The 54,851-nt window shown below is 55.4% G+C and carries 60 protein-coding genes, 6 tRNA genes and 3 rRNA genes (2 of these 69 running past the window's edge); 61 read left to right on the forward strand and 8 right to left on the reverse strand.

Translation table 11 applies throughout. The features are described 5' to 3' along the window. The 55 genes from ACTWLJ_RS10025 to bfr form a co-directional block, all read left to right on the forward strand. Positions 1–51, forward strand: a 16S ribosomal RNA gene (locus ACTWLJ_RS10025) (it extends 1,486 nt beyond the left edge of the window). Positions 52–132: 81 nt separating this feature from the next. Continuing rightward, positions 133–209, forward strand: a tRNA-Ile gene (locus ACTWLJ_RS10030). Between the two features lie 27 nt (positions 210–236). Next, positions 237–312, forward strand: a tRNA-Ala gene (locus ACTWLJ_RS10035). A 247-nt stretch (positions 313–559) separates the two neighbouring features. After that, positions 560–3,453: ribosomal RNA gene (locus tag ACTWLJ_RS10040) — 23S ribosomal RNA — on the forward strand. Between the two features lie 150 nt (positions 3,454–3,603). Further along, positions 3,604–3,719: ribosomal RNA gene (rrf, locus tag ACTWLJ_RS10045) — 5S ribosomal RNA — on the forward strand. Together the 16S, 23S and 5S rRNA genes with 2 tRNA genes alongside form the textbook arrangement of a ribosomal RNA operon. A gap of 132 nt (positions 3,720–3,851) precedes the next feature. Then, a complete protein-coding gene (birA, locus tag ACTWLJ_RS10050; protein ID WP_445180726.1) occupies positions 3,852–4,805 on the forward strand; it encodes a bifunctional biotin--[acetyl-CoA-carboxylase] ligase/biotin operon repressor BirA in 954 nt (317 codons plus the stop codon). Continuing rightward, the gene (locus tag ACTWLJ_RS10055) at positions 4,795–5,544 is read left to right on the forward strand and encodes a pantothenate kinase (RefSeq protein ID WP_445180727.1); all 750 of its coding nucleotides are present in this window, start codon (positions 4,795–4,797) and stop codon (positions 5,542–5,544) included. Before birA ends, ACTWLJ_RS10055 begins: the two co-directional genes overlap by 11 nt. Before the next feature lie 7 nt (positions 5,545–5,551). Continuing rightward, positions 5,552–5,989: a hypothetical protein gene (locus tag ACTWLJ_RS10060; RefSeq protein WP_445180728.1), complete on the forward strand. Its 438-nt coding sequence runs from the start codon at positions 5,552–5,554 to the stop codon at positions 5,987–5,989. Between the two features lie 142 nt (positions 5,990–6,131). Beyond that, positions 6,132–6,216 (forward strand) — tRNA-Tyr (locus ACTWLJ_RS10065). A 25-nt stretch (positions 6,217–6,241) separates the two neighbouring features. After that, a tRNA-Gly gene (locus ACTWLJ_RS10070) sits at positions 6,242–6,315 on the forward strand. 26 nt (positions 6,316–6,341) lie between these two features. After that, positions 6,342–6,417, forward strand: a tRNA-Thr gene (locus ACTWLJ_RS10075). 86 nt (positions 6,418–6,503) lie between these two features. After that, the gene (gene tuf / locus ACTWLJ_RS10080; protein ID WP_017848801.1) at positions 6,504–7,697 is read left to right on the forward strand and encodes an elongation factor Tu; all 1,194 of its coding nucleotides are present in this window, start codon (positions 6,504–6,506) and stop codon (positions 7,695–7,697) included. Between the two features lie 53 nt (positions 7,698–7,750). Further along, positions 7,751–7,826: transfer RNA gene (locus tag ACTWLJ_RS10085), tRNA-Trp, on the forward strand. Positions 7,827–7,871: 45 nt separating this feature from the next. Beyond that, positions 7,872–8,240 carry a preprotein translocase subunit SecE gene (gene secE / locus ACTWLJ_RS10090; protein WP_007916493.1) on the forward strand — a complete coding sequence of 123 codons (369 nt, stop codon included), beginning with the start codon at positions 7,872–7,874 and terminating at the stop codon, positions 8,238–8,240. Positions 8,241–8,249: 9 nt separating this feature from the next. Then, entirely contained in the window at positions 8,250–8,783 is a 534-nt protein-coding gene (gene nusG, locus ACTWLJ_RS10095; RefSeq protein ID WP_007916492.1) for a transcription termination/antitermination protein NusG, read from the forward strand. Positions 8,784–8,899: 116 nt separating this feature from the next. Continuing rightward, on the forward strand, positions 8,900–9,331 hold the full coding sequence (gene rplK / locus ACTWLJ_RS10100; RefSeq protein WP_003176435.1) for a 50S ribosomal protein L11: 432 nt from the start codon (positions 8,900–8,902) through the stop codon (positions 9,329–9,331). Then, positions 9,331–10,026, forward strand: a complete 696-nt coding sequence (gene rplA, locus ACTWLJ_RS10105) for a 50S ribosomal protein L1 (RefSeq protein ID WP_042561348.1) — start codon at positions 9,331–9,333, stop codon at positions 10,024–10,026. The genes rplK and rplA overlap by 1 nt, the downstream gene beginning before the upstream one ends. Before the next feature lie 197 nt (positions 10,027–10,223). Beyond that, positions 10,224–10,724 carry a 50S ribosomal protein L10 gene (gene rplJ / locus ACTWLJ_RS10110; protein WP_401221645.1) on the forward strand — a complete coding sequence of 167 codons (501 nt, stop codon included), beginning with the start codon at positions 10,224–10,226 and terminating at the stop codon, positions 10,722–10,724. 74 nt (positions 10,725–10,798) lie between these two features. Beyond that, entirely contained in the window at positions 10,799–11,164 is a 366-nt protein-coding gene (gene rplL, locus ACTWLJ_RS10115) for a 50S ribosomal protein L7/L12 (protein ID WP_401221642.1), read from the forward strand. A 220-nt stretch (positions 11,165–11,384) separates the two neighbouring features. Beyond that, on the forward strand, positions 11,385–15,458 hold the full coding sequence (rpoB, locus tag ACTWLJ_RS10120; protein ID WP_445180729.1) for a DNA-directed RNA polymerase subunit beta: 4,074 nt from the start codon (positions 11,385–11,387) through the stop codon (positions 15,456–15,458). 64 nt (positions 15,459–15,522) lie between these two features. Next, the gene (gene rpoC / locus ACTWLJ_RS10125; RefSeq protein WP_445180730.1) at positions 15,523–19,722 is read left to right on the forward strand and encodes a DNA-directed RNA polymerase subunit beta'; all 4,200 of its coding nucleotides are present in this window, start codon (positions 15,523–15,525) and stop codon (positions 19,720–19,722) included. 216 nt (positions 19,723–19,938) lie between these two features. After that, positions 19,939–20,310, forward strand: coding sequence for a 30S ribosomal protein S12 (rpsL, locus tag ACTWLJ_RS10130; RefSeq protein WP_003186084.1), 372 nt, complete (start codon positions 19,939–19,941; stop codon positions 20,308–20,310). A gap of 108 nt (positions 20,311–20,418) precedes the next feature. Next, positions 20,419–20,892 (forward strand): 30S ribosomal protein S7, encoded by a 474-nt coding sequence (rpsG, locus tag ACTWLJ_RS10135; protein ID WP_007970418.1) that lies wholly within the window; start codon positions 20,419–20,421, stop codon positions 20,890–20,892. A 30-nt stretch (positions 20,893–20,922) separates the two neighbouring features. After that, complete coding sequence (gene fusA / locus ACTWLJ_RS10140; protein ID WP_445180731.1) at positions 20,923–23,028, forward strand: elongation factor G; 2,106 nt, start codon at positions 20,923–20,925, stop codon at positions 23,026–23,028. 31 nt (positions 23,029–23,059) lie between these two features. Further along, positions 23,060–24,253, forward strand: a complete 1,194-nt coding sequence (gene tuf, locus ACTWLJ_RS10145; RefSeq protein ID WP_017848801.1) for an elongation factor Tu — start codon at positions 23,060–23,062, stop codon at positions 24,251–24,253. Between the two features lie 159 nt (positions 24,254–24,412). Further along, complete coding sequence (gene rpsJ / locus ACTWLJ_RS10150; protein ID WP_003186070.1) at positions 24,413–24,724, forward strand: 30S ribosomal protein S10; 312 nt, start codon at positions 24,413–24,415, stop codon at positions 24,722–24,724. Between the two features lie 80 nt (positions 24,725–24,804). Continuing rightward, positions 24,805–25,440, forward strand: coding sequence for a 50S ribosomal protein L3 (rplC, locus tag ACTWLJ_RS10155; protein ID WP_003194649.1), 636 nt, complete (start codon positions 24,805–24,807; stop codon positions 25,438–25,440). Between the two features lie 12 nt (positions 25,441–25,452). Then, positions 25,453–26,055 (forward strand): 50S ribosomal protein L4, encoded by a 603-nt coding sequence (gene rplD, locus ACTWLJ_RS10160; RefSeq protein ID WP_445180732.1) that lies wholly within the window; start codon positions 25,453–25,455, stop codon positions 26,053–26,055. Next, positions 26,052–26,351, forward strand: coding sequence for a 50S ribosomal protein L23 (gene rplW, locus ACTWLJ_RS10165; RefSeq protein ID WP_002555488.1), 300 nt, complete (start codon positions 26,052–26,054; stop codon positions 26,349–26,351). The genes rplD and rplW overlap by 4 nt, the downstream gene beginning before the upstream one ends. A 14-nt stretch (positions 26,352–26,365) precedes the next feature. Further along, positions 26,366–27,190 carry a 50S ribosomal protein L2 gene (gene rplB, locus ACTWLJ_RS10170; RefSeq protein WP_003176423.1) on the forward strand — a complete coding sequence of 275 codons (825 nt, stop codon included), beginning with the start codon at positions 26,366–26,368 and terminating at the stop codon, positions 27,188–27,190. A gap of 16 nt (positions 27,191–27,206) precedes the next feature. Further along, entirely contained in the window at positions 27,207–27,482 is a 276-nt protein-coding gene (gene rpsS, locus ACTWLJ_RS10175) for a 30S ribosomal protein S19 (RefSeq protein WP_003228731.1), read from the forward strand. An 11-nt stretch (positions 27,483–27,493) separates the two neighbouring features. Beyond that, positions 27,494–27,826, forward strand: a complete 333-nt coding sequence (gene rplV, locus ACTWLJ_RS10180) for a 50S ribosomal protein L22 (protein WP_003103908.1) — start codon at positions 27,494–27,496, stop codon at positions 27,824–27,826. Positions 27,827–27,839: 13 nt separating this feature from the next. Next, positions 27,840–28,526, forward strand: coding sequence for a 30S ribosomal protein S3 (gene rpsC / locus ACTWLJ_RS10185; protein ID WP_003176422.1), 687 nt, complete (start codon positions 27,840–27,842; stop codon positions 28,524–28,526). Between the two features lie 12 nt (positions 28,527–28,538). Continuing rightward, entirely contained in the window at positions 28,539–28,952 is a 414-nt protein-coding gene (gene rplP / locus ACTWLJ_RS10190; RefSeq protein ID WP_003176421.1) for a 50S ribosomal protein L16, read from the forward strand. After that, entirely contained in the window at positions 28,952–29,143 is a 192-nt protein-coding gene (gene rpmC, locus ACTWLJ_RS10195) for a 50S ribosomal protein L29 (RefSeq protein ID WP_002555481.1), read from the forward strand. The genes rplP and rpmC overlap by 1 nt, the downstream gene beginning before the upstream one ends. A 2-nt stretch (positions 29,144–29,145) precedes the next feature. Further along, the gene (gene rpsQ, locus ACTWLJ_RS10200; RefSeq protein WP_003194644.1) at positions 29,146–29,412 is read left to right on the forward strand and encodes a 30S ribosomal protein S17; all 267 of its coding nucleotides are present in this window, start codon (positions 29,146–29,148) and stop codon (positions 29,410–29,412) included. A 23-nt stretch (positions 29,413–29,435) separates the two neighbouring features. After that, positions 29,436–29,804, forward strand: a complete 369-nt coding sequence (gene rplN, locus ACTWLJ_RS10205) for a 50S ribosomal protein L14 (protein WP_002555479.1) — start codon at positions 29,436–29,438, stop codon at positions 29,802–29,804. Between the two features lie 11 nt (positions 29,805–29,815). Then, the gene (gene rplX / locus ACTWLJ_RS10210) at positions 29,816–30,130 is read left to right on the forward strand and encodes a 50S ribosomal protein L24 (RefSeq protein ID WP_003186046.1); all 315 of its coding nucleotides are present in this window, start codon (positions 29,816–29,818) and stop codon (positions 30,128–30,130) included. Positions 30,131–30,150: 20 nt separating this feature from the next. After that, positions 30,151–30,690, forward strand: a complete 540-nt coding sequence (gene rplE, locus ACTWLJ_RS10215) for a 50S ribosomal protein L5 (RefSeq protein WP_003210069.1) — start codon at positions 30,151–30,153, stop codon at positions 30,688–30,690. 13 nt (positions 30,691–30,703) lie between these two features. Continuing rightward, the gene (gene rpsN / locus ACTWLJ_RS10220) at positions 30,704–31,009 is read left to right on the forward strand and encodes a 30S ribosomal protein S14 (protein WP_007918460.1); all 306 of its coding nucleotides are present in this window, start codon (positions 30,704–30,706) and stop codon (positions 31,007–31,009) included. Positions 31,010–31,218: 209 nt separating this feature from the next. Continuing rightward, on the forward strand, positions 31,219–31,611 hold the full coding sequence (rpsH, locus tag ACTWLJ_RS10225) for a 30S ribosomal protein S8 (protein WP_007955638.1): 393 nt from the start codon (positions 31,219–31,221) through the stop codon (positions 31,609–31,611). Between the two features lie 12 nt (positions 31,612–31,623). Continuing rightward, positions 31,624–32,157, forward strand: coding sequence for a 50S ribosomal protein L6 (rplF, locus tag ACTWLJ_RS10230; RefSeq protein ID WP_003176412.1), 534 nt, complete (start codon positions 31,624–31,626; stop codon positions 32,155–32,157). Between the two features lie 10 nt (positions 32,158–32,167). Continuing rightward, positions 32,168–32,518 carry a 50S ribosomal protein L18 gene (gene rplR, locus ACTWLJ_RS10235; RefSeq protein ID WP_003186037.1) on the forward strand — a complete coding sequence of 117 codons (351 nt, stop codon included), beginning with the start codon at positions 32,168–32,170 and terminating at the stop codon, positions 32,516–32,518. 3 nt (positions 32,519–32,521) lie between these two features. Next, positions 32,522–33,022, forward strand: coding sequence for a 30S ribosomal protein S5 (rpsE, locus tag ACTWLJ_RS10240; protein WP_003186035.1), 501 nt, complete (start codon positions 32,522–32,524; stop codon positions 33,020–33,022). Positions 33,023–33,024: 2 nt separating this feature from the next. Beyond that, complete coding sequence (rpmD, locus tag ACTWLJ_RS10245) at positions 33,025–33,201, forward strand: 50S ribosomal protein L30 (RefSeq protein ID WP_003186033.1); 177 nt, start codon at positions 33,025–33,027, stop codon at positions 33,199–33,201. A gap of 3 nt (positions 33,202–33,204) precedes the next feature. Then, positions 33,205–33,642: a 50S ribosomal protein L15 gene (gene rplO, locus ACTWLJ_RS10250; protein WP_003228720.1), complete on the forward strand. Its 438-nt coding sequence runs from the start codon at positions 33,205–33,207 to the stop codon at positions 33,640–33,642. Then, complete coding sequence (gene secY, locus ACTWLJ_RS10255; protein ID WP_003228718.1) at positions 33,643–34,971, forward strand: preprotein translocase subunit SecY; 1,329 nt, start codon at positions 33,643–33,645, stop codon at positions 34,969–34,971. 27 nt (positions 34,972–34,998) lie between these two features. Beyond that, positions 34,999–35,115, forward strand: a complete 117-nt coding sequence (rpmJ, locus tag ACTWLJ_RS10260) for a 50S ribosomal protein L36 (RefSeq protein WP_002555468.1) — start codon at positions 34,999–35,001, stop codon at positions 35,113–35,115. Positions 35,116–35,245: 130 nt separating this feature from the next. Beyond that, a complete protein-coding gene (gene rpsM / locus ACTWLJ_RS10265; protein ID WP_009045849.1) occupies positions 35,246–35,602 on the forward strand; it encodes a 30S ribosomal protein S13 in 357 nt (118 codons plus the stop codon). A 30-nt stretch (positions 35,603–35,632) separates the two neighbouring features. Continuing rightward, positions 35,633–36,022 carry a 30S ribosomal protein S11 gene (gene rpsK / locus ACTWLJ_RS10270; protein WP_002555466.1) on the forward strand — a complete coding sequence of 130 codons (390 nt, stop codon included), beginning with the start codon at positions 35,633–35,635 and terminating at the stop codon, positions 36,020–36,022. Between the two features lie 18 nt (positions 36,023–36,040). Continuing rightward, the gene (rpsD, locus tag ACTWLJ_RS10275; RefSeq protein WP_003176404.1) at positions 36,041–36,661 is read left to right on the forward strand and encodes a 30S ribosomal protein S4; all 621 of its coding nucleotides are present in this window, start codon (positions 36,041–36,043) and stop codon (positions 36,659–36,661) included. A gap of 22 nt (positions 36,662–36,683) precedes the next feature. Then, positions 36,684–37,685 (forward strand): DNA-directed RNA polymerase subunit alpha, encoded by a 1,002-nt coding sequence (locus tag ACTWLJ_RS10280; RefSeq protein WP_003186012.1) that lies wholly within the window; start codon positions 36,684–36,686, stop codon positions 37,683–37,685. Between the two features lie 42 nt (positions 37,686–37,727). Next, positions 37,728–38,114: a 50S ribosomal protein L17 gene (gene rplQ, locus ACTWLJ_RS10285; protein ID WP_007918448.1), complete on the forward strand. Its 387-nt coding sequence runs from the start codon at positions 37,728–37,730 to the stop codon at positions 38,112–38,114. A gap of 238 nt (positions 38,115–38,352) precedes the next feature. Continuing rightward, complete coding sequence (locus ACTWLJ_RS10290; RefSeq protein WP_445180733.1) at positions 38,353–39,807, forward strand: catalase; 1,455 nt, start codon at positions 38,353–38,355, stop codon at positions 39,805–39,807. Positions 39,808–39,956: 149 nt separating this feature from the next. Further along, positions 39,957–40,424, forward strand: a complete 468-nt coding sequence (gene bfr / locus ACTWLJ_RS10295; RefSeq protein WP_401220638.1) for a bacterioferritin — start codon at positions 39,957–39,959, stop codon at positions 40,422–40,424. Positions 40,425–40,489: 65 nt separating this feature from the next. Here the strand turns inward: bfr and uvrA are convergent, their stop codons facing one another. Continuing rightward, complete coding sequence (uvrA, locus tag ACTWLJ_RS10300; protein ID WP_445180734.1) at positions 40,490–43,324, reverse strand: excinuclease ABC subunit UvrA; 2,835 nt, start codon at positions 43,322–43,324, stop codon at positions 40,490–40,492. Between the two features lie 191 nt (positions 43,325–43,515). On the opposite strand from uvrA, the gene ACTWLJ_RS10305 reads away from it, so the two are divergent. The 3 genes from ACTWLJ_RS10305 (at position 43,516) to ACTWLJ_RS10315 (ending at position 46,853) form a co-directional block, all read left to right on the forward strand. Next, the gene (locus ACTWLJ_RS10305; protein ID WP_445180735.1) at positions 43,516–44,913 is read left to right on the forward strand and encodes an MFS transporter; all 1,398 of its coding nucleotides are present in this window, start codon (positions 43,516–43,518) and stop codon (positions 44,911–44,913) included. A 9-nt stretch (positions 44,914–44,922) separates the two neighbouring features. Further along, entirely contained in the window at positions 44,923–45,447 is a 525-nt protein-coding gene (locus ACTWLJ_RS10310) for a single-stranded DNA-binding protein (protein ID WP_042561333.1), read from the forward strand. A 200-nt stretch (positions 45,448–45,647) separates the two neighbouring features. Further along, on the forward strand, positions 45,648–46,853 hold the full coding sequence (locus tag ACTWLJ_RS10315) for an acyltransferase family protein (protein WP_445180736.1): 1,206 nt from the start codon (positions 45,648–45,650) through the stop codon (positions 46,851–46,853). 77 nt (positions 46,854–46,930) lie between these two features. Here ACTWLJ_RS10315 and ACTWLJ_RS10320 read toward each other — a convergent pair whose 3' ends face one another. The 7 genes from ACTWLJ_RS10320 to ACTWLJ_RS10350 form a co-directional block, all read right to left on the reverse strand. Next, a complete protein-coding gene (locus ACTWLJ_RS10320) occupies positions 46,931–48,088 on the reverse strand; it encodes a glutathionylspermidine synthase family protein (RefSeq protein ID WP_445180737.1) in 1,158 nt (385 codons plus the stop codon). A gap of 2 nt (positions 48,089–48,090) precedes the next feature. Beyond that, positions 48,091–48,768 (reverse strand): DUF1190 domain-containing protein, encoded by a 678-nt coding sequence (locus ACTWLJ_RS10325; protein WP_445180738.1) that lies wholly within the window; start codon positions 48,766–48,768, stop codon positions 48,091–48,093. 17 nt (positions 48,769–48,785) lie between these two features. Beyond that, a complete protein-coding gene (locus tag ACTWLJ_RS10330; RefSeq protein WP_445180739.1) occupies positions 48,786–49,211 on the reverse strand; it encodes a DUF350 domain-containing protein in 426 nt (141 codons plus the stop codon). Positions 49,212–49,227: 16 nt separating this feature from the next. After that, the gene (locus ACTWLJ_RS10335; RefSeq protein ID WP_445180740.1) at positions 49,228–49,875 is read right to left on the reverse strand and encodes a DUF2491 family protein; all 648 of its coding nucleotides are present in this window, start codon (positions 49,873–49,875) and stop codon (positions 49,228–49,230) included. 206 nt (positions 49,876–50,081) lie between these two features. After that, the gene (locus ACTWLJ_RS10340; RefSeq protein ID WP_401215370.1) at positions 50,082–50,780 is read right to left on the reverse strand and encodes a PspA/IM30 family protein; all 699 of its coding nucleotides are present in this window, start codon (positions 50,778–50,780) and stop codon (positions 50,082–50,084) included. A gap of 17 nt (positions 50,781–50,797) precedes the next feature. Next, on the reverse strand, positions 50,798–51,379 hold the full coding sequence (locus ACTWLJ_RS10345; protein WP_445181343.1) for a YjfI family protein: 582 nt from the start codon (positions 51,377–51,379) through the stop codon (positions 50,798–50,800). 212 nt (positions 51,380–51,591) lie between these two features. Beyond that, a complete protein-coding gene (locus ACTWLJ_RS10350) occupies positions 51,592–52,140 on the reverse strand; it encodes a cysteine hydrolase family protein (RefSeq protein ID WP_445180741.1) in 549 nt (182 codons plus the stop codon). Between the two features lie 101 nt (positions 52,141–52,241). Here ACTWLJ_RS10350 and ACTWLJ_RS10355 point away from each other — a divergent pair, with 101 nt between their 5' ends. From ACTWLJ_RS10355 to ACTWLJ_RS10365, 3 genes are all read left to right on the forward strand, one after another. After that, positions 52,242–53,231, forward strand: coding sequence for a GlxA family transcriptional regulator (locus tag ACTWLJ_RS10355; RefSeq protein WP_445180742.1), 990 nt, complete (start codon positions 52,242–52,244; stop codon positions 53,229–53,231). Positions 53,232–53,534: 303 nt separating this feature from the next. Further along, positions 53,535–54,644, forward strand: coding sequence for a DUF3182 family protein (locus tag ACTWLJ_RS10360; protein WP_445180743.1), 1,110 nt, complete (start codon positions 53,535–53,537; stop codon positions 54,642–54,644). Next, positions 54,634–54,851 carry the start of an alpha/beta hydrolase family protein gene (locus ACTWLJ_RS10365; RefSeq protein WP_445180744.1) on the forward strand. It continues 541 nt past the right edge of the window, so 218 of the gene's 759 nt are visible here — the first part of the coding sequence; its start codon is at positions 54,634–54,636; its stop codon lies off the right edge, out of view. The genes ACTWLJ_RS10360 and ACTWLJ_RS10365 overlap by 11 nt, the downstream gene beginning before the upstream one ends.

Raw genomic sequence — 54,851 nt, forward strand, 5'->3', positions numbered from 1 at the left:
AAGTCGTAACAAGGTAGCCGTAGGGGAACCTGCGGCTGGATCACCTCCTTAATCGACGACATCAGCTGCTCCATAAGTTCCCACACGAATTGCTTGATTCATTGAAGAAGACGAAAGAAGCAGCCCGAAATTGGGTCTGTAGCTCAGTTGGTTAGAGCGCACCCCTGATAAGGGTGAGGTCGGCAGTTCGAATCTGCCCAGACCCACCAATTTTGTGTGGGAACCTGTAGAAATACGGGGCCATAGCTCAGCTGGGAGAGCGCCTGCCTTGCACGCAGGAGGTCAACGGTTCGATCCCGTTTGGCTCCACCACTACTGCTTCTGAAGTTTGAAAGCTTAGAAATGAGCATTCCATCGGTTTGATGGTGAATGTTGATTTCTAGTCTTTGACTAGTTCGTTCTTTAAAAATTTGGGTATGTGATAGAAAGATAGACTGAACGTTACTTTCACTGGTAACGGATCAGGCTAAGGTAAAATTTGTGAGTTCTCTTAATTGAGAAATTCGAATTTTCGGCGAATGTCGTCTTCACAGTATAACCAGATTGCTTGGGGTTATATGGTCAAGTGAAGAAGCGCATACGGTGGATGCCTTGGCAGTCAGAGGCGATGAAAGACGTGGTAGCCTGCGAAAAGCTTCGGGGAGTCGGCAAACAGACTTTGATCCGGAGATGTCTGAATGGGGGAACCCAGCCATCATAAGATGGTTATCTTGTACTGAATACATAGGTGCAAGAGGCGAACCAGGGGAACTGAAACATCTAAGTACCCTGAGGAAAAGAAATCAACCGAGATTCCCTTAGTAGTGGCGAGCGAACGGGGACTAGCCCTTAAGTGGCTTTGAGATTAGCGGAACGCTCTGGAAAGTGCGGCCATAGTGGGTGATAGCCCTGTACGCGAAAATCTCTTAGTCATGAAATCGAGTAGGACGGAGCACGAGAAACTTTGTCTGAATATGGGGGGACCATCCTCCAAGGCTAAATACTACTGACTGACCGATAGTGAACTAGTACCGTGAGGGAAAGGCGAAAAGAACCCCGGAGAGGGGAGTGAAATAGATCCTGAAACCGTATGCGTACAAGCAGTGGGAGCCCACTTTGTTGGGTGACTGCGTACCTTTTGTATAATGGGTCAGCGACTTATTTTCAGTGGCGAGCTTAACCGAATAGGGGAGGCGTAGCGAAAGCGAGTCTTAATAGGGCGTCTAGTCGCTGGGAATAGACCCGAAACCGGGCGATCTATCCATGGGCAGGTTGAAGGTTGGGTAACACTAACTGGAGGACCGAACCGACTACCGTTGAAAAGTTAGCGGATGACCTGTGGATCGGAGTGAAAGGCTAATCAAGCTCGGAGATAGCTGGTTCTCCTCGAAAGCTATTTAGGTAGCGCCTCATGTATCACTGTAGGGGGTAGAGCACTGTTTCGGCTAGGGGGTCATCCCGACTTACCAAACCGATGCAAACTCCGAATACCTACAAGTGCCGAGCATGGGAGACACACGGCGGGTGCTAACGTCCGTCGTGAAAAGGGAAACAACCCAGACCGTCAGCTAAGGTCCCAAAGTTATGGTTAAGTGGGAAACGATGTGGGAAGGCTTAGACAGCTAGGAGGTTGGCTTAGAAGCAGCCACCCTTTAAAGAAAGCGTAATAGCTCACTAGTCGAGTCGGCCTGCGCGGAAGATGTAACGGGGCTCAAACCATACACCGAAGCTACGGGTATCATCTTAGGATGATGCGGTAGAGGAGCGTTCTGTAAGCCTGTGAAGGTGAGTTGAGAAGCTTGCTGGAGGTATCAGAAGTGCGAATGCTGACATGAGTAACGACAATGGGTGTGAAAAACACCCACGCCGAAAGACCAAGGTTTCCTGCGCAACGTTAATCGACGCAGGGTTAGTCGGTCCCTAAGGCGAGGCTGAAAAGCGTAGTCGATGGAAAACAGGTTAATATTCCTGTACTTCTGGTTATTGCGATGGAGGGACGGAGAAGGCTAGGCCAGCTTGGCGTTGGTTGTCCAAGTTTAAGGTGGTAGGCTGGAATCTTAGGTAAATCCGGGATTCTAAGGCCGAGAGCTGATGACGAGTCATCTTTTAGATGACGAAGTGGTTGATGCCATGCTTCCAAGAAAAGCTTCTAAGCTTCAGGTAACCAGGAACCGTACCCCAAACCGACACAGGTGGTTGGGTAGAGAATACCAAGGCGCTTGAGAGAACTCGGGTGAAGGAACTAGGCAAAATGGCACCGTAACTTCGGGAGAAGGTGCGCCGGTGAGGGTGAAGGACTTGCTCCGTAAGCTCATGCCGGTCGAAGATACCAGGCCGCTGCGACTGTTTATTAAAAACACAGCACTCTGCAAACACGAAAGTGGACGTATAGGGTGTGACGCCTGCCCGGTGCCGGAAGGTTAATTGATGGGGTTAGCTAACGCGAAGCTCTTGATCGAAGCCCCGGTAAACGGCGGCCGTAACTATAACGGTCCTAAGGTAGCGAAATTCCTTGTCGGGTAAGTTCCGACCTGCACGAATGGCGTAACGATGGCGGCGCTGTCTCCACCCGAGACTCAGTGAAATTGAAATCGCTGTGAAGATGCAGTGTATCCGCGGCTAGACGGAAAGACCCCGTGAACCTTTACTATAGCTTTGCACTGGACTTTGAATTTGCTTGTGTAGGATAGGTGGGAGGCTTTGAAGCGTGGACGCCAGTCTGCGTGGAGCCAACCTTGAAATACCACCCTGGCAACTTTGAGGTTCTAACTCAGGTCCGTTATCCGGATCGAGGACAGTGTATGGTGGGTAGTTTGACTGGGGCGGTCTCCTCCTAAAGAGTAACGGAGGAGTACGAAGGTGCGCTCAGACCGGTCGGAAATCGGTCGTAGAGTATAAAGGCAAAAGCGCGCTTGACTGCGAGACAGACACGTCGAGCAGGTACGAAAGTAGGTCTTAGTGATCCGGTGGTTCTGTATGGAAGGGCCATCGCTCAACGGATAAAAGGTACTCCGGGGATAACAGGCTGATACCGCCCAAGAGTTCATATCGACGGCGGTGTTTGGCACCTCGATGTCGGCTCATCACATCCTGGGGCTGAAGCCGGTCCCAAGGGTATGGCTGTTCGCCATTTAAAGTGGTACGCGAGCTGGGTTTAGAACGTCGTGAGACAGTTCGGTCCCTATCTGCCGTGGACGTTTGAGATTTGAGAGGGGCTGCTCCTAGTACGAGAGGACCGGAGTGGACGAACCTCTGGTGTTCCGGTTGTCACGCCAGTGGCATTGCCGGGTAGCTATGTTCGGGAAAGATAACCGCTGAAAGCATCTAAGCGGGAAACTTGCCTCAAGATGAGATCTCACTGGAACCTTGAGTTCCCTGAAGGGCCGTCGAAGACTACGACGTTGATAGGTTGGGTGTGTAAGCGCTGTGAGGCGTTGAGCTAACCAATACTAATTGCCCGTGAGGCTTGACCATATAACACCCAAGCAATTTGCGTCGAAAGGCCAGATTGCGGTGTGTGAAGACGAAATGAACCGAAAGTTCGATCTTGCAAAACACCGAAAGCTATCACATACCCAATTTGCTGAAACGAGGCCATCTGGTCACGAGTCAGTACCCGAATTTCTTGACGACCATAGAGCGTTGGAACCACCTGATCCCATCCCGAACTCAGCAGTGAAACGATGCATCGCCGATGGTAGTGTGGGGTTTCCCCATGTGAGAGTAGGTCATCGTCAAGATTAAATTCCGAAACCCCAATTGCGAAAGCAGTTGGGGTTTTGTTTTGCCTGCCAGAAAGTGGTCTGCTTGATTTCTATGCAACGGCTCAGTGCATGGCTATTATTCGGGCCTTATCGTGAGGCGAGATCTGCATGCTGACGTTGTTGAATCTTTTGAAGGATGGGCGATTCCATTCTGGTCCGGATCTCGGGGGCGCCCTGGGTATCAGTCGAAGTGCGGTATGGAAGCAGCTTCAGCATCTGGAAGCTGAGCTTGGGCTGTCCATTAATAAGGTGCGAGGTCGCGGCTATCAGCTTGCGGCGCCTTTGACGTTGCTCGATCCTCTCAGGATTGAAGCTTTAGCTCCGATTTGGCCGGTTGCCGTCTTTGATTCCATCGACTCTACCAACGCAGAAGCATTGCGAGCCATCAATCAAGGTCGACCTGCGCCATTCCTTGTTCTCGCGGAGAGGCAAGTCGCCGGGCGTGGGCGTCGGGGGCGGAAGTGGGTGAGCCCTTTTGCTGAAAATCTATACTACAGCCTTGTCCTGCGTATCGATGGTGGGATGCGTCAGCTCGAAGGCTTGAGCCTTGTTGTTGGCTTGGCGGTTATGCAGACCTTGCGAAAGCTTGGAGTGCCTGCGGCGGGATTGAAATGGCCGAATGATGTTCTGGTCGGACGCAAGAAAGTCGCTGGCATTCTTTTGGAGCTTGTTGGAGATCCTGCGGACGTATGTCACGTCGTGCTCGGTATAGGCATTAACGTAAATATGCAGAATGCTAATGAGGTCGACCAGCAATGGACATCGATACGTCTGGAGTCAGGTAAAAACTGTGACCGAAATGTATTGGTTGCTGAGCTCAGTGAGCAGTTGCGAGCCCATATTCAGCGTCATCAGGCAGGTGGGTTCTCAGTTCTGCAGTCGGAGTGGGAGCGAGATCATTTGTGGCAAGGGCGGCCGGTTTCATTGATTGCTGGTGTTAGTCAGATAGATGGCGTGGTGCTTGGTGTCGATAATCAAGGTGCACTGCGCTTGAAGGTGGATGGTGTGGAAAAGGTGTTTAGTGGTGGTGAGCTCAGTTTGAGGTTGCGTGATGATTCTTGAGCTCGACTGTGGAAACAGCTTTATCAAGTGGCGCGTGCTCGCTACCGCGTCGTGCGCTGTGGTCGCGGAGGGTGTGGTCGACTCGGATAAGGCGCTGGTTGATAGTCTGAGTGCTGTCCAGGGCTTGTCGCTGTGCAAATGTCGTCTGGTCAGTGTGCGGACTACTGAAGAGACTGGAGTCCTGATCGAGCTGCTCGAGCGGGAGTTCAGTGTTTCTGTCGTCTGTGCCAAGCCTGCGCGAGAAATGTCCGGCGTCAGGAATGGATATGACGATTACGAGCGCTTGGGCCTTGATCGTTGGTTGGCGATGCTTGGCGGTTTTCATCTTGCTTGCGGTGCATGCCTGGTTCTTGATTTTGGCACGGCTGTGACGGCCGACTTCATCGCGGCTGATGGCGAGCATCTCGGTGGTTTCATTTGCCCAGGCATGCCACTGATGCGTAATCAATTGCGTACGCATACTCGGAAAATTCGTTACGGAGACCACGCGGCAGAGCTTGCATTGACCAGTCAGGCCCCAGGGCGAACGACTGTCGAGGCGGTGGAGCGTGGATGCTCACTAATGCTGAGAGGGTTTGTGCTGACTCAGATCGAGATGGCCCGTTCCTACTGGGGGGGGAGTTTTACCGTCTTTATTACGGGTGGTGATGCTGGTTTGGTTGCAGATGTCGCACCTGAGGCCAGGGTTGTTTCCGACTTAGTGTTTGTAGGCTTGGCCATGGCGTGTCCTTTGTCCTGAGGTTTGTATGCGTTGGTTGTTCCTTCTGCTCCTTGTTCTCAATGTATTTTATTACGTCTGGCATCAGCAGGAAGCGCCTATGCGTGCCAAGGATGTCACGCCGCTCAGCTTGTATCGGGGGGCTCAGCAGGATATTCGCTTGCTGAGCGAGACGGCTGGGTCGGTGCAGGAGAAGCAAAGTTCTCCGCGAGTGGGGCGAGAGTGTCTGTTTTTGGGCGGTTTTTCCCGGCAGGAGACGTTGTCGGCGCTAGAGCAGCGGCTGGTTTCCATGGAAGTGAAGACTCAATCTTCGCAAGGCGATCTCCCGGGGCCGGGTTATTGGTTGCGTATAGCGCCAGAAAGCCAGCGTTTGTTGGGGGATGTGCAGCTGCAGAACCTTTCCAAGGAATTCAATGAGTTAAAACATAAAATAATGCAGTGTGAGGGGGTTGCACCTGCTGAATAGTTTGCATAGAATGGCGCCCGCTCCACAGCGAAGACCTGAATGGGTTGTCAAAGTGAAGTGTGTCAACGCAGCTAACCTCAGGTTTTTAAATGAGAAAATGCTTGACAGAGGTTTGGCGTGATGTAGAATGCCGGCCTGATTAGGAGGGGTTCCCGAGCGGCCAAAGGGATCAGACTGTAAATCTGACGTCTACGACTTCGAAGGTTCGAATCCTTCTCCCTCCACCAGATTTTAGCGTGAGCTGTACGCTGCGCGGGTATAGTTTAGTGGTAGAACCTCAGCCTTCCAAGCTGATGATGCGGGTTCGATTCCCGCTACCCGCTCCAAGTTTGCAGGTTGTGCAAAGTGTTACGCTCTTGTAGCTCAGTTGGTAGAGCACACCCTTGGTAAGGGTGAGGTCAGCGGTTCAAATCCGCTCAAGAGCTCCATATAACAAGGCAGATATGAAAATATCTGCCTTTGTTTTAATGGTCTATGTAGTTTTGCTTAATTATTTCTTCTAGGGGTGATATCGATGGCTAAGGAAAAATTTGATCGTTCCCTGCCGCACGTCAACGTTGGGACCATTGGTCACGTTGACCACGGTAAAACCACTCTGACTGCAGCTCTGACTCGCGTTTGCTCCGAGGTTTTCGGTTCGGCAATCGTTGACTTCGACAAGATCGACAGTGCCCCGGAAGAAAAAGCGCGTGGTATCACGATCAACACCGCGCACGTTGAGTACAACTCGAAGATCCGTCACTACGCTCACGTTGACTGTCCAGGTCACGCTGACTATGTGAAGAACATGATCACCGGTGCTGCCCAGATGGACGGCGCAATCCTGGTTTGCTCGGCCGCTGATGGTCCGATGCCGCAAACCCGTGAGCACATCCTGCTGTCCCGTCAGGTTGGCGTTCCGTACATCGTGGTTTTCCTGAACAAGGCTGACCTGGTAGACGACGCTGAGCTGCTGGAACTGGTTGAGATGGAAGTTCGCGACCTGCTGTCGACTTACGACTTCCCAGGTGATGACACTCCAATCATCATCGGTTCGGCTCGTATGGCGCTGGAAGGCAAAGACGACAACGAAATGGGCACCACTGCCGTTCGTAAACTGGTTGAAACTCTGGACAGCTACATCCCAGAGCCAGTTCGTCTGACCGACAAGCCATTCCTGATGCCAATCGAAGACGTATTCTCGATCTCCGGTCGCGGTACTGTTGTGACTGGTCGTATCGAGCGCGGTATCGTTCGCGTTCAGGATCCGCTGGAAATCGTTGGTCTGCGTGACACTACTGTTACCACCTGCACCGGCGTTGAAATGTTCCGCAAACTGCTCGACGAAGGTCGTGCTGGCGAGAACTGCGGCGTTCTGCTGCGTGGCACCAAGCGTGACGACGTTGAGCGTGGCCAGGTTCTGGTTAAGCCAGGTACCGTTAAGCCGCACACCAAGTTCACTGCAGAAGTTTACGTTCTGAGCAAGGAAGAAGGCGGTCGTCACACTCCGTTCTTCAAAGGCTACCGTCCACAGTTCTACTTCCGTACTACTGACGTGACTGGTAACTGCGAGCTGCCAGAAGGCGTTGAAATGGTAATGCCAGGTGACAACATTCAGATGACTGTTACCCTGATCAAAACCATCGCAATGGAAGACGGTCTGCGTTTCGCTATCCGTGAAGGCGGTCGTACCGTCGGCGCTGGTGTCGTAGCTAAGATCATCGAGTAAATAGTTGTAATGTCTTTTTCGGGCCGGCATAATGGTCGGCCTGATTTTGTTTTAGGTCAGTAGCTCAATTGGCAGAGCGACGGTCTCCAAAACCGTAGGTTGGGGGTTCGATTCCCTCCTGACCTGCCAGATTCACTTGGTGTGTCTGGCTTTCTTTTCACAGGATCTTCATAGATGACTCCTAAAGCTGAAGCTCAAGGCTCTCGCTTCGATCTGCTCAAGTGGCTTGTAGTAGTCGCCTTGGTGGTTGTTGGCGTTGTTGGCAATCAGTATTATTCTGCTTCGCCGATCCTGTACCGTGTACTAGCTTTGCTGGTCATCGCTGCTGTAGCTGCCTTTGTAGGCCTGCAGACTGCGAAGGGCAAGTCTTTCTTTGTACTGGTTAAGGAAGCTCGCACCGAGATCCGTAAAGTCGTGTGGCCAACTCGCCAAGAAACCACGCAGACCACATTGATTGTTGTGGCTGTTGTTCTGGTTATGGCGTTGCTGTTGTGGGGGCTTGATTCCCTGCTCGGTTGGCTTGTTTCCTTGATTGTTGGCTAAGGGTGTCCCGTGGCTAAGCGTTGGTACGTTGTTCATGCTTACTCGGGTTACGAGAAGCATGTTATGCGCTCGCTGGTCGAGCGTGTGAAGCTGGCTGGCATGGAAGATGGCTTCGGCGAAATTCTGGTTCCCACTGAAGAAGTGGTTGAAATGCGTAATGGCCAGAAGCGCAAAAGTGAACGTAAATTCTTCCCAGGTTACGTGCTGGTTCAGATGGATATGAATGAGGGTACTTGGCACTTGGTCAAGGATACTCCTCGAGTGATGGGTTTCATTGGCGGTACCGCCGATAAGCCTGCACCTATTACGGATAAAGAGGCAGAAGCGATTCTGCGTCGCGTTGCTGATGGTAGCGATAAGCCGAAGCCGAAGACGTTGTTCGAGCCAGGTGAGACGGTACGTGTCAATGACGGTCCATTCGCCGATTTCAACGGCGTTGTTGAAGAAGTTAACTACGAAAAGAGCCGGATCCAGGTCGCGGTGCTCATTTTCGGACGCTCTACCCCGGTAGAGTTGGAGTTCAGTCAGGTCGAAAAGGTCTAGCTGAAAAGCATCCCAACCCCGCAGCCTTAGGCTGTGGGGTTTTGTCGTCACTGGGATAAACGCGCAAGTAACCGGGGAGCCTTTCGAGGCGTTCGAACCCGTAATTGGAGTGCCTCATGGCCAAGAAGATTACCGCTTACATCAAGCTGCAAGTGAAGGCCGCTCAGGCTAACCCAAGTCCACCTGTTGGTCCTGCTCTGGGTCAGCACGGCGTGAACATCATGGAATTCTGCAAGGCTTTCAACGCCCGTACTCAGGGTCTTGAGCCAGGTCTGCCGACTCCAGTGATCATCACTGTCTACAGCGACCGTAGCTTCACTTTCGAAACCAAATCCACGCCTGCTTCGGTTCTGCTGAAGAAAGCGGCCGGTCTGACCAGCGGTTCCGCTCGTCCGAACACCGTTAAGGTTGGCACCGTTACCCGTGCTCAGCTGGAAGAAATCGCGAAAACCAAAAACGCGGATCTGACTGCAGCTGATATGGATGCAGCCGTGCGTACTATCGCCGGTTCTGCTCGTAGCATGGGCCTTAACGTGGAGGGTGTGTAATGGCTAAGCTGACCAAGCGTCAAAAGGCTATCGCCGGCAAAATCGAAGCAGGCAAGGCCTACAACATTGTAGACGCCGCCGCTCTGCTGGCTGAGCTGTCGACTGTCAAGTTCAGCGAGTCGTTCGACGTTGCTGTAAACCTGGGTGTTGACCCGCGTAAATCCGACCAGGTTGTTCGTAGCGCTACTGTGCTGCCGCACGGCACTGGCAAGACCGTTCGCGTTGCTGTGTTCACCCAGGGTCCAGCTGCTGAGGCCGCTCTGGCTGCCGGCGCTGACCGTGTAGGTATGGACGACCTGGCTGCCGAAATGAAAGGCGGCGACCTGAACTATGACGTAGTTATTGCATCCCCGGATGCCATGCGCGTTGTTGGTCAGTTGGGTCAGATCCTCGGCCCTCGCGGCCTGATGCCTAACCCGAAAGTCGGCACCGTAACTCCAGACGTAGCTACCGCGGTTAAAAACGCCAAGGCTGGTCAGGTTCGTTATCGCACCGACAAGAACGGCATCATCCACACCTCCGTTGGCAAGATGGGCTTCGATGCCGTCAAGCTGAAGGAAAACGTTGAAGCCCTGATCGCTGATCTGAAGCGTATCAAGCCTGCTTCCTCGAAAGGTATCTACGTCAAGCGCGTTACCCTGAGCACCACTATGGGCCCAGGTCTGATTATTGATCAGAGCTCGCTGGACGCGTAAGACAAAGACTGGCGCGAGTGATCGCGTCATTCGAAAATTTGGGGTCCCTGCCTGGCGGGGGCTATCCAAGACCGTAGGCGACGCAAGTCTTAAACCAAAAGCCTACGCAGATGGTGCTCCCGGTTCCTTACCGAATCAGACACCAAAACGACATCCGGCTTCGGCCAGATGAAACGGTAACAAGCAGGAGTAAACCCGTGGCAATTTATCTCGAAGACAAGAAGGCCATCGTCGCTGAAGTCAACGAGGCTGCCAAAGTCGCTCTGTCCGCTGTCGTGGTTGATGCACGTGGCGTAACAGTAGGCGCAATGACCGGACTCCGTAAAGAGGCTCGTGAAGCTGGCGTTTACGTACGTGTTGTACGTAACACCCTGCTCAAGCGCGCTGTTGCTGACACTGAATACAGTGTTCTCAACGACGTGTTCACCGGCCCGACCCTGATCGCATTTTCGAACGAACATCCGGGCGCTGCTGCTCGTATTTTCAAAGAATTCGCCAAGGGTCAGGACAAGTTCGAGATCAAGGCAGCTGCGTTCGAGGGCAAGTTCCTCGCAGCTAATCAGATCGACGTACTGGCAACCTTGCCGACCCGTGACGAAGCAATTTCTCAGCTGATGAGCGTGATTCAAGGCGCTACCAGCAAATTGGCTCGTACTCTGGCGGCAATTCGCGACCAAAAAGAAGCAGTCGCAGCCTAAGGCTCGTCGTCTTCTCGCGTTTTTTGTTTATTTCGATGGTCGCGTAGGCCGTCCCCAAATCAGGAATTAGATTCATGTCTATCTCTCAAAACGACATCCTTGAAGCAGTTGGCAACATGTCCGTAATGGAAGTTGTTGAGCTGATCAAAGCTTTCGAAGAAAAATTCGGTGTTACCGCTGCTGCTGCATCGGCTGGTCCAGCTGCTGCTGCCGCTGTTGTTGAAGAGCAAACCGAATTCAACGTCATGCTGCTGGAAGCTGGCGAGAAGAAAGTTAACGTGATCAAGGCAGTACGTGAACTGACCGGTCTGGGCCTGAAAGAAGCCAAGGCTGTAGTTGACGGCGCTCCTGCCATGGTTCTGGAAGCTGTTTCGAAAGACGCAGGCGACAAAGCCAAAGCTACTCTGGAAGAAGCAGGCGCTAAAGTCGAGCTGAAATAAGCATCGACTTTGCTCCTCCAGCCCGAGCGTCAAGCGACAGGCTGATGGCTGGTGGCTCTTGCCACCGGCCTTTTTCCGTTATTGGCAGCCGACTGGGTCGGTGCTGATAACGAGCTGTAACCACCCGATGCGGTGGAGCAAACCATGGGGTTTGCACGATTTTCTGGCTGCTCCCGTCGGGAGGGGCCAAACAAGCAGGTGACCAAGCTGGGGAACGCTGATGGCTTACTCATATACTGAGAAAAAACGTATCCGCAAGGACTTTAGCAAGTTGCCGGACGTCATGGATGTGCCTTACCTCCTGGCCATCCAGCTGGATTCGTATCGTGAATTCTTGCAAGCGGGAGCGACTAAAGATCAGTTCCGCGACGTGGGCCTGCATGCGGCCTTCAAATCCGTTTTCCCGATCATCAGCTACTCCGGCAATGCTGCGCTGGAGTACGTCGGTTATCGCCTGGGCGAACCGGCATTTGATGTCAAAGAATGCGTATTGCGCGGTGTAACTTTCGCCGTACCTTTGCGGGTAAAAGTGCGCCTGATCATTTTCGACAAAGAGTCGTCGAACAAAGCGATCAAGGACATCAAAGAGCAAGAAGTCTACATGGGTGAAATCCCCCTGATGACTGAGAACGGTACCTTCGTAATCAACGGTACCGAGCGTGTAATCGTTTCCCAGTTGCACCGTTCCCCGGGCGTGTTCTTCGACCACGACCGTGGCAAGACGCACAGCTCCGGTAAACTGTTGTACTCTGCGCGGATCATTCCTTACCGTGGTTCGTGGCTGGACTTTGAGTTCGACCCGAAAGACTGCGTATTCGTGCGTATCGACCGTCGTCGCAAGCTGCCTGCATCGGTACTGCTGCGCGCGCTCGGCTATACCACCGAAGAAGTGCTGGACGCTTTCTATACCACCAACGTATTCCACGTGAAGGGCGAGAACCTGCGCCTGGAATTGGTGCCTCAGCGTCTGCGCGGTGAAATCGCGGTTCTGGATATCCAGGATGACAAGGGCAAGGTTATTGTCGAGCAGGGTCGTCGTATTACCGCTCGCCACATCAACCAGCTGGAAAAAGCCGGGATCAAAGAGCTGGAAGTGCCTCTGGACTACGTCCTGGGTCGCACTACCGCCAAGGTCATCGTGCATCCGGCCACCGGCGAAATCCTGGCAGAGTGCAACACCGAGCTGAACACCGAAATCCTGGCGAAAATCGCCAAGTCCGGCGTTGTTCGCATCGAAACTCTGTACACCAACGACATCGACTGTGGTCCGTTCGTCTCCGACACTCTGAAGATCGACTCCACCAGCAACCAATTGGAAGCGCTGGTCGAGATCTATCGCATGATGCGTCCAGGCGAGCCGCCAACCAAAGACGCTGCCGAAACCCTGTTCAACAACCTGTTCTTCAGCCCTGAGCGCTATGACCTGTCTGCGGTCGGCCGGATGAAGTTCAACCGTCGTATCGGTCGTACCGAAATCGAAGGTTCGGGTGTGTTGTGCAAGGAAGACATCGTCGCGGTATTGAAGACTCTGGTCGACATCCGTAACGGTAAAGGCATCGTCGATGACATCGACCACCTGGGTAACCGTCGTGTTCGCTGTGTAGGCGAAATGGCCGAGAACCAGTTCCGCGTTGGCCTGGTACGTGTTGAGCGTGCGGTCAAAGAGCGTCTGTCGATGGCTGAAAGCGAAGGCCTGATGCCGCAAGACCTGATCAACGCCAAGCCAGTGGCTGCGGCGGTGAAAGAGTTCTTCGGTTCCAGCCAGCTGTCGCAGTTCATGGACCAGAACAACCCGTTGTCCGAGATCACGCACAAGCGTCGTGTTTCTGCACTCGGCCCCGGCGGTCTGACTCGTGAGCGCGCGGGCTTTGAAGTTCGTGACGTACACCCGACTCACTACGGTCGTGTTTGCCCGATTGAAACGCCGGAAGGTCCGAACATCGGTCTGATCAACTCCCTGGCTGCTTATGCGCGCACCAACCAGTACGGCTTCCTCGAAAGCCCGTACCGTGTGGTGAAAGACGCTCTGGTCACCGACGAGATCGTGTTCCTGTCCGCCATCGAAGAAGCTGATCACGTGATCGCTCAGGCTTCGGCCACGATGAACGACAAGAAAATGCTGATCGACGAGCTGGTTGCTGTTCGTCACTTGAACGAGTTCACCGTCAAGGCGCCGGAAGACGTCACCTTGATGGACGTATCGCCGAAGCAGGTTGTTTCGGTTGCAGCGTCGCTGATCCCGTTCCTCGAGCACGATGACGCCAACCGTGCGTTGATGGGTTCGAACATGCAGCGTCAGGCTGTACCAACCCTGCGCGCTGACAAGCCGCTGGTAGGTACCGGCATGGAGCGTAACGTAGCTCGTGACTCCGGCGTTTGCGTCGTGGCTCGTCGTGGCGGCGTGATCGACTCCGTTGATGCCAGCCGTATCGTGGTTCGTGTTGCTGATGATGAAGTTGAAACCGGCGAAGCTGGTGTCGACATCTACAACCTGACCAAATACACCCGCTCCAACCAGAACACCTGCATCAACCAGCGTCCGCTGGTGCGTAAAGGTGATCGGGTTCAGCGCAGCGACATCATGGCTGATGGTCCGTCCACCGATATGGGTGAGCTGGCACTGGGTCAGAACATGCGCATCGCGTTCATGGCCTGGAACGGTTACAACTTCGAAGACTCCATCTGCCTGTCGGAACGAGTTGTTCAAGAAGATCGCTTCACCACGATCCACATTCAGGAACTGACCTGTGTGGCGCGTGACACCAAGCTTGGGCCTGAGGAAATCACTGCAGACATCCCGAACGTGGGTGAAGCTGCACTGAACAAGCTGGACGAAGCCGGTATCGTTTACGTAGGTGCTGAAGTTGGCGCAGGCGACATCCTGGTTGGTAAGGTCACTCCGAAAGGCGAGACCCAGCTGACTCCGGAAGAAAAGCTGCTGCGTGCAATCTTCGGTGAAAAAGCCAGCGACGTTAAAGACACCTCCCTGCGCGTGCCAACCGGCACCAAAGGTACTGTCATCGACGTACAGGTCTTCACTCGTGACGGCGTTGAGCGTGATGCTCGTGCACTGTCGATCGAGAAGACTCAACTCGACGAGATCCGCAAGGATCTGAACGAAGAGTTCCGTATCGTTGAAGGCGCGACCTTCGAACGTCTGCGCTCCGCTCTGGTAGGCCACAAGGCTGAAGGCGGCGCAGGTCTGAAGAAAGGTCAGGACATCACCGACGAAATTCTCGACGGTCTTGAGCATGGTCAGTGGTTCAAACTGCGCATGGCTGAAGATGCTCTGAACGAGCAGCTCGAGAAGGCTCAGGCCTACATCGTTGATCGCCGCCGTCTGCTGGACGACAAGTTCGAAGACAAGAAGCGCAAACTGCAGCAGGGCGATGACCTGGCTCCAGGCGTGCTGAAAATCGTCAAGGTTTACCTGGCAATCCGTCGTCGCATCCAGCCGGGCGACAAGATGGCCGGTCGTCACGGTAACAAAGGTGTGGTCTCCGTGATCATGCCGGTTGAAGACATGCCGCACGATGCCAATGGCACCCCGGTCGACGTCGTCCTCAACCCACTGGGCGTACCTTCGCGTATGAACGTTGGTCAGATCCTTGAAACCCACCTGGGCCTCGCGGCCAAAGGTCTGGGCGAGAAGATCAACCGGATGATCGAAGAGCAGCGTAAAGTCGCTGAACTTCGTACCTTCTTGGACGAGATCTACAACCAGATCGGCGGTCGTAACGAAGATCTGGACAGCTTCTCCGATCAGGAAATCCTGGATCTGGCGAAGAACCTGCGTGGCGGTGTTCCAATGGCCACTCCAGTGTTCGACGGCGCCAAGGAAAGCGAAATCAAGGCCATGCTGAAACTGGCAGACCTGCCGGAAAGCGGCCAGATGCAGCTGACTGACGGCCGTACCGGCAACAAGTTCGAGCGTCCAGTTACCGTTGGCTACATGTACATGCTGAAGCTGAACCACTTGGTAGACGACAAGATGCACGCTCGTTCTACCGGTTCGTACAGCCTGGTTACCCAGCAGCCGCTGGGTGGTAAGGCGCAGTTCGGTGGTCAGCGTTTCGGGGAGATGGAGGTCTGGGCACTGGAAGCATACGGTGCTGCTTACACTCTGCAAGAAATGCTCACAGTGAAGTCGGACGATGTGAACGGCCGTACCAAGATGTACAAAAACATCGTGGATGGCGATCACCGTATGGAGCCGGGCATGCCCGAGTCCTTCAACGTGTTGATCAAGGAAATTCGTTCCCTCGGCATCGATATCGATCTGGAAACCGAATAACACGTGACGCGAATCGAGAGCGGGGCAGGATTGCCCGCTCTCTGCTCCGCCAGGAGGAAAGGCCTTGAAAGACCTACTGAATTTGCTGAAAAACCAGGGTCAAGTCGAAGAGTTCGACGCCATCCGTATTGGATTGGCATCGCCTGAGATGATCCGCTCGTGGTCGTTCGGTGAAGTTAAAAAGCCGGAAACCATCAACTACCGTACGTTCAAACCTGAGCGTGACGGTCTGTTCTGCGCCAAGATCTTTGGCCCGGTAAAGGATTACGAGTGCCTGTGCGGTAAGTACAAGCGCTTGAAGCATCGTGGTGTCATCTGCGAGAAGTGCGGCGTTGAAGTTGCACTGGCCAAGGTTCGTCGTGAGCGCATGGCGCACATCGAACTGGCTTCGCCGGTTGCCCACATCTGGTTCCTGAAATCGCTGCCGTCGCGTATCGGTTTGCTGATGGACATGACCCTGCGTGATATCGAACGCGTTCTCTACTTCGAGAGCTATGTCGTTATCGACCCGGGCATGACTACCCTTGAAAAAGGTCAGCTGCTGAACGACGAGCAGTACTTCGAAGCGCTGGAAGAGTTCGGCGACGATTTCGATGCCCGTATGGGGGCCGAAGCTGTCCGTGAACTGCTGCACGCTATCGACCTGGAGCACGAGATTGGCCGTCTGCGCGAAGAAATTCCGCAAACCAACTCCGAAACCAAAATCAAGAAGCTGTCCAAGCGTCTGAAGTTGATGGAAGCCTTCCAGGGTTCCGGCAACCTTCCAGAATGGATGGTGCTGACCGTTCTGCCGGTTCTGCCGCCAGATCTGCGTCCACTGGTCCCGCTGGATGGCGGTCGCTTCGCGACTTCCGACCTCAACGATCTGTATCGTCGAGTGATCAACCGTAACAACCGCTTGAAGCGCCTGCTTGATCTGTCCGCTCCGGACATCATCGTGCGCAACGAAAAGCGTATGTTGCAGGAAGCTGTCGATGCACTGCTCGACAACGGTCGTCGTGGCCGCGCTATCACCGGTTCGAACAAGCGTCCTCTGAAATCCCTGGCTGACATGATCAAGGGTAAGCAAGGTCGTTTCCGTCAGAACTTGCTCGGTAAGCGTGTTGACTACTCCGGTCGTTCGGTAATTACCGTAGGTCCGACCCTGCGTCTGCACCAGTGCGGTCTGCCGAAGAAGATGGCTCTCGAGCTGTTCAAGCCGTTCATTTTCGGCAAGCTGGAAATGCGTGGTCTCGCGACTACCATCAAAGCGGCCAAGAAAATGGTCGAGCGCGAACTGCCAGAGGTTTGGGACGTTCTCGCTGAAGTGATTCGCGAACACCCGGTTCTTCTCAACCGTGCACCGACCCTTCACCGTCTGGGTATCCAGGCGTTTGAACCGGTTCTGATCGAAGGTAAGGCTATCCAGCTGCACCCTCTGGTCTGCGCCGCGTACAACGCCGACTTCGACGGCGACCAAATGGCCGTGCACGTACCGCTGACGCTGGAAGCCCAGCTCGAAGCGCGTGCGTTGATGATGTCGACCAACAACATTCTGTCGCCAGCTAACGGTGAGCCAATCATCGTTCCGTCGCAGGACGTTGTATTGGGTCTGTACTACATGACTCGTGAAGCGATCAACGCCAAAGGCGAAGGTCGTGTATTCGCGGATCTGCAGGAAGTTGACCGTGTGTTCCGTGCCGGCGAAGCCGCACTGCACGCCAAGGTCAAGGTTCGTATCAACGAAACCGTCAACGATCGTGACGGCAACAGCGTGAGCGGTACCCGTATTGTCGACACCACTGTCGGCCGTGCGCTGCTGTTCCAGGTTGTGCCAAAAGGTCTGTCGTACGACGTCGTCAACCTGCCGATGAAGAAAAAGGCGATCTCCAAGCTGATCAACCAGTGCTACCGCGTGGTTGGTCTGAAAGAGACCGTGATCTTCGCTGACCAGTTGATGTACACCGGTTTTGCCTATTCGACCATTTCCGGCGTTTCCATCGGTGTTAACGACTTCGTTATCCCGGATGAAAAAGCCCGCATCATCAATGCTGCAACTGATGAAGTGAAAGAGATCGAAAGTCAGTACGCCTCCGGCCTGGTAACCCAGGGCGAGAAGTACAACAAAGTGATCGACCTTTGGTCCAAGGCGAACGACGAAGTTTCCAAGGCGATGATGGCCAACCTCTCGAAAGAGAAAGTCATCGACCGTCATGGCGTCGAAGTCGACCAGGAATCGTTCAACTCGATGTACATGATGGCCGACTCGGGTGCGCGGGGTTCCGCAGCACAGATTCGTCAGCTGGCCGGTATGCGTGGTCTGATGGCCAAGCCGGACGGTTCCATCATTGAAACGCCGATTACTGCGAACTTCCGTGAAGGTTTGAGCGTACTTCAGTACTTCATCTCGACTCACGGTGCTCGTAAAGGTCTGGCGGATACCGCGTTGAAAACTGCGAACTCCGGTTACCTGACTCGTCGTCTGGTAGACGTGGCGCAGGATCTGGTTGTGACCGAGATCGATTGCGGCACCGAACACGGTCTGCTGATGACTCCGCACATTGAAGGCGGTGACGTTGTAGAGCCGTTGGGTGAGCGCGTATTGGGTCGTGTTATCGCTCGTGACGTGTTCAAGCCGGGTACCGAAGATATCATCGTTCCTGCCGGTACTCTGGTAGACGAGAAGTGGGTCGAGTTCATCGAGCTGAACAGCATCGACGAAGTGATCGTGCGTTCGCCGATCAGCTGCGAAACCCGCTACGGCATCTGCGCCAAGTGCTACGGCCGCGATCTGGCTCGTGGTCACCAGGTGAACATTGGTGAAGCTGTCGGCGTTATCGCTGCTCAGTCCATCGGTGAGCCGGGTACCCAGCTGACAATGCGTACGTTCCACATCGGTGGTGCGGCAAGCCGTACTTCCGCAGCCGACAGCGTTCAGGTGAAGAATGGCGGTACCGTCCGTCTGCATAACCTGAAGCACGTTGAGCGAGTGGATGGTCACCTGGTTGCTGTGTCCCGTTCCGGTGAGCTGGCAATCGCTGATGACTTCGGTCGTGAGCGCGAGCGTTACAAGCTGCCGTACGGTGCTGTGATTTCGGTTAAAGAAGGTGACAAGGTCGACGCTGGCGCAATCGTGGCCAAGTGGGATCCGCACACTCACCCGATCGTTACCGAAATGAAAGGTACCGTGACCTACGTGGGCATGGAAGAAGGCATCACGATCAAGCGTCAGACTGACGAATTGACCGGTATGACCAACATTGAAGTACTCGACGCGAAAGATCGTCCAGCTGCCGGTAAAGACATCCGTCCTGCCGTGAAGATGGTCGATGACAACGGCAAGGATCTGTTGCTGCCAGGCACTGACGTTATCGCTCAGTACTTCCTGCCAGCCAACGCCCTGGTCGGTGTGGCGGATGGTGCGAAGATCGCGATCGGTGATGTTATCGCTCGTATCCCGCAGGAAACTTCGAAAACTCGTGACATCACCGGTGGTCTGCCGCGTGTTGCTGACTTGTTCGAAGCTCGTCGTCCGAAAGAAGCGTCGATTCTGGCTGAAGTCAGCGGCACCATCGCGTTCGGTAAAGAGACCAAAGGCAAGCGCCGTCTAGTCATTACCCCGAACGACGGTAGCGATCCGTACGAAGAGCTGATTCCGAAGTGGCGTCACCTGAACGTCTTCGAAGGCGAACAGGTAAACCGCGGCGAAGTTATCTCCGACGGTCCAAGCGATCCGCACGACATCCTGCGTCTGCTGGGTGTGAGCGCGCTGGCCAAGTACATCGTTAACGAGATCCAGGACGTTTACCGTCTGCAAGGCGTGAAGATCAACGACAAGCACATCGAGACCATCCTGCGTCAGATGCTGCGTAAAGTTGAAATCGCTGAATCCGGCGATTCGAGTTTCATCAAGGGCGACCAGATGGAACTGACTCACGTACTGGTAGAGAACGAGCGTCTGGGCGGGGAAGACAAGTTTGTCTCCAAGTTCACTCGCGTTCTGCTGGGTATCACCAAGGCGTCGTTGTCCACCGAATCGTTCATCTCGGCGGCTTCCTTCCAGGAAACCACCCGTGTACTGACCGAAGCGGCAGTCACCGGCAAGCGCGATTACCTGCGCGGCCTGAAAGAAAACGTAGTTGTGGGTCGTCTGATCCCGGCCGGTACCGGTCTGGCTTATCACAGCGAGCGCAAGCGTCGCCGTGAAGCTGACAAGCCGTTGCGCGTAAGCGCCAGTGAAGTGGAAGCTGCACTGACCGAAGCGCTGAACTCGAGCGGTAACTGAGTTCTGCGGTAAATGAGCGTAAGGCCCTGATCGCTCCGTTCATCGAATCGAGACAATTTGTCGAGGTTCGAAGGGCGGGGAGGTCGGGGCCTTGCCTTGACTGGGGACAAGATCCTCTTTAGACTCTTGATCCCCTAAATTTGGCGGGAATTCGTTCCTGCCATTTTGCTTTTCTTGCAAGACAATAGCGTCGCAAGACAACAGTGGAGCTAGTAGATGGCAACTATCAACCAGCTGGTACGTCAGCCGCGTAAGCGTATCGTCGAGAAATCCGACGTACCTGCGCTGCAGAACTGCCCGCAACGTCGTGGCGTGTGCACCCGTGTGTACACCACCACGCCGAAAAAACCTAACTCGGCACTGCGTAAAGTATGCCGTGTGCGTCTGACCAACGGTTTCGAGGTTTCCTCGTACATCGGCGGTGAAGGCCACAACCTGCAAGAGCACAGCGTGGTACTGATCCGCGGCGGTCGTGTAAAAGACTTGCCAGGTGTTCGTTACCACACCGTTCGCGGCTCCCTGGATACTTCCGGCGTTAAAGGTCGTAACCAAGGTCGTTCGAAGTACGGTACCAAGCGTCCGAAGTAATCGGCCGTTTAGCAGATTTTTATTTTATTGAGTCGATAAGAGTAAGGTCGGGCACGCATCCACTGGAGCTGTCCCGGGCTAACCTGAAGACCGTTTGAGGGCTTATCAATGCCAAGACGTCGCGTAGCAGCCAAACGTGAGATTCTGGACGATCCGAAATACGGAAGCCAGATCCTCGCAAAATTCATGAACCACGTTATGGAAAGCGGCAAGAAAGCCGTTGCCGAGCGTATCGTTTATGGTGCCCTGGATACCGTGAAGGCTCGTAAGGCCGGCACCGATCCCCTGGAACTCTTCGAAAAAGCACTCGACGCCATCGCTCCGCTGGTCGAAGTGAAGTCGCGCCGCGTTGGTGGTGCTACTTACCAGGTTCCGGTCGAGGTTCGTCCTTCCCGTCGTAACGCTCTGGCAATGCGCTGGTTGGTAGACTTCGCCCGTAAGCGTGGCGAGAAGTCCATGGCTCTGCGCTTGGCTGGCGAGCTGCTGGATGCTGCTGAAGGTAAAGGTGCTGCAGTTAAGAAGCGTGAAGACGTGCACCGTATGGCTGAAGCTAACAAAGCTTTCTCGCACTACCGCTTCTAATTTTAGCGTCACTAATTTTGCGAGGGCTTTATGGCTCGTACAACACCGATTAATCGCTACCGTAACATTGGTATCGTTGCTCACGTGGATGCTGGTAAAACCACCACCACCGAGCGCGTCCTTTTTTACACTGGCAAAAGTCACAAAATGGGCGAGGTGCATGACGGCGCCGCGACCACAGACTGGATGGTTCAGGAGCAGGAGCGTGGTATTACCATTACTTCTGCTGCTATTACCGCCTTCTGGCAGGGTTCCGAAAAGCAGCACAAAGACCAATATCGCTTCAACGTTATTGACACCCCGGGCCACGTAGACTTCACCATTGAAGTTGAGCGTTCCCTGCGTGTACTCGACGGCGCGGTCGTTGTGTTCTGCGGTACTTCGGGTGTTGAGCCTCAGTCGGAAACCGTATGGCGTCAGGCCAACAAATACGGCGTTCCACGTCTTGTTTACGTAAACAAGATGGATCGTGCTGGTGCCAACTTCCTGCGCGTGATCGGTCAGATCAAGCAGCGTCTGGGTCACACTCCGGTGCCGATCCAGTTGGCTATCGGTTCCGAAGACAACTTCCAGGGTCAGATCGATCTGATCAACATGGAAGCTGTTTACTGGAATGATGCTGACAAAGGCATGACTCCACGTCGTGAAGCTATCCCTGCTGAACTGCAGGAACTGGCTGAAGAGTGGCGCAGCAACATGGTTGAAGCTGCGGCCGAAGCCAGCGAAGAGCTGATGAACAAGTACCTCGAAGGTGAAGAACTCACCATCGCGGAAATCAAGGCCGCTCTGCGTCAGCGTACTATCGCTGGTGAGATCGTTCTTGCTGTTTGCGGTTCTTCCTTCAAGAACAAGGGTGTTCCCCTGGTTCTCGACGCCGTTATCGACTTCCTGCCTGCGCCTGTTGATATTCCTGCCATCAAGGGTACTGACCCGGATGACGAGACTATCGAGCTGGAGCGTCATGCAGACGATTCGGAGCCGTTCTCGGCTCTGGCGTTCAAGATCGCTACCGACCCATTCGTGGGTACCTTGACCTTCGTCCGTGTTTACTCGGGCGTGTTGAACTCCGGCGACGGCGTGATCAACTCGGTTAAAGGCAAGAAAGAGCGCGTGGGTCGTATGGTGCAAATGCACGCAAACGCCCGTGAAGAGATCAAGGAAGTGCGCGCTGGTGACATCGCGGCCCTGATCGGCATGAAGGACGTCACCACTGGTGAAACCCTCTGCAACGCTGACAAGCCAATCATCCTGGTTCGCATGGACTTCCCGGAGCCGGTTATTTCGGTTGCCGTAGAGCCTAAGACCAAGGATGACCAGGAAAAAATGGGTATCGCACTGGGCAAGCTTGCTCAGGAAGATCCATCTTTCCGCGTTAAAACTGATGAAGAGACTGGTCAAACGATCATCTCCGGCATGGGCGAGCTGCACCTGGACATCCTGGTTGACCGGATGCGCCGTGAGTTCAACGTCGAAGCCAACATCGGTAAGCCTCAGGTTTCGTATCGTGAGCGCATCACGAAGAACTGTGAAATCGAAGGCAAGTTCGTTCGTCAATCCGGCGGTCGTGGCCAGTTCGGTCACTGCTGGATCCGTTTTGCTCCTGCTGACGAAGGTCAGGAAGGTCTGCAATTCGTGAACGAAGTTGTAGGTGGTGTTGTTCCTAAGGAATACATCCCGGCTATCCAGAAGGGTATCGAAGAGCAGATGAAGAACGGCGTTGTTGCCGGCTATCCGCTGATCGGCCTGAAGGCTACCGTGTTCGATGGTTCTTACCATGACGTCGACTCCAACGAGATGGCGTTTAAAGTGGCTGCCTCCATGGCGACCAAGCAACTGGCCCAGAAGGGCGGTGGTGAGTTGCTTGAGCCGATCATGGCGGTAGAGGTTGTTACGCCTGAAGACTATATGGGTGATGTGATGGGCGACCTTAACCGTCGTCGCGGCATGATCCAGGGTATGGAAGACACGGTATCCGGCAAGGTAATTCGCGCCGAGGTTCCGCTGGGTGAGATGTTCGGTTATGCGACCGACGTTCGTTCCATGTCCCAGGGTCGCGCAAGCTACTCTATGGAATTCAAAAAATACGATACAGCCCCGTCGCACATCGTCGAGTCTGTTACCAAAAAACAAGGCTGATTCAGCCCCTTTAGGCTAGGAGTTAATTGTCGTGGCTAAAGAAAAATTTGATCGTTCCCTACCGCACGTCAACGTTGGCACCATCGGTCACGTTGACCACGGTAAAACCACTCTGACCGCAGCTCTGACTCGCGTTTGCTCCGAAGTTTTCGGTTCCGCAATCGTTGACTTCGACAAGATCGACAGCGCGCCAGAAGAAAAAGCTCGTGGTATCACCATCAACACCGCGCACGTCGAGTACAACTCGAAGATCCGTCACTACGCTCACGTTGACTGCCCAGGTCACGCTGACTATGTGAAGAACATGATCACCGGTGCTGCCCAGATGGACGGCGCAATCCTGGTTTGCTCGGCCGCTGATGGTCCGATGCCACAAACCCGTGAGCACATCCTGCTGTCCCGTCAGGTTGGCGTTCCGTACATCGTGGTTTTCCTGAACAAGGCTGACCTGGTAGACGACGCTGAGCTGCTGGAACTGGTTGAGATGGAAGTTCGCGACCTGCTGTCGACTTACGACTTCCCAGGTGATGACACTCCAATCATCATCGGTTCGGCTCGTATGGCGCTGGAAGGTAAAGACGACAACGAAATGGGCACCACTGCCGTTCGTAAACTGGTTGAAACTCTGGACAGCTACATCCCAGAACCAGTTCGTCTGACCGACAAGCCATTCCTGATGCCAATCGAAGACGTATTCTCGATCTCGGGTCGCGGTACTGTTGTGACTGGTCGTATCGAGCGCGGTATCGTTCGCGTTCAGGATCCGCTGGAAATCGTTGGTCTGCGTGACACTACTGTTACCACCTGCACCGGCGTTGAAATGTTCCGCAAACTGCTCGACGAAGGTCGTGCTGGCGAGAACTGCGGCGTTCTGCTGCGTGGCACCAAGCGTGACGACGTTGAGCGTGGCCAGGTTCTGGTTAAGCCAGGTACCGTTAAGCCGCACACCAAGTTCACCGCAGAAGTTTACGTTCTGAGCAAGGAAGAAGGCGGCCGTCACACTCCGTTCTTCAAAGGCTACCGTCCACAGTTCTACTTCCGTACTACTGACGTGACTGGTAACTGCGAGCTGCCAGAAGGCGTTGAAATGGTAATGCCAGGTGACAACATTCAGATGACTGTTACCCTGATCAAAACCATCGCAATGGAAGACGGTCTGCGTTTCGCTATCCGTGAAGGCGGTCGTACCGTCGGCGCTGGCGTCGTAGCCAAAATCATCGAGTAAGACTCTTTGCTGAGTTAGCTTTGATGTTTTGAAAAAGCCTCCGCTCAGCGGGGGCTTTTTTTATTGGGTTGACACCTATATGGGGCGTCTATAGAATTGCGCCTCCTTTTAACGGGCGTATTGCGCTCGGTGGGAATAGCAGCCGGAGTCTGAAATCCAATGCAAAATCAGCAAATCCGTATCAGGTTGAAGGCTTTCGACCATCGCCTGATCGACCAATCAACCCAGGAAATCGTGGAAACCGCGAAACGTACTGGTGCTCAAGTGCGTGGTCCAATTCCACTGCCTACCCGTAAAGAGCGGTTCACCGTTCTGGTCTCCCCGCACGTCAACAAAGACGCGCGTGACCAGTACGAGATCCGTACTCATAAGCGCGTTCTGGACATCGTCCAGCCAACGGATAAAACCGTTGATGCTCTTATGAAGCTTGATCTTGCGGCCGGTGTGGAAGTGCAGATCAGCCTCGGCTAAGACTCGGTCTTAGTCGTGTAACGCTCTGAAATGGGCGGCCATAGCGGGTGAAAGCCCCGTACACTCATGAGGTTTACAACATGACTATTGGTGTAGTCGGTCGTAAATGCGGTATGACCCGTATTTTCACCGAAGAAGGTGTCTCCATTCCGGTCACGGTCATTGAGATCGAACCGAATCGCGTCACCCAGTTCAAAACTGAAGAGACCGATGGCTATCGTGCAGTGCAAGTCACTGTCGGCGAGCGTCGTGCTTCGCGTGTAACAGCAGCTCAGGCTGGCCACTTCGCTAAAGCGAACGTAGCCGCTGGTCGTACCGTAATGGAGTTCCGTCTTGAAGATGGCGACTACCAGGCCGGCGATCTGATCAACGCTGAAATCTTCGCCGCTGGTCAACTGGTTGATGTAACCGGTCAGTCCAAGGGTAAAGGCTTCCAGGGTACGATCAAGCGTTGGAACTTCCGCGGGCAAGATAACACCCACGGTAACTCCGTATCCCACCGCGTCCCAGGCTCTATCGGCCAGTGCCAGACTCCTGGTCGTGTATTCAAGGGCAAAAAAATGTCCGGTCATATGGGCGCTGAGCGCGTGACCGTGCAGTCCCTGGAAGTAGTGCGCGTGGACGCTGAACGCAATCTGTTGTTGGTCAAGGGTGCTGTTCCTGGCGCTACTGGCGGCAACCTGGTTGTACGTCCAGCAGCCAAGGCTCGCGGTTAAGGGGAAGCTGACATGCAATTAAATGTAAATGACGCTCAAGCGATCGAAGTTTCCGAACTGACGTTTGGCGGCGAGTTCAACGAGACTCTGGTTCACCAAGCAGTCGTGGCCTACATGGCCGGCGGCCGTCAAGGTACCAAGCAGCAAAAGACCCGTTCCGACGTTCGTGGTGGCGGTAAGCGCCCTTGGCGTCAGAAAGGTACTGGCCGTGCTCGTGCCGGTACTATCCGTAGCCCAATCTGGCGCGGCGGCGGTACCACTTTCGCAGCTCGTCCACAGGATCACTCCCAAAAGCTGAACAAGAAGATGTATCGCGCAGCAATGCGTTCCATCCTTGCTGAGCTGGTGCGTACTGATCGTCTGATCGTGGTTCAGGATTTCGCTGTTGAAACTCCGAAAACCAAAGATCTGCTGGGCAAACTGAACAACATGAGCCTGACCGACGTTCTGATCGTGTCCGACGCTGTTGATCAGAACCTGTACCTGGCTGCTCGCAACCTGCCACACGTTGATGTACGTGACGTGCAAGGTTCCGATCCAGTTAGTCTGATCGCATACGACAAGGTGTTGATCACCGTGTCGGCCGTGAAGAAATTCGAGGAGCTGCTGGGATGAACCAGGAACGCGTATTTAAAGTTCTGCTTGGCCCGCACGTTTCCGAGAAGGCTACGGTTCTGGCTGACAAGAAAGGCCAGTTCGTTTTCAAGGTTGCAACTGACGCAACCAAGCTGGAAATCAAGAAGGCCGTCGAAAGCCTGTTCAGCGTGAAAGTTGAGCGTGTTACTACCCTGAACGTTCTGGGTAAAAGCAAGCGCACAGCTCGCGGTCTGGGCAAGCGTAATGACTGGAAGAAGGCAGTTATCTCCCTTCAGCCAGGCCAAGATCTCGATTTCAGCAGCAGTGCTGAGTAAGGAAGGGGTGCATCATGGCAATCGTTAAATGCAAACCGACTTCCCCTGGCCGCCGTTTTGTGGTCAAGGTGGTCAACCAGGAGCTGCATAAAGGCGCTCCTCACGCACCGCTGCTCGAGAAAAAATCGAAGACTGGTGGTCGTAACAACAATGGCCGTATTACCACTCGTCACATCGGTGGTGGTCATAAGCAGCATTATCGTCTGGTCGATTTCCGTCGCAACGACAAAGATGGCATCTCTGCCACTGTCGAGCGTATCGAATACGATCCAAACCGTACTGCTCACATCGCTCTGCTGCTGTACGCAGATGGCGAGCGTCGCTACATCATCGCCCCTAAAGGCGTGAGCGCTGGCGACCAGCTGATCGCAGGTGCTTTGGCGCCGATCAAGCCGGGCAACGCTCTGCAACTGCGCAACATTCCAGTTGGTAGCACCGTACACGGCATCGAACTGAAGCCAGGTAAAGGCGCACAAATCGCTCGTTCCGCTGGTGCTTCGGCTCAGCTGATCGCTCGTGAAGGCGTTTACGTGACCCTGCGTCTGCGTTCCGGTGAAATGCGTAAAGTACTGGCTGAATGCCGTGCGACCTTGGGCGAGGTCTCGAACTCCGAGCACAGCCTGCGTTCGCTGGGTAAAGCTGGTGCCAAACGCTGGCGTGGCGTTCGCCCAACCGTTCGTGGTGTTGCCATGAACCCGGTTGACCACCCACATGGTGGTGGTGAAGGTCGTACCTCTGGTGGTCGTCATCCGGTATCGCCATGGGGCTTCCCGACTAAGGGCGCGAAGACTCGTGGTAATAAGCGTACCGACAAAATGATCGTCCGTCGTCGCAAGTAAATAGAGGGATACGACAGTGCCACGTTCTCTGAAAAAAGGTCCTTTTATTGATCTTCACCTACTGAAGAAGATCGAAGTGGCGGCGGAAAAGAACGATCGCAAACCAATTAAGACTTGGTCGCGTCGTTCGATGATCCTGCCACAAATGGTCGGTCTGACCATCGCAGTACACAACGGTCGTCAACACGTCCCAGTTCTCGTTAACGAAGACATGGTCGGCCACAAACTGGGCGAGTTCGCCGGTACCCGCACTTATCGCGGGCACGTGGCTGACAAGAAAGCCAAGCGTTAAGGGGTTAGGAAATGGAAGTAGCCGCTAAGTTGTCGGGCGCTCGAATCTCCGCCCAGAAAGCCCGCTTGGTCGCCGACCAGATTCGCGGGAAGAAGGTGGGCGAAGCGCTCAACTTGTTGGCTTTCAGCAGTAAGAAAGCCGCCGAGATCATGAAAAAAGTGCTGGAGTCGGCCGTAGCCAACGCCGAGCATAACGAAGGCGCAGACGTTGATGACCTTAAGGTCAGCACCGTTTTCGTCAACGAAGGGCGTTCGCTGAAGCGCATCATGCCACGTGCCAAAGGCCGTGCTGATCGCATCGTCAAGCGGTCTTGCCATATCACTGTCAAGGTTGCTGACAAGTAACGGAGTCGAAGAGATGGGTCAGAAAGTACATCCCATTGGCATTCGCCTGGGAATCGTCAAGGAGCACACCTCCGTCTGGTACGCAGACGGTCGGACTTATGCGGACTATTTGTTCGCTGATCTGAAGGTGCGCGAGTATCTCCAAGACAAACTAAAAAGCGCGTCCGTAAGCCGTATCGATATCCATCGTCCGGCCCAAACTGCACGTATCACCATCCACACCGCTCGTCCAGGTATTGTTATCGGGAAGAAAGGTGAAGATGTTGAGAAACTGCGTCAGGACCTGACCAAGCAAATGGGTGTGCCTGTGCACATCAATATCGAAGAGATCCGCAAGCCGGAGCTCGACGGTATGCTGGTTGCGCAGAGCGTAGCTCAGCAGCTGGAGCGCCGTGTAATGTTCCGTCGCGCTATGAAGCGCGCAGTACAGAACGCAATGCGCATTGGTGCCAAAGGCATCAAAATCCAAGTGAGCGGTCGTCTCGGCGGTGCTGAAATCGCACGTACTGAATGGTATCGCGAAGGTCGTGTGCCATTGCACACCCTGCGTGCCGACATCGACTATGCCAACTACGAAGCTCACACCACTTACGGTGTGATCGGTGTAAAGGTTTGGATCTTCAAAGGCGAAGTTATTGGTGGTCGCCAAGAAGAGCTGAAACCACAAGCACCAGCGCCTCGTAAAAAAGCTGCTAAGTAAGGGGTACGCCAAATGTTGCAACCTAAGCGTACGAAGTTCCGCAAGCAGATGACAGGCCACAACCGTGGTCTGGCTCAGCGCGGTAGCAAAGTCAGCTTCGGCGAGTTCGCGCTGAAGTCTGTAGCTCGTGGTCGTCTCACCGCTCGTCAGATCGAGTCAGCGCGTCGTGCACTGACCCGTCACGTTAAACGTGGCGGCAAGATCTGGATCCGTGTATTCCCGGACAAGCCTATTTCCAAAAAGCCACTCGAAGTTCGGATGGGTAAAGGTAAGGGTAACGTCGAATACTGGGTTGCCCAGATTCAGCCAGGCAAAGTCCTGTATGAAATCGAGGGTGTTTCTGAAGAGCTGGCGCGTGAGGCTTTCGCCCTGGCTGCTGCAAAGCTGCCGCTCGCCACCTCCTTTGTTAAACGGACGGTGATGTGATGAAAGCGAATGAACTTCGTGAAAAATCCGCACAGCAGCTGAACGAGCAACTGCTCGGCTTGCTGCGCGACCAGTTCAATCTGCGTATGCAGAAAGCAACTGGCCAGTTGGGGCAGTCTCATCTGCTCTCGCAAGTTAAGCGTGACATTGCTCGCGTGAAGACTGTGCTCAACCAGCAGGCAGGTAAGTGATCATGGCTGAAGCCGAAAAAACTGTCCGTACGCTGACTGGCCGTGTTGTCAGCGACAAGATGGACAAAACCATCACCGTTCTGATCGAGCGTCGCGTTAAGCACCCGATCTACGGTAAATACGTTAAGCGTTCGACTAAGCTGCACGCGCACGACGAAACCAATCAGTGCCACATCGGCGACAAAGTCACTATTCGTGAAACTCGTCCGATGGCCAAGACCAAGTCTTGGGCACTGGTTGATGTTCTCGAACGCGCTGTGGAAGTCTAAGGACTAGGGGTCGGAGAAATTATATGATTCAGACTCAATCCATGCTCGATGTGGCCGATAACAGCGGCGCACGCCGCGTTATGTGCATCAAGGTGCTGGGTGGCTCCCATCGTCGTTACGCTGGTATCGGTGACATCATCAAAGTTACCGTGAAGGAAGCAATTCCTCGCGGTAAAGTGAAAAAAGGCCAAGTGATGACTGCTGTTGTAGTCCGCACTCGTCACGGCGTACGTCGTGCTGATGGCTCCATTATCCGCTTTGATGGCAACGCTGCTGTTCTTCTGAACAACAAGCAAGAGCCGATCGGCACCCGTATCTTTGGGCCAGTGACCCGTGAACTTCGTACTGAGAAGTTCATGAAGATCGTCTCGCTCGCCCCAGAAGTGCTGTAAGGAGATCCGACATGCAAAAGATTCGTCGTGACGACGAGATCATCGTGATCGCCGGCAAAGACAAAGGTAAGCGCGGTAAGGTGCTGAAGGTTCTTGCTGACAACCGTCTGGTTGTTGGTGGTCTGAACCTGGTCAAGCGTCATACCAAGCCTAACCCGATGTCGGGCGTACAGGGCGGTATCGTCGAGAAAGAAGCGCCATTGCACGCTTCTAACGTCGCCATCTTCAACGGCGAAACCAACAAGGCTGACCGCGTTGGTTTCAAAGTAGAAGACGGTAAGAAAATTCGTGTCTTCAAGTCGACCCAAAAAGCGGTTGATGCTTGAACACTGCTAGGTAGAAGACCATGGCACGACTAAAAGAGATTTACCGGAAGGAAATCGCTCCGAAACTTAAGGAAGAACTTAAGCTTTCGAACGTGATGGAAGTTCCGCGCGTTACCAAAATCACCTTGAACATGGGTCTGGGCGAAGCGATCGGCGACAAAAAAGTCATCGAGCACGCTGTTGCTGACCTGGAAAAGATCACCGGCCAAAAAGTCGTTGTGACCTACGCTCGTAAATCCATCGCTGGCTTTAAAGTCCGTGAAGGATGGCCGATCGGCGTCAAAGTGACTCTGCGCCGTGAGCGTATGTACGAGTTCCTGGATCGTCTGCTGTCGATCTCCCTGCCTCGGGTTCGCGACTTCCGCGGCCTGAATGCCAAGTCCTTCGATGGTCGTGGTAACTACAGCATGGGCGTGAAAGAGCAGATCATTTTCCCGGAAATCGACTACGACAAGATCGATGCTCTCCGCGGTCTGGACATTACCCTGACCACCACTGCCAAGAACGATGATGAAGGCCGCGCTCTGCTGCGTGCTTTCAAATTCCCGTTCCGCAACTGATTGGAGTAGGAAAATGGCCAAGAAGAGCATGAAGAACCGTGAGCTGAAGCGTCAGCTCACCGTTGCCAAGTACGCCACCAAGCGTGCAGCACTGAAAGCTATCATCGTTGATCTGAACGCAAGTCCAGAAGCGCGTTGGGAAGCTACAGTAGCTCTGCAGAAGCAACCACGTGACGCAAGCGCTGCGCGCATGCGTAACCGTTGCCGCCTGACTGGTCGTCCGCACGGCGTTTACCGCAAGTTCGGCCTTGGCCGTAACAAACTGCGTGAAGCGGCAATGCGTGGCGATGTACCAGGTCTGGTTAAAGCCAGCTGGTAATTGCTGTCAAAGCCTTGATGTTCGGGTTCGCAAGAACCTGACCATCGGTGGCCTTGAATCTGAATCAAGCCCCTTTTGGGGCTTGATTCATTTCTGGGGTGTGTCTAGAATGACCGGCTCGCCTGAGCCCGTGTTTTTCTTGCCCGGAGTTTCTCGGCGACAAGTAGTAGCCGCAAGGCTAATTTTTTTGTATTAGGAGCGTCTAGCCCATGAGTATGCAGGACCCGTTAGCGGACATGCTAACTCGAATCCGTAATGCCCAGATGGCTGAAAAGTCCGTCGTAAGCATGCCGTCTTCCACGTTGAAGGTGGCTGTAGCAAAAGTCCTGAAGGACGAAGGTTACATCGCGGGTTTTCAGATCACCACCGACGCTAAGCCGTCGTTGTCCATCGAGCTGAAGTACTTCGAAGGCCGTCCGGTCATCGAAGAAGTGAAGCGCGTTAGTCGTCCAGGCCTGCGTCAGTACAAGTCCGTTGAAGATCTGCCGAAAGTTCGTGGCGGTCTTGGCGTGTCTATCGTCTCCACCAACAAAGGTGTGATGACGGATCGTGCTGCGCGCGCTGCCGGTGTCGGCGGCGAAGTTCTTTGCACTGTGTTCTAAGGGGGGATAAGCATGTCTCGCGTCGCTAAGAACCCCGTTAAGCTGCCAGCCGGTGTCGAAGTAAAATTCGCAGGCCAACAGCTTTCGGTGAAGGGTGCCAAGGGCACTCTTGAACTGAACATCCATTCGTCCGTTGAGATCGTTGAAGAAGCTGGTGAGCTGCGTTTCGCTGCTCGCAATGGCGATCAACAAACTCGCGCAATGGCAGGTACCACGCGTGCGTTGGTAAACAACATGGTCCAAGGCGTAAGCCAAGGCTTCGAGCGCAAGCTCCAGCTGGTCGGTGTTGGTTACAAAGCGCAAGCAAAAGGCACGGTTCTGAACCTGGCCCTTGGCTTCTCGCACCCAGTGGATTACGAACTGCCGGAAGGCATCACCGCTGAGACTCCTAGCCAGACCGATATCCTGATCAAGGGCATCGATAAGCAGCTGGTAGGTCAAGTGGCCGCTGAGATCCGCGACTTCCGTCCACCAGAGCCGTACAAAGGCAAAGGTGTGCGCTACGCGGACGAAGTCGTCCGTCGTAAAGAAGCCAAGAAGAAGTAGGGCATAGCAAATGACCGACAAAAAAGTTACTCGACTGCGTCGCGCTCGCAAAGCACGCCTGAAAATGCACGAACTCGAAGTCGTGCGTCTCTGCGTGTTCCGCTCGTCGCAGCACATCTACGCCCAGGTCATCTCGGCCGACGGCAACAAAGTCCTGGCAAGCGCCTCGACTTTGGATAAAGAACTGCGTGATGGTGCCACTGGCAACATCGACGCGGCCACTAAGGTTGGCCAGCTGGTCGCTACGCGTGCTAAGGCCGCTGGCGTCTCGCAAGTGGCTTTCGACCGCTCTGGCTTCAAGTACCACGGCCGCGTTAAAGCGCTGGCTGATGCTGCTCGTGAAGCTGGGCTGGAGTTCTAAGTTATGTCAAATAACGACCAAAAGCGCGACGAAGGCTACATTGAGAAGCTGGTTCAAGTTAACCGCGTAGCCAAAACCGTTAAAGGCGGCCGTATCTTCACTTTCACCGCGTTGACCGTGGTTGGTGATGGTAAAGGGCGTGTTGGCTTCGGCCGTGGCAAGTCACGTGAAGTGCCTGCTGCGATCCAGAAGGCAATGGAAGCTGCTCGCCGCAACATGATCCAAGTTGATCTGAACGGTACCACTCTGCAGTACGCAATGAAGTCCGCTCACGGCGCTTCGAAGGTGTACATGCAGCCTGCTTCTGAAGGTACCGGTATCATCGCTGGCGGCGCTATGCGTGCTGTCCTCGAAGTTGCTGGCGTTCAGAACGTTCTGGCCAAGTGCTACGGCTCGACTAACCCGGTAAACGTGGTTCACGCCACTTTCAAAGGTTTGAAAGCTATGCAATCTCCTGAGTCCATTGCCGCCAAGCGTGGCAAAAGTGTTAAGGAGATCTTCTGATCATGGCTACCGTTAAAGTAACGCTGATCAAAAGCATGACCGGCCGCATCCCTAACCACAAACTGTGCGTTAAGGGTCTGGGTCTGCGTCGCATCGGTCACACTGTAGAAGTCCTGGATACTCCCGAGAATCGCGGGATGATCAACAAGGCTTACTACATGCTGCGTGTCGAGGGTTAATCGATGAAACTCAATGATCTGAGTCCAGCGCCGGGTTCCCGTCGCGAAAAGCATCGTCCGGGCCGTGGTATCGGTAGCGGTTTGGGTAAGACTGGTGGCCGTGGCCACAAAGGTCAAACCTCCCGCTCCGGTGGCACCATCGCTCCAGGCTTTGAAGGCGGTCAACAGCCGCTGCATCGTCGTCTGCCGAAGTTCGGTTTCGTTTCCCTGAAGGCCATGGATCGCGCAGAAGTGCGTCTGTCCGAGCTGGCTAAAGTGGAAGGCGACATCGTTACTGTGCAGTCCCTGAAAGATGCCAACGTGATCAACGTCAACGTACAGCGTGTGAAAATCATGCTGTCCGGTGAAGTGACTCGCGCTGTCACTATCGGCAAGGGAATCGGCGCCACCAAAGGTGCGCGTGCGGCTATCGAAGCAGCTGGCGGCAAGTTCGAGGAATAAATGGCTAAGCAAGGTGCTCTCTCTGCGCTCGGCAAAGGCGGTATGTCTGAACTCTGGGCTCGTCTGCGTTTTCTGTTCCTGGCGATTATCGTCTACCGAATAGGCGCACACATCCCGGTTCCAGGTATCAACCCGGACCGACTCGCAGACCTGTTTCGACAGAATGAGGGGACCATTCTTAGCTTGTTCAACATGTTTTCCGGCGGTGCGCTGGAGCGGATGAGCATCTTTGCACTGGGGATCATGCCGTACATTTCGGCATCGATCATCATGCAATTGATGACAGCCGTCAGCCCACAGCTGGAGCAGTTGAAGAAGGAAGGTGAAGCTGGCCGTCGCAAGATCAGCCAGTACACCCGCTACGGCACCGTCGTTCTCGCTCTCGTTCAGGCTATTGGCATGTCCATTGGTCTGGCGGGGCAGGGCGTGGCGTTCACTGGTGACTTTGGCTTCCATTTCGTCGCGGTATCCACTTTTGTGGCTGGTGCGATGTTCATGATGTGGCTGGGTGAGCAGATTACTGAGCGTGGTGTAGGTAACGGTATCTCGATGTTGATTTTTTCGGGTATCGTCGCCGGTCTTCCGAGAGCAATCGGGCAGTCTTTCGAGTCTGCACGTCAGGGCGATATCAATATCTTTGCCCTGGTTGCCATCGGTTTGCTGGCAGTAGCGATTATCGGTTTCGTGGTGTTCATTGAGCGTGGTCAGCGTCGTATTGCTGTTCACTACGCCAAGCGTCAGCAGGGCCGCAAGGTTTTTGCTGCGCAGACAAGCCACTTGCCGCTGAAGGTGAACATGGCCGGCGTTATTCCGGCTATTTTCGCGAGCAGCATTTTGCTGTTCCCGGCTTCGTTGGGTGCCTGGTTCGGTCAGTCTGAAGGTATGGGCTGGTTGCAGGACATCTCGCAGTCGATCGCTCCTGGTCAGCCGTTGAATATTCTGCTGTTTAGTGCAGGGATTATTTTCTTCTGCTTCTTCTATACGGCGTTGATGTTCAATCCGAAAGACGTAGCGGAAAACCTGAAGAAGTCCGGTGCCTTTATTCCGGGCATCCGTCCAGGTGAGCAGTCTGCGCGCTATATTGATGGCGTTCTGACTCGCTTGACCATGTTCGGTGCTCTTTACATGACGGCCGTGTGCCTGCTGCCCCAGTTCCTGGTGGTTGCAGCCAACGTACCGTTCTACCTTGGCGGGACCTCGTTGCTGATCGTCGTCGTGGTTGTGATGGACTTCATGTCCCAAGTACAATCGCACCTCGTTTCGCACCAGTACGAATCCCTGATGAAGAAAGCCAACCTGAAGGGTTACGGCAGCGGCATGTTGCGCTGAGTACCCATAAGGTTCGAGGAGTTGGTGATGAAAGTTCGTGCATCGGTGAAAAAGCTGTGCCGTAACTGCAAAATTATTCGCCGCGAAGGTGTTGTTCGAGTAATTTGCAGCGCGGAACCGCGTCACAAACAGCGCCAAGGCTGAGTGTGATTGTGCTTCAAGCCCGGCAGCTAGTGCGCTGCCGGGTTGATTATTTGTTATTACAGCGATATTATCTCGCGCCCTATTTCTTGGCTTCCGGGGCGTAGGTAGCTGTCAATTGGAGTCCCACTGAATGGCCCGTATTGCAGGCGTTAACATTCCAGATAACAAGCATACTGTTATCTCGCTGACCTACATCTATGGTGTTGGTCGCACAACTGCACAGAAGATCTGTGCAGAAACTGGGGTAAACCCAGCAGCAAAGATCAAAGATCTGAGCGACGAGCAAATTGAACAGCTGCGTGGCGAAGTGGCGAAGTTCACCACTGAAGGTGACCTGCGTCGCGAAATCAACATGAAAATCAAGCGCTTGATGGACCTCGGTTGCTATCGCGGTCTGCGTCATCGTCGTGGTCTTCCAGTACGCGGTCAGCGTACCAAGACTAACGCGCGTACCCGTAAAGGTCCGCGTAAGCCGATCCGCAAGTAATCGCCCCAGCGAATCGACAGGAATTTAATCATGGCAAAACCTGCTGCTCGTCCTCGTAAAAAAGTTAAAAAGACAGTGGTTGATGGCATCGCCCACATCCATGCATCTTTTAACAACACCATCGTGACCATTACCGACCGTCAAGGTAACGCTCTTTCCTGGGCTACCTCCGGTGGTTCGGGTTTCCGCGGTTCCCGCAAGTCCACCCCGTTTGCTGCTCAAGTAGCTGCTGAACGTGCTGGTCAAGCTGCGCTGGAATATGGCCTGAAAAACCTCGACGTCAACGTCAAAGGTCCAGGTCCAGGTCGTGAATCCGCAGTCCGCGCTTTGAATGGCTGTGGCTACAAGATCGCCAGCATCACCGACGTGACGCCAATCCCGCACAACGGGTGCCGTCCGCCGAAGAAGCGCCGCGTGTAATCCAGGAGATTGTAAAGAATGGCTCGTTACATTGGTCCAAAATGCAAACTCGCTCGTCGCGAAGGCACCGATCTCTTCCTGAAGAGCGGCGTGCGCGCGATCGAATCGAAGTGCAACATTGAAGCAGCACCTGGTATCCACGGCCAACGCCGCGGTCGCCAGTCCGATTACGGCACCCAACTGCGTGAAAAGCAGAAGGTCCGTCGTATCTACGGCGTTCTCGAGCGTCAATTCAGCGGCTACTACAAAGAAGCTGCTGGCAAGAAAGGTGCAACCGGTGAAAACCTGCTGCAACTGCTCGAATGCCGTCTGGACAACGTTGTATACCGTATGGGCTTTGGTTCTACTCGTGCCGAATCCCGTCAGCTGGTATCGCACAAGTCGATCAGCGTTAACGGTCAGACCGTAAACGTTCCGTCTTACCAGGTTCGTGCTGGTGACGTGGTTGCAGTTCGCGAGAAAGCAAAAAACCAACTTCGCATTGTCCAAGCTCTCGATCTGTGTGCCCAACGTGGCCGCGTAGAATGGGTAGAAGTAGACACTGAGAAGAAGTCGGGCGTTTTCAAGAACGTTCCTGCTCGCAGTGATCTGTCCGCCGACATCAACGAAAGCCTGATTGTCGAGCTCTACTCCAAGTAAGGGCTAGAAAATAGGTGCATCCATGCAGATTTCGGTAAATGAGTTCCTGACACCCCGCCATATTGATGTGCAGGTTGTCAGTCCAACCCGCGCCAAGATCACTCTCGAGCCTCTCGAGCGTGGTTTTGGCCACACCCTGGGCAACGCGCTGCGACGCATCCTGTTGTCCTCAATGCCCGGCTGCGCAGTAGTCGAGGCCGAGATTGACGGTGTGCTCCACGAGTACAGCGCCATCGAAGGTGTACAGGAAGACGTAATTGAAATCCTGTTGAACCTTAAAGGTCTGGCCATCAAGCTGCACGGTCGTGACGAAGTTACGCTGACCTTGTCGAAGAAGGGTTCGGGGGTGGTTACCGCTGCCGATATTCAGCTGGATCATGATGTCGAGATCGTTAATCCCGATCACGTAATCGCTAACCTGGCGTCTAACGGCGCCCTGAACATGAAGCTCACCGTAGCTCGTGGTCGTGGTTATGAACCAGCAGACTCGCGTCAGAGCGATGAAGACGAAAGCCGCAGCATCGGTCGCTTGCAGCTTGACTCTTCGTTCAGCCCGGTTCGCCGTATCGCATACGTGGTGGAAAACGCCCGTGTCGAGCAGCGTACTAACCTGGACAAGCTGGTTATTGATCTGGAAACCAACGGTACTCTGGATCCTGAAGAGGCTATTCGCCGCGCTGCAACCATTCTGCAACAGCAGTTGGCTGCGTTCGTCGACCTCAAAGGTGACAGTGAACCAGTGGTTGTCGAGCAGGAAGACGAGATCGATCCGATCCTGCTTCGCCCGGTTGACGATCTGGAACTGACTGTACGTTCGGCTAACTGCCTTAAGGCGGAAAACATCTACTACATCGGTGACCTGATTCAGCGTACCGAAGTAGAGCTGTTGAAGACTCCGAACCTGGGCAAGAAATCCTTGACTGAAATCAAGGACGTTCTGGCCTCCCGCGGTCTGTCCCTCGGCATGCGCCTCGACAACTGGCCGCCTGCAAGTCTTAAGAAGGACGACAAGGCGACTGCCTGATCGTCGTAATCACCGAACGTAGTGTTTGGTAAGGAATGAACCATGCGTCATCGTAAAAGTGGTCGTCACCTGAGCCGCACCAGCTCGCACCGCAAGGCTATGTTCCAGAACATGGCAGTGTCGCTGTTCGAGCACGAGCTGATCAAAACTACTCTGCCAAAAGCCAAAGAACTGCGTCGCGTTGCTGAGCCGCTGATCACTCTGGCCAAGACAGACAGCCTGGCTAACCGCCGTCTGGCTTTCGACCGTACCCGTTCGAAAGCTATCGTTGGTAAGCTCTTCAACGACCTGGGCAAGCGTTACGCTACCCGTGAGGGTGGCTACCTGCGCATCCTCAAGTGCGGTTTCCGCACTGGCGACAACGCGCCTATGGCGTACGTCGAGTTGGTTGATCGTGCTACTGCTGGCGAAGCTGTATCCGCCGAGTAAGACGTCAGTCTGAAACAAAGAACCGGGCCTAGTGCCCGGTTTTTTGTGTCCGTAATAAATGCGCTGTCCATACAAGCTTCCGACACCCTTCTGTTGTCACTATGTCATGGCTTTGATCGTTAGTAATTTTCTATCGATGTCCGCAAGTTAATGAATTTGTGGGTGTCACATGGATGATCAATACTGCCATCAAGCCGATTAGCCGGCAGTTACATGACTGACAGAGGAAGAAGACCGTATGAGCCAGACCAAAACGCTTACGACCGCCAGTGGCGCACCTGTCGCTGATAACCAGAATTCCCGCTCCGCCGGCCCACGAGGCCCGCTGCTGCTCGACGATTTTCACCTGATCGAGAAGCTCGCCCATTTCAACCGCGAAAACATCCCTGAGCGTCGCGTTCACGCCAAAGGCTCGGGTGCCTACGGTACTTTCACCGTTACCCGCGATATCACCGAATACACCAGCGCCAAGCTGTTCGAATCTGTCGGCAAGCAAACCCCGACTTTCCTGCGCTTTTCCACCGTTGGTGGCGAGCGTGGTTCGGCCGATACCGAGCGTGACCCGCGCGGTTTTGCCCTGAAGTTCTACACCGAAGAAGGCAACTGGGACATCGTTGGCAACAACACCCCGGTGTTCTTCATTCGTGATCCGCTGAAGTTTCCAGATTTCATCCACACCCAGAAGCGTCTGCCGCAGAGCAATCTGAAAAGTGCACAGATGATGTGGGATTTCTGGTCGCATTCGCCTGAAGCGCTGCACCAGGTCACCATTCTGTTCTCGGATCGCGGTATTCCCGACGGCTACCGTCACATGCACGGTTTCGGCAGTCACACCTACAGCTTGCTCAGTGCTCAAGGTGAGCGTCATTGGGTGAAGTGGCATTACAAGACAAAGCAAGGGATCAAGAACCTTGCACCGGCCGACGCTGCTCGTCTGGCAGGTACTGATCCGGATTACGCCCAGCGAGACCTGTTCGAAGCCATCGAGCGCGGTGATTTCCCGAAATGGCGGGTATGCATCCAGATCATGACGGAGGCTCAGGCCGCCGCGCATTACGAGAATCCGTTCGATGTGACCAAAACCTGGTCGCAGAAAGAATTCCCACTGATTGAAGTGGGTGAGCTGGAACTCAACCGCAATCCACAAAATTACTTTGCCGAGGTCGAGCAAGCTGCATTCGGTCCGAGCAACATGGTTCCAGGTGTAGGGCTGTCGCCGGATCGCATGCTGCAAGGTCGCGTGTTCGCCTACGCCGACGCACATCGCTACCGTATTGGCACCAACCACCAGCAATTGCCGGTGAATGCGCCACGCAGTCCGGTGAACACCTACCAGCGCGACGGTTCGATGGCTTTCGGCAGCAATGGTGGTGCTGCACCTAACTACGAGCCGAACAGCTACATCGAATCGCCAAAACAAGCTCCGCATTACGCCGAGCCTGCGTTGGCCTTGAGTGGCGCGGCTGATCGCTATGATCATCGCGAGGACACCGATTACTACAGCCACGCCGGTGCGCTGTTCCGCCTGATGAGCGACGAGCAAAGAGCATTGCTGGTCAGCAACATTGCCGGTGCGATGGCGGGTGTTTCGAGCGATGTTGTCGATCGCCAGCTGCAGCATTTCTACAAAGCTGATCCGGCGTATGGAGAAGCAATCGCAAAGCTGCTCAACGTACAGCTTAACGAAGTCTAAACGAGAAGCAGAACCGCCCTCATTAGGGCGGTTTTTGCGTTATTTAGGCTGCTTTTCTCAGAATATCTTCGCTTTTATTGCGCTAAGCGAGTGACCTTACAGTCAGGTTGGTTCAAACTACAGACTTTCAAGTAGGGAGATGTAGGGCGATGCAAGGCCACCCAGACGTAATCGATTACCTCAACACGTTGCTGACCGGCGAACTGGCCGCGCGTGATCAATATTTCGTTCATTCGCGGATGTATGAGGACTGGGGGTTCACCAAGCTCTACGAGCGAATCAACCACGAGATGGAAGAAGAGGCGGGTCATGCTGATGCCCTGATGCGCCGAATCCTGATGCTCGAAGGCACTCCCCGCATGCGTCCGGATGATCTGGATGTCGGCACTACGGTGCCGAACATGCTCGAAGCGGATCTGCGCCTCGAATACAAAGTCCGCGCCGCGCTGTGCAAAGGCATTGAGCTTTGCGAGCAGCACAAGGACTACGTCAGCCGCGAGATCTTGCGCGTTCAGCTCAACGATACCGAAGAAGATCACACCTACTGGCTGGAAAAGCAGTTGGGCCTGATCAAGCTGATCGGTCTCGAGAACTACCTGCAATCGCACACTTCCTGATTGCATCAGATACAAAAAAGCCCCTGTCACTTCATCAGTGACAGGGGCTTTTTCATGTCCGGCGTTTAAGCCCGGTCGCGGATCAACAACGGTTTCAGGTAATGACCGGTGTGAGATTGCTTCATCTCGGCCACTTCCTCAGGTGTGCCGGTGGCGATGATCTGTCCACCTTTGGAACCGCCTTCTGGGCCCAAGTCCACCAGCCAGTCAGCGGTCTTGATCACGTCGAGGTTATGCTCGATCACCACCACCGTATTGCCGTGGTCACGCAGTCGATGCAGCACGTCGAGCAATTGCTGAATATCCGCGAAGTGCAGGCCGGTGGTCGGCTCATCGAGGATATACAGGGTCTTGCCAGTGTCACGCTTGGACAGCTCACGAGACAGCTTGACCCGCTGCGCCTCACCACCTGACAGCGTCGTTGCCGACTGGCCAAGCTTGATGTACGACAGACCGACATCCATCAGCGTTTGCAGCTTGCGCGCCAGCGCCGGCACCGCGTCGAAGAACACGCGAGCCTCCTCGATAGTCATCTCGAGGGTTTCGTGGATGTTCTTGCCCTTGTATTTGATCTCAAGGGTTTCGCGGTTGTAGCGCTTGCTCTTGCACACGTCGCACGGCACGTAGATGTCCGGCAGGAAGTGCATTTCCACCTTGATCAGACCGTCGCCCTGGCACGCTTCGCAGCGACCGCCCTTGACGTTGAACGAGAAACGCCCCGGGCCATAACCACGGGAGCGTGATTCCGGTACGCCGGCGAACAGCTCGCGGATCGGAGTGAACAGGCCGGTATAAGTCGCCGGGTTGGAACGTGGCGTCCGGCCAATCGGGCTCTGGTCGATATCGACGACCTTGTCCAGATGCTCCAGGCCCTTGATGCTGTCGTGCGCCGCTGCTTCCAGCGTAGTCGCGCCGTTGAGTGCCGTAGCGCTCAGCGGGAACAACGTATTGTTGATCAGCGTCGATTTGCCTGAACCGGAAACACCCGTCACGCAGGTCAGCAGGCCAATCGGGATGTCCAGATCAACGTTGCGCAGGTTGTTGCCCCGTGCGCCCTTGAGCGACAGATTCAACTTCTTGTTGCGCGGCGTACGCTTGGCCGGTACTTCGATCTTCACCCGGCCCGACAGGTATTTGCCGGTCAGGGAATCCGGGTGCGCCATGACTTCGGCTGGCGTGCCTTCGGCGACGATCTGGCCGCCGTGAACCCCGGCGCCCGGGCCGATATCGACGACGTAGTCGGCCAGACGAATTGCATCTTCATCGTGCTCAACGACGATCACCGTATTACCGATGTCGCGCAGGTGCTTGAGGGTGCCAAGCAGTCGGTCGTTGTCCCGCTGATGCAAGCCGATGGACGGTTCATCGAGGATGTACAGCACGCCTACCAGACCGGCACCGATCTGACTGGCCAGACGAATCCGCTGCGCCTCGCCGCCAGACAACGTATCGGCGCTGCGATCCAGTGACAGATAATCAAGACCGACGTTGACCAGAAATTGCAGACGCTCGCGGATTTCCTTGAGAATCTTGTCTGCGATTTCGCCGCGACGGCCAGTCATCTTCAACTCGCCGAAATACACGCAGGCATCGCCGATTGGCAGATTGGTCACTGCCGGCAGAGTTTTCTCGCCAACCCAAACGTGCCGCGCTTCGCGGCGCAGGCGGGTACCACGGCAATCCGGGCAAGCCTGAGTGCTGAGAAACTTGGCCAGTTCTTCGCGCACGCTGGCCGACTCGGTTTCGCGATAGCGTCGCTCAAGGTTCGGCACGATGCCTTCGAACGGGTGCGAACGCTTGACGATGTCGCCACGGTCGTTGAGGTACTTGAAGTCAACGTTCTGTGAGCCACTTCCGTGCAGAATGTATTTCTGCTGATCGGCAGGCAACTGATTGAACGGCACCTCAAGGCTGAAACCGTAATGCGAGGCCAACGAGCCGAGCATCTGGAAGTAATAGACGTTACGCCTGTCCCAGCCGCGTATCGCGCCCTCGGCCAAGGTCAGTTCGCCGTTTACCAGGCGTTTAATGTCGAAGAACTGTTTAACCCCCAGGCCATCGCAAGTCGGGCAAGCGCCGGCCGGGTTGTTGAAGGAAAACAGTTTGGGTTCCAGCTCGCTGATCGCGTGGCCGCAGATCGGGCAGGCGAAACGCGCGGAGAAGATCATCTCTTCGCCGGGTTCGTCGTCCATCGGCGCCACTAGCGCGATACCGTCCGCCAGTTTCAACGCGGTCTCGAACGACTCGGCCAGACGCTGCTGCAGGTCGGCGCGGACTTTGAAGCGGTCGACGATCACATCAATCGAATGCTTCTTCTGTTTATCCAGCTTCGGCAGCTCGTCGAGCTCGCAGATCCGGCCGTTGACGCGGGCGCGGACGAAGCCTTGGGCTCGCAGCTCTTCAAATACCGACAGATGCTCGCCTTTGCGCTCGCGAATGACTGGTGCAAGCAGCATCAGTTTGCTGCCTTCCGGCTGGGCCAGCACCAGGTCAACCATCTGGCTGACGGTCTGCGCTTCCAGCGGAATGTCATGATCCGGGCAGCGCGGCGTACCGACGCGAGCGTAGAGCAGGCGCAGGTAGTCGTAGATTTCGGTGATGGTGCCGACCGTGGAGCGCGGGTTGTGCGAGGTCGACTTCTGTTCGATGGAAATTGCCGGCGACAGGCCTTCGATGGTGTCGACGTCGGGTTTTTCCATCATCGACAAAAACTGTCGGGCATAGGCCGACAGGGATTCGACATAGCGGCGCTGACCTTCGGCATATAGCGTGTCAAAGGCCAGGGACGACTTGCCGGATCCGGACAGGCCGGTGATGACGATCAGCTTGTCCCGTGGCAGGGTCAGGTCGATGTTCTTCAGGTTGTGGGTACGGGCCCCACGTATCAGGATCTTGTCCAAAGTGGCCTCGCTCGGCGGGCGTCGAAAACGTAGGAGTATACGGCCAAATACTGGATGGATGCACACTATCAAGCGAAGGGTTTTTAGCCCTGGATGAAGAGAGTTTCATCTATACGCGTCAAAGCGTCGCGATCTACCCTGTCTTTCGATGGGACTGGTAGAATCGCCGCCGGTTCACACGAGGTTTTTCCATGCACGATCTCCACAGCGAACGCATGAGTGGCAGCGAGACCCGCGCAGCGAGCGGTCTGGCCCTGGTGTTCGCCTTCCGTATGCTTGGCATGTTCATGGTGTTGCCGGTACTGGCGACCTACGGCATGGACCTGGCGGGAGCGACCCCGGCCCTGATCGGGCTGGCGATTGGCGCTTATGGCCTGACTCAGGCGGTTTTCCAGATTCCGTTCGGCTTCATCTCCGACCGCATCGGCCGTCGTCCGGTGATTTACCTCGGGCTGATCGTCTTCGCCCTCGGCAGTGTGCTGGCTGCTCAGGCCGATTCGATCTGGGGCGTGATCGCCGGACGCATCCTGCAAGGCGCCGGGGCGATTTCCGCTGCGGTCATGGCGCTGCTCTCGGACCTGACCCGCGAACAGCATCGCACCAAAGCCATGGCGATGATCGGCATGACCATCGGCCTGTCGTTTGCCGTGGCCATGGTGGTCGGCCCGCTGCTGACCAGTGCTTTCGGACTCTCCGGGCTGTTTTTCGCCACGGGCGGCATGGCGTTGTTCGGCATCGTCATCGTTATGTTCATGGTGCCGAAGTCCACCGGGCCATTGCAGCATCGTGAATCCGGCGTGGCACGTCAGGCATTGTTGCCAACGCTCAAGCACCCGGACTTGCTGCGTCTGGACCTTGGTATTTTTGTGTTGCACGCGATGCTGATGTCGAGCTTCGTTGCACTGCCGTTGGCGCTGGTGGAAAAAGCCGGTTTGCCAAAGGAGCAGCACTGGTGGGTTTACCTGACCGCGCTGCTGATTTCTTTCTTCGCCATGATCCCGTTCATCATCTACGGCGAGAAGAAACGCAAAATGAAACGAATTTTGCTCGGCGCCGTCCTGACGTTGATGCTCACTGAGCTATTCTTCTGGCAGTTCGGCAACAGCTTGCGAGCTCTGGTGATCGGCACGGTGGTTTTCTTCACCGCGTTCAATCTGCTGGAAGCTTCCCTGCCGTCGCTGATCAGCAAGGTTTCACCGGCGGGCGGGAAGGGCACGGCCATGGGCGTGTATTCCACCAGCCAGTTCCTCGGTTCGGCGCTCGGCGGGATACTCGGCGGCTGGCTGTTTCAGCATGGCGGTCTGTCGGTTGTGTTCCTTGGATGTGCCGGTCTGGCTGCCATCTGGCTGGCCTTTGCTGTTACCATGCGCGAACCTCCCTACGTGACGAGTCTGCGTTTGCCGTTGTCGCCCGAGGCGATCCGCGAAGCGGGTCTGGTCGAGCGCCTCAAGGCCCTCGTAGGGGTAACAGATGCAGTGATAGTCGCTGATGAAGCGGCTGTTTACATCAAACTGGACAAAGAATTAGTGGATCGCGACACCCTCGAACGCCTGGTGAACAACCCGGCCGAGGCTGCTTGCGAAGCCTAGGAGAACGTTATGGCCCGTGGGGTTAACAAAGTCATATTGGTCGGCACTTGCGGCCAGGATCCCGAAGTTCGCTACCTGCCTAACGGTAACGCCGTGACCAACCTGAGTCTGGCAACCAGCGAACAGTGGACCGACAAGCAAACCGGTCAGAAGGTCGAGAAGACCGAGTGGCACCGTGTTTCGATGTTCGGCAAAGTTGCCGAAATCGCTGGCGAATACCTGCGTAAGGGTTCGCAGGTCTACATCGAAGGCAAGCTGCAGACCCGCGAGTGGGAAAAAGACGGTATCAAGCGTTACACCACCGAAATCGTGGTCGACATGCAAGGCACCATGCAACTGCTCGGCGGCCGTCCACAACAGGGCGAACAACAAGGCGGTGGCAACAACTACCAGCAATCCGCTCCAGCGCCACGCCAACAGGCTCCGCGCCCGCAGCAGTCGGCACCGCAACAGCGTTCGGCTCCGGCACCTCAGCAGGCCGCACCGCAGCCAGCTCCGGACTTCGACAGCTTTGATGACGATATTCCGTTCTGATTTCAGAATGAGTCGTTACATGGCTTAAGCACAAAACCCTCGCATTGCGGGGGTTTTGTCGTTTTGGTGGAAGTAGAGCTTGAAGGCGAAGGGGAAGCCGTTCCATGATCCGCGCCGGAGACTGCTTAGCCAGCCCGTTTTTCCACCGAAGAATACCCAACGATCAGCTCGCTGTTCGTTCACAAAAACAAGAGAGTCCGATGAGCAGTAGCAAGAATAAGGAAATCGAGTATTTGCGGGGTGTGGCCATCCTTATGACGGTTTTTACCCACCTCCCGCAGTTGCTGCCGTTCCATGATTTGCTCTTGGGCAAGCTGTTCAATGTGTATTGGCCATGGACCGGTGTGGATCTGTTTTTCTGTATTTCGGGCTATGTCGTAAGCAAGGCTTACCTTGATTATTTCGACCAAAGCCGAGAGCAGAACAGGTTTGGTCTTGCAGCGAGTTCTTTCTGGATCAGGCGGGCTTATCGACTGCTGCCTACGGCCTGGTTGTGGGTGCTCATACCGCTGGCATTCTCGATTTTCTTCAATCAGTCGGACGCATTTCAGTCCTGGTTCTACAACCTGCGCAGCTTCACTGCTGTTGCGACATTCACCGGTAACCTAGCCAACCAGTACGGCATGATTCTGGGGCCTAATTCGGTGTACTGGAGCCTGGCGCTGGAGGAGCAGTTCTACTTCATATTCCCGTTATTTCTGCTGCTGGTGACTTCGCCACGTTGGCGAGTGATTATTCTGATCGCGCTGATCGCTTTGCAATTCGGCTTTGACCGCAATGGTTTCGGCGCACCGCCCGCGCCTATGCTTTTCTCGTTCCGGCTGGATGCGATGATGTGGGGGATTCTGCTCTGCATGTTCTCCCGCACGTCTTTGTACAAAGACTTTGAGCCAGTCGGGCTCGGCACCAGTTCGTTCAAGCGGCTCGCCGTTACGCTATTTCTTTTGTACATGCTGGGCGCCATCGCTGCCCAAATGATCAGCGTGCCGATTGCTGTCGGCCTGATTGCGATAACAGCGTTGATACTTGTCTGGCTGGCCAGTTATCAAAAGGGCTACATCTATTGCCCGGCGTTGTTGGGCGGTTTGTTCGAGTGGTTGGGATCGCGCTCGTACGCGTTGTATGTCGTGCACATTTTCGCCTACCACTTGAGCACTGAAATCTGGACGCGCATTGCAGCCAACAGCGGCGAAACGCTCGGGGCGGGATATACAATCCAGCTCCTGCTCACGTCCCTGGTGATCATGTTGGTGTGCAGTGAACTCAATTACCGGTTCGTCGAATCACCTTTGCGTCGTCGGGGCGCGGAGATAGCCCGCCGTAGAATGGCTGGCGTGATCACGCCAGGTCGCGACAAGCAAGACGTCGCGACGCCGGCCCCGGTCCGTACAACCGAGTTGTCGTAAGCCACGGCAAGCACAAAAAAACCGTAGCGCGTTCACGCTACGGTTTTTTTTGGCCGGAATTAACTGTGGCTGAACAATCAGTCGAGGATCAGATGCGGCAAAAAGCGGCTCGAATCCCTGGTGATCAAACTGTTGTCTTCCCGTACACCAATCCCCGCCGCCTGATCGCCAATCACCCACGAACCAACCAGCGTATAGCTGTCGCCAAACTTCGGAAGCGGCGCGAACTCTTGCAGGATGAACGGCGCATCGGTGTAAGGGCCGTCCTCTTTGACGATCAGACCTTCTGCGGTTTGCAACTCGATGTTGGCGCCTTCGCGGGAGAAGTACGGTTTGCGCACCCAACCCTTGGGCACCGCGCTGGCCGGATTCGGATCGAGATGCGCCGCAAGCAGATTCGGATGGCCCTTGTGCAGTTCCCACAACAACGGCAGGGCGCCCTTGTTGGAGAGAATCGCCTTCCAGGCCGGTTCGAAAAACTGCGTGTCGCACTCGGCAATCGCCGCGCCGAATGGCTCGTGGAAGATGAACTCCCAGGCGTGCAGCTTGAACAGGTGCGGAATCCAGCGATCTTGCAGATCGACAAAGCGCCCGTCGGAAGTCAGGCCGATGTCTTCTATGTCGATATGTCGCGATTCAATGCCGACCTTCTCTGCGATCAAACGCAGATAGTCGGTGGTGCCTTTGTCTTCGACCGAGTCTTTCATCGAGGCGAAGTAGAACGGGCGCTTGAGCTGTAGCTCGGCGAAAGCCTGATGCAGCTTGGTGTCGATGCTGTTGAACTGGTCGGCATGGGCCGGCAGTGTTCCGCGCTCGATGCACTGCTCCAGCCACCCCCACTGGAACGCAGCCGCTTCGTAGAGGCTGGTCGGCGTGTCGTAGTTGAGTTCGAGCAGTTTGGCCGGGCCGTTTCCGCTGTAGGAGAAGTCCATTCGCCCATACAGATGCGGATGACCTTCCAGCCAGGACGTTCGGATCATGTCGTAGTACGAAGCGGGAATGCTCAGGCGATCTAGCAGCTCCTCGCTACGCACGACGCGGTCGACCAGATCCATGCACATCTCGTGCAGTTCGGTGGTCGGGTCCTCAAGATCGTTTTCGATCTGCGCGAGCGTGAACTGGTAATAAGCGCTTTCGTCCCAGTACGGTTCGTCGTCGATGGTGTGAAACATAAAACCGAGGCTTTCGGCGGTCTGTTTCCAGTCGGGGCGCTCGGCGCAGAGGATCTTTTTCATGGTCAGCTGCTCGAACTGCCCCATCCACCCCAACCGCTGCGGGCAGACGACTGGCTGCCGAAGCCGCCACGCGAGGTCGATGAGGCGACGTTGACCGGCTTGCTGCGGGAGCTGTCGTAGCTGGTATCGCTGCGAGGCGCTGGCGCCGATTCGATTCTGCGGTTCTGTGTCGAAGTGTTGTAGGTCTGGCGAGTGTCGCGGTCGCGATAAACGGTGCGGTTGGCGTTGTTGCTCATCGCGTTACCGATCAGCCATCCGCTGAGCCAGCCGCTGCCACCACCGGAAGAGTGCGAAGTGGTTTGAGCAGGCTGGGCATTTGATACATCTCCCGCCGGCATTTCACTATTGGCCAGCGCATTCAGATCTTGCGCTGCCTCGGCTTGCGGTAGCTTGAAGCCACCGAGTTTCGGCACAAAACGCCCGTCGGAATTTTTCTGACACCAGTCCGCAGCGAAATCCGCATCGCACTTGGTTTTGTCATCGTAGGCCGGGGCAATGCGTCGGTGTTCGGTGAGTGCCGCGACGTAGGCGTTCGAGCAGACATCGGCTGCCACTTCGGCATCGACGCACTGTTCCACGCTTTGGAAATGCTGTTGCTGTTCCTGTGCCGATACCTGACCGGAAATGGCCATGGCCACCGATGCGGCGAGAGACAGCTGAACGTACTTGCTTCGTTTCATCAAGGGCTCCCTGCCGGTCAGTGCGACGGTGTCATGCACGCGGCGTTGATCATGCCGACGCTGATGGCAACGGCTGCCACATAGATACCGGAGGCGACTTCACCGTTGACGATGCGCTGGGAAGTGCCTTTGAGCACCAGGCCCGTGGCGAGAAATGCCAACAGTTGCACGACGGCGGCAATCACTGCCCACAGCACGAAGTCGAGGACGTTGACCGAGAAGGCGATAACGTTGCTCGCCGGAATTGCGAAGCCGATGATCGCACCGGACAGAGCGATTGCAGCGGCGGTGTTGCCCGAGCGGATCAGTTCGAATTCCTTGTGCGGTGTGATCCGCGTGTAGACGAATTGAAACAGCATGAACAGCAGCACGGCGCCGATCAGGTAAACGACGAAACCGACCAGTGCGGTCTTGTTCAGGGAGACGGCCAGCACTTCCAGCATGAAAAAACTTCCTTTTTTAAATGATGCTCAGATCAGTCGTGTACAGCGAAATGCCCAGCGAAGTGCTGAGGCTGACGGTGCCTTCTTCGTCCTGTTCGACGGAGAACAGCAACAGCTCGCGGCGATCGGTCAGGCCGGTCTCGCGGGCGTAAAGCATTGAATGGTGTTTGATGGTGTAGCTTTCGTCCGGGTTGACCACGTGTTCGGTCATCGGCACCAGTTCGGTCTGGCCTTGTTCGGTGCCCCATTCACGGGTGTACAACACACCGCCGTGGGTGTAAGTCGGCAGACCGATCAGGCTGTTCGGGCCGGCGAGGCGCTGCAGTTCGGCGTCACTGTTGACGGTCACGTAACTGAGGTAGTTGAACAGGGTTACCGATTCGATCTGGTCGTCACCGGTGACGTGAATCTGCACCCAGAAATCTTCATTGTTGAGGTAGTAGCGATGCAGTTTGTTGGACTGGCCGAGATCGACCCAACCGGCGCTCCAGATCGCTTCCGCAGCGGGGACCTGCACAGAGGTGTTGCCGTCGAGCAGCAGGGCCAGAGTCGAATCGAATCGCACGCCTTTGCCTTGCGCCATACCGAGCGGGCCGCTGGCCACTGGAGCGGGCGCGGCTGGCTGCCAGTTGCTGGTGCCCAGCAAATCTTTGAACCATCCCATGGGTACTTTCCTTGAGGCGGGTGGAGGTGTTCGTCACAAAAAACGCCGCCAGTGTACCGGGCTGCGGACGAACGAGGCAGGCAAAATACAAATCTTGTGGAGCCAAAGAACCCGTGCAGGAGCTGCCGAAGGCTGCGACCTTTTGATCGTGAAAAACAAAGATCAAAAGATCGCAGCCTTCGGCAGCTCCTACACGGATTGCGCTATTACTGAGCGGACTTCTGCTTCAGGCGCTCAAGAATCGCGTTGGCGCTGCCTTCGTTCGGCGTGATGCCGGCGTCGCGCAGTTTGCGGTCCAGGTCATTGCCGGTCGAAGCGTCAGCCAGTTCGTCAGCAGCGCTCAGCTCGGCGGCACGTTGTTTTTGCTTTTCTTGCAGACGGTTCAAGGTGCCGACCGCTGTTTCCAGCTTGCCGTTGGCGCCGCCGCTGGCGATGGACGCACTGACCTGAGCCTTCTGCACGCTATCGCGGGCCTTGGCCATGTCCACTTGCTGGCGCAGGCTCTTGATCCGCGACTCGGCTTTGGAGATGTCTTTGCGCATGTTCTCGGCGTAGGTGCCGAATTCGTCGCTCTGCGCTTTCTCGGTGGTCAGGTCGTTGGTCAGGGTCGAAATCGCTTCGGCCACTTCCATTGCCAGGTCTTCACGGCCGGCGTTCAGCGCGGAAACTGCCTTGGCTTCCAGATCTTTGATCTTGGCGTCGTACTCGCTCACGCGGTCGGCAGCCAGTTTGTGCTTGGCCATGATGGTGACCAGTTCGCGACGGGCGTTCGACAACGCGGTGTCGGCGTCACGGATTTCCTGATCGAGGATGCGCAGGGCCTGTTGATCGACGATGGCTTCGCCGACTTCATTGGCGCCGCCGCGCAAGGCGGTGAACAACTTGCTCCAGATGGACTGAGTCATTGGATATTCCCTGTTGATTACTTGAAGAAGTGTTCGAAGGCTTCGCTGGCGCGCTGCACGTTGTCGACCAGGGTTTTCACCTCGGTGACCACGTTGGTCAGGCTCGAATCGGCACTGAGTGCGCCAAACATGTTGTAAACGGTCTGCCCGTTCGGCATCGACTCGATACCGATCGACGACAGCGGAAACATTTCCCGGCTGCGCAGCACGGCATCGTTGAAGGCGCGCACGTCGGTGATCGAATCGACGTCCACCAGCACGGTGTCGACGATGATCTGTGCACCCGCCAGGGCGATGTGAATCGGCAGGCCGCCGAATTCGTTCATTTCCAGCTTGAGGCTGGGTTCGGAGCTCTGGATCAGAGACAGCGTGATCTCGTGCGAAGCCACCTCGTCCAGTGCCTTGAGGGCGTTGAAGAGGCTATCGATGTTCCAGTTGTTGCCTGCGCTCATGTAATTCTCCGACATGAATGAGCCAGCCAGAATCGGTTGGCGTAGCTGTTGCTCCATTTGCTTGAGCAAGCTTCGGTTTTCGGGAAGCACCCAAGTTTCGTGTTTCACATAACCGGCGGCAGCCAGGCCCGCGCGCATCTGCTTCATATAGAAGCTCGACGGCTTTTTCGCGGACGGTTTCGAGCGCTCGGGAACGAGGCTTTTCATGGCAGTGACTCCGTTATGAACATCTCACGCGTGAGCCACACTACAACCAATCCAAAATGCCATCAATGGCTCACGCGTGAGATTTTCCCGGAACACGAAAGAACGCCCGCAACGTGGGCGGGCGCAAGGTTTTACCAAGTGTTGCCGGACGATCAGCGAGCGAGGAACTCGTCAGTGGACACCACGCTGGCGTAGGCGAACCCCAGCGCTGACATGAACGCAGCGTGTACGTGAGCGGCCGGCACGGTGAGCCCGTTGAACTCCAGGTCGCGGCTGGCGCAGGCATCGTGAATGACGGTGACGATGTAACCCAGATCCGCCGCCGCGCGGGTGATGCCATCGACACACATGTGGCTCATGCTGCCAACGACCACCAATTCTTTGATGCCCTGTTCGTCGAGAATTGATTGCAGTTCGGTTTCACGGAACGAGTTGACGAAGTGCTTGAGCACCACCGGCTCATCGGCCCGGTTGAGGACCTTCGGATGCAGCTTGGCGCCTTCAGAGCCCGGGACGAAAAACGGTGCGTCGGGCGAAGTGAATTCATGGCGAATATGCACCACCGAATCGCCTGCTTCGCGGAAGACCGCAATCAGGCGGGCGGCGTTGTCGGCAGCCGCCTCGACCCCGGCCAGCGGCCACTTGCCTTGAGGGAAGTAGTCGTTCTGGATATCGACTACGATGAGCGCTTGCTTGGCCATGGGTGGGTCCTCGAAGTATCGGTTGGGTGTGGCGACAGTATTGGCGCTGGCCGACGCTTCGAGGATTGGCCGCACCGACAATAGACAGGGGAAAACTGACAATGAGCGCAGAAAGGGCCATTGCCGAGCCGGTTGTTGCTGAAATAGGCGTGTTGATCTATCCCGGCGCGCAAATGGCGGCGGTGCACGGCCTGACCGATCTGTTCGCGGTGGCCAACCGGATTGCCGCCGAGCATCAGGCTGCGCAATTGCCGCTGTTGCGGATCGGCCATTGGCAGGTCGAGGGTGAGCAACCACCGATGCGGGTTTACGACAGTCATCCTGCCCCGGACACCCTGTTGCTCGCGGTGCTGATTCCTCCATCAATCGGAGGCTTCAATGCGGCGCAAATGTCGGCGGGCCTGATGCAATGGCTGCGAGATCAACATGCTCGCGGCGCCACGCTCGGCGGAGTGTGCGTGGGATCGTTGCTGCTGGCAGAGAGCGGACTGCTCGATGGCCGCAGCGCCACCACGCACTGGACGTCGGCCAAGGCATTTGCCGAGCGTTATCCAAAGATCAAACTCAAGGCCGACACACCGATTGTCGATGACGGCGACTTGATCACCACTGCCGGATTGATGGCCTGGTCAGAGCTGGGGCTGCGGCTGGTTGATCGCGTACTCGGGCCGAGTATTGCCACCGCCACTGCACGCTTTCTGGTGATGGAACACAGCGATAGCGCCAGCGCCTGCGGGAGCAATTTTGCGCCGATCCTCGGTCATGGCGATGCGTCGATTTTGAAGGTGCAGCACTGGCTGCAAAGCACCGGCGCGACCGATGTCTCGCTGCCGGCGATGGCCGAGCGCGCCGGGCTGGAAGAGCGCACCTTCTTGCGTCGGTTTCGGGCGGCGACGGGGTTGAAACCGACTGAATACTGTCAGCATCTGCGTGTCGGCAAGGCTCGGGAGATGCTGGAGTTCACCAATGGCACCATCGACCATATTGCGTGGACGGTGGGCTATCAGGACCCGGGTGCGTTTCGCGCCACGTTCAAGAAAATCACCGGGCTGGCGCCGAGTGATTATCGGGCGCGGTTTGGCTCCCGCTAGCCCAGACACCACAAAACCCCTGTAGGAGTGAGCCTGCTCGCGATAGCGGTAGATTCAGCCACACTCACCTTTGAATGAAAGACCGCTATCGCGAGCAGGCTCACTCCTACATATGGTTTTAGGCAATGCTCATAATCGTGCAATTTGCCGGGGTTTTGCGTTCAGTCGTGCAGATTGAAACAGGCGCGGTGCCATCAGGTTTTCCGCAAATAGCTGATTCGCGTAAGTTTTCCACAGATCCTGTATTGGCCTGATCTCTGCACCTCTCACGACTACATTCATCGAACCGTTGAAGGGGATCGCATGACCCCGACACTTGGCAAAAAACTGGTGCTCGCCCACTCGGTGCGCCCCGACGCCCCGCAGCACGAAGTCGAAACCAACAAAGCCCTGGCGCGTTGGCTGGCGCAAATTCTCGGACTGAAATTCGGTGGCAGTTACGACCCGGTCAAGCACAAGGGGCGTGAACTGTATCTGCTGCCGACGCAAACCATCGTCGGCGCTGCCGCCGCGTGCGACTTGGGTGTCAAAGGCCCGGACGACTTGTGGGGTGGCGTGGTCGAGCACGATTTCATCTGCACCAAAGCCATCAGCCACGGTTTGCGCAGCTATCAGGCCCATGCGCCAAAGGGCTGGGCGCCGCTGTTTTCCGAGCGCACGCGTAACGTGGTGCTCGACGGTCTGAGTGTATTCGCGCTGGAAGATGCGCGGCCCGCTGCCGAACATCTGTTGTACAGCGGGCCGATTCGTCTCAAACCGGTTCACGCCTGCGCCGGTCGCGGTCAGGAAGTGATCGAAAGCCTGGACGCATTCGATGAAATCCTCGCTCGACCCGAAGCCGAGAAACTGTTCAGCGAAGGCGTGGTGCTGGAACAGGACTTGAGCGACGTCATCACTCACAGCGTCGGCCAGTCATTCATCGCCGGGACAGTACTGAGTTACTGCGGTGATCAATACTTGACCAAGGACGCTCACGGCGAAGAGGTCTACGGCGGCTCAAACCTGTTGGTGGTGCAGGGCGGTTATGAGGATTTGCTGGCGCTGGATCTGGCCGACGATGTACGGCTGGCCATCGAACAGGCGCAGGTTTTCGACCGTGCGGCGGATGAAGCCTATCCGCGCTTTTACGCCTCTCGTCGTAACTATGACATTGCCCAGGGGCTGGACAGCGACGGCGTATCCCGCAGCGGTGTGCTCGAACAATCCTGGCGCATGGGCGGCGCGAGCAGTGCCGAAGTGGCGGCGCTGCAAAGTTTTATCAACGATCCTGAGATGCGCGCGATCCGCGTGTCTTCGGTGGAAACCTACATCAATCAGCCGCTGCCGGCAGATGCCATCGAGGTCTATCGCGGCCCGGCTGAAAACAGCGACTTTCTTCTCAAATACGTAACGGTCAAATCTTATGACGGCTAGAAGCGAAAGCATTCAAATCGACATTGATGATGAACAGATGAGCGGGACTTTTCTCAGTCCCAAATCGAAAGTCCCCGGCGTGCTGTTCGTGCACGGTTGGGGCGGCAGCCAGGAGCGTGACCTGGAAAGGGCCAAAGGCATCGCCGGTCTCGGTTGCGTGTGCCTGACTTTTGACCTGCGCGGGCACACTGGCGGCACCGGCCTTTC

Source organism: Pseudomonas sp. McL0111 (genome assembly GCF_052567255.1).

What these genes read in the sequence shown, in the direction of transcription:
- birA (WP_445180726.1), top strand. Translation starts at nt 3,852, where the DNA reads ATGCTGACGTTGTTGAATCTTTTGAAGGATGGGCGATTCCATTCTGGT.
- ACTWLJ_RS10055 (WP_445180727.1), top strand. Translation starts at nt 4,795, where the DNA reads ATGATTCTTGAGCTCGACTGTGGAAACAGCTTTATCAAGTGGCGCGTG.
- ACTWLJ_RS10060 (WP_445180728.1), top strand. Translation starts at nt 5,552, where the DNA reads ATGCGTTGGTTGTTCCTTCTGCTCCTTGTTCTCAATGTATTTTATTAC.
- tuf (WP_017848801.1), top strand. Translation starts at nt 6,504, where the DNA reads ATGGCTAAGGAAAAATTTGATCGTTCCCTGCCGCACGTCAACGTTGGG.
- secE (WP_007916493.1), top strand. Translation starts at nt 7,872, where the DNA reads ATGACTCCTAAAGCTGAAGCTCAAGGCTCTCGCTTCGATCTGCTCAAG.
- rplK (WP_003176435.1), top strand. Translation starts at nt 8,900, where the DNA reads ATGGCCAAGAAGATTACCGCTTACATCAAGCTGCAAGTGAAGGCCGCT.
- rplA (WP_042561348.1), top strand. Translation starts at nt 9,331, where the DNA reads ATGGCTAAGCTGACCAAGCGTCAAAAGGCTATCGCCGGCAAAATCGAA.
- rplL (WP_401221642.1), top strand. Translation starts at nt 10,799, where the DNA reads ATGTCTATCTCTCAAAACGACATCCTTGAAGCAGTTGGCAACATGTCC.
- rpoB (WP_445180729.1), top strand. Translation starts at nt 11,385, where the DNA reads ATGGCTTACTCATATACTGAGAAAAAACGTATCCGCAAGGACTTTAGC.
- rpsL (WP_003186084.1), top strand. Translation starts at nt 19,939, where the DNA reads ATGGCAACTATCAACCAGCTGGTACGTCAGCCGCGTAAGCGTATCGTC.
- rpsG (WP_007970418.1), top strand. Translation starts at nt 20,419, where the DNA reads ATGCCAAGACGTCGCGTAGCAGCCAAACGTGAGATTCTGGACGATCCG.
- fusA (WP_445180731.1), top strand. Translation starts at nt 20,923, where the DNA reads ATGGCTCGTACAACACCGATTAATCGCTACCGTAACATTGGTATCGTT.
- rpsJ (WP_003186070.1), top strand. Translation starts at nt 24,413, where the DNA reads ATGCAAAATCAGCAAATCCGTATCAGGTTGAAGGCTTTCGACCATCGC.
- rplC (WP_003194649.1), top strand. Translation starts at nt 24,805, where the DNA reads ATGACTATTGGTGTAGTCGGTCGTAAATGCGGTATGACCCGTATTTTC.
- rplD (WP_445180732.1), top strand. Translation starts at nt 25,453, where the DNA reads ATGCAATTAAATGTAAATGACGCTCAAGCGATCGAAGTTTCCGAACTG.
- rplW (WP_002555488.1), top strand. Translation starts at nt 26,052, where the DNA reads ATGAACCAGGAACGCGTATTTAAAGTTCTGCTTGGCCCGCACGTTTCC.
- rplB (WP_003176423.1), top strand. Translation starts at nt 26,366, where the DNA reads ATGGCAATCGTTAAATGCAAACCGACTTCCCCTGGCCGCCGTTTTGTG.
- rplV (WP_003103908.1), top strand. Translation starts at nt 27,494, where the DNA reads ATGGAAGTAGCCGCTAAGTTGTCGGGCGCTCGAATCTCCGCCCAGAAA.
- rpsC (WP_003176422.1), top strand. Translation starts at nt 27,840, where the DNA reads ATGGGTCAGAAAGTACATCCCATTGGCATTCGCCTGGGAATCGTCAAG.
- rplP (WP_003176421.1), top strand. Translation starts at nt 28,539, where the DNA reads ATGTTGCAACCTAAGCGTACGAAGTTCCGCAAGCAGATGACAGGCCAC.
- rpmC (WP_002555481.1), top strand. Translation starts at nt 28,952, where the DNA reads ATGAAAGCGAATGAACTTCGTGAAAAATCCGCACAGCAGCTGAACGAG.
- rpsQ (WP_003194644.1), top strand. Translation starts at nt 29,146, where the DNA reads ATGGCTGAAGCCGAAAAAACTGTCCGTACGCTGACTGGCCGTGTTGTC.
- rplN (WP_002555479.1), top strand. Translation starts at nt 29,436, where the DNA reads ATGATTCAGACTCAATCCATGCTCGATGTGGCCGATAACAGCGGCGCA.
- rplX (WP_003186046.1), top strand. Translation starts at nt 29,816, where the DNA reads ATGCAAAAGATTCGTCGTGACGACGAGATCATCGTGATCGCCGGCAAA.
- rplE (WP_003210069.1), top strand. Translation starts at nt 30,151, where the DNA reads ATGGCACGACTAAAAGAGATTTACCGGAAGGAAATCGCTCCGAAACTT.
- rpsN (WP_007918460.1), top strand. Translation starts at nt 30,704, where the DNA reads ATGGCCAAGAAGAGCATGAAGAACCGTGAGCTGAAGCGTCAGCTCACC.
- rpsH (WP_007955638.1), top strand. Translation starts at nt 31,219, where the DNA reads ATGAGTATGCAGGACCCGTTAGCGGACATGCTAACTCGAATCCGTAAT.
- rplF (WP_003176412.1), top strand. Translation starts at nt 31,624, where the DNA reads ATGTCTCGCGTCGCTAAGAACCCCGTTAAGCTGCCAGCCGGTGTCGAA.
- rplR (WP_003186037.1), top strand. Translation starts at nt 32,168, where the DNA reads ATGACCGACAAAAAAGTTACTCGACTGCGTCGCGCTCGCAAAGCACGC.
- rpsE (WP_003186035.1), top strand. Translation starts at nt 32,522, where the DNA reads ATGTCAAATAACGACCAAAAGCGCGACGAAGGCTACATTGAGAAGCTG.
- rpmD (WP_003186033.1), top strand. Translation starts at nt 33,025, where the DNA reads ATGGCTACCGTTAAAGTAACGCTGATCAAAAGCATGACCGGCCGCATC.
- rplO (WP_003228720.1), top strand. Translation starts at nt 33,205, where the DNA reads ATGAAACTCAATGATCTGAGTCCAGCGCCGGGTTCCCGTCGCGAAAAG.
- secY (WP_003228718.1), top strand. Translation starts at nt 33,643, where the DNA reads ATGGCTAAGCAAGGTGCTCTCTCTGCGCTCGGCAAAGGCGGTATGTCT.
- rpmJ (WP_002555468.1), top strand. Translation starts at nt 34,999, where the DNA reads ATGAAAGTTCGTGCATCGGTGAAAAAGCTGTGCCGTAACTGCAAAATT.
- rpsM (WP_009045849.1), top strand. Translation starts at nt 35,246, where the DNA reads ATGGCCCGTATTGCAGGCGTTAACATTCCAGATAACAAGCATACTGTT.
- rpsK (WP_002555466.1), top strand. Translation starts at nt 35,633, where the DNA reads ATGGCAAAACCTGCTGCTCGTCCTCGTAAAAAAGTTAAAAAGACAGTG.
- rpsD (WP_003176404.1), top strand. Translation starts at nt 36,041, where the DNA reads ATGGCTCGTTACATTGGTCCAAAATGCAAACTCGCTCGTCGCGAAGGC.
- ACTWLJ_RS10280 (WP_003186012.1), top strand. Translation starts at nt 36,684, where the DNA reads ATGCAGATTTCGGTAAATGAGTTCCTGACACCCCGCCATATTGATGTG.
- rplQ (WP_007918448.1), top strand. Translation starts at nt 37,728, where the DNA reads ATGCGTCATCGTAAAAGTGGTCGTCACCTGAGCCGCACCAGCTCGCAC.
- ACTWLJ_RS10290 (WP_445180733.1), top strand. Translation starts at nt 38,353, where the DNA reads ATGAGCCAGACCAAAACGCTTACGACCGCCAGTGGCGCACCTGTCGCT.
- bfr (WP_401220638.1), top strand. Translation starts at nt 39,957, where the DNA reads ATGCAAGGCCACCCAGACGTAATCGATTACCTCAACACGTTGCTGACC.
- ACTWLJ_RS10305 (WP_445180735.1), top strand. Translation starts at nt 43,516, where the DNA reads ATGCACGATCTCCACAGCGAACGCATGAGTGGCAGCGAGACCCGCGCA.
- ACTWLJ_RS10310 (WP_042561333.1), top strand. Translation starts at nt 44,923, where the DNA reads ATGGCCCGTGGGGTTAACAAAGTCATATTGGTCGGCACTTGCGGCCAG.
- ACTWLJ_RS10315 (WP_445180736.1), top strand. Translation starts at nt 45,648, where the DNA reads ATGAGCAGTAGCAAGAATAAGGAAATCGAGTATTTGCGGGGTGTGGCC.
- ACTWLJ_RS10320 (WP_445180737.1), bottom strand. Translation starts at nt 48,088, where the DNA reads ATGAAAAAGATCCTCTGCGCCGAGCGCCCCGACTGGAAACAGACCGCC.
- ACTWLJ_RS10325 (WP_445180738.1), bottom strand. Translation starts at nt 48,768, where the DNA reads ATGAAACGAAGCAAGTACGTTCAGCTGTCTCTCGCCGCATCGGTGGCC.
- ACTWLJ_RS10330 (WP_445180739.1), bottom strand. Translation starts at nt 49,211, where the DNA reads ATGCTGGAAGTGCTGGCCGTCTCCCTGAACAAGACCGCACTGGTCGGT.
- ACTWLJ_RS10335 (WP_445180740.1), bottom strand. Translation starts at nt 49,875, where the DNA reads ATGGGATGGTTCAAAGATTTGCTGGGCACCAGCAACTGGCAGCCAGCC.
- ACTWLJ_RS10340 (WP_401215370.1), bottom strand. Translation starts at nt 50,780, where the DNA reads ATGACTCAGTCCATCTGGAGCAAGTTGTTCACCGCCTTGCGCGGCGGC.
- ACTWLJ_RS10345 (WP_445181343.1), bottom strand. Translation starts at nt 51,379, where the DNA reads ATGAAGCAGATGCGCGCGGGCCTGGCTGCCGCCGGTTATGTGAAACAC.
- ACTWLJ_RS10350 (WP_445180741.1), bottom strand. Translation starts at nt 52,140, where the DNA reads ATGGCCAAGCAAGCGCTCATCGTAGTCGATATCCAGAACGACTACTTC.
- ACTWLJ_RS10355 (WP_445180742.1), top strand. Translation starts at nt 52,242, where the DNA reads ATGAGCGCAGAAAGGGCCATTGCCGAGCCGGTTGTTGCTGAAATAGGC.
- ACTWLJ_RS10360 (WP_445180743.1), top strand. Translation starts at nt 53,535, where the DNA reads ATGACCCCGACACTTGGCAAAAAACTGGTGCTCGCCCACTCGGTGCGC.